General features: G+C 45.1%; 37 protein-coding genes and 2 tRNA genes. 25 read left to right on the top strand and 14 right to left on the bottom strand.

Annotated elements, in window-relative coordinates:
• Positions 1 to 354 precede the first annotated feature (354 nt).
• Together ushA and ybaK are read left to right on the top strand one after the other, a co-directional pair.
• The gene (gene ushA, locus VHA02S_RS20260) at positions 355 to 2016 is read left to right on the top strand and encodes a bifunctional UDP-sugar hydrolase/5'-nucleotidase UshA (protein WP_009696822.1); all 1662 of its coding nucleotides are present in this window, start codon (positions 355 to 357) and stop codon (positions 2014 to 2016) included.
• Between the two features lie 91 nt (positions 2017 to 2107).
• On the top strand, positions 2108 to 2581 hold the full coding sequence (ybaK, locus tag VHA02S_RS20255; RefSeq protein ID WP_005449237.1) for a Cys-tRNA(Pro) deacylase: 474 nt from the start codon (positions 2108 to 2110) through the stop codon (positions 2579 to 2581).
• Positions 2582 to 2645: 64 nt separating this feature from the next.
• Here the strand turns inward: ybaK and rluF are convergent, their stop codons facing one another.
• The 3 genes from rluF to VHA02S_RS25525 form a co-directional block, all read right to left on the bottom strand.
• Complete coding sequence (rluF, locus tag VHA02S_RS20250; RefSeq protein ID WP_038898458.1) at positions 2646 to 3755, bottom strand: 23S rRNA pseudouridine(2604) synthase RluF; 1110 nt, start codon at positions 3753 to 3755, stop codon at positions 2646 to 2648.
• 105 nt (positions 3756 to 3860) lie between these two features.
• Positions 3861 to 4442, bottom strand: a complete 582-nt coding sequence (smrA, locus tag VHA02S_RS20245) for a DNA endonuclease SmrA (protein WP_038898459.1) — start codon at positions 4440 to 4442, stop codon at positions 3861 to 3863.
• Positions 4443 to 4575: 133 nt separating this feature from the next.
• Positions 4576 to 4716: a DUF3149 domain-containing protein gene (locus tag VHA02S_RS25525; RefSeq protein ID WP_005382236.1), complete on the bottom strand. Its 141-nt coding sequence runs from the start codon at positions 4714 to 4716 to the stop codon at positions 4576 to 4578.
• Positions 4717 to 4976: 260 nt separating this feature from the next.
• On the opposite strand from VHA02S_RS25525, the gene VHA02S_RS20240 reads away from it, so the two are divergent.
• Positions 4977 to 5053, top strand: a tRNA-Pro gene (locus VHA02S_RS20240).
• Positions 5054 to 5481: 428 nt separating this feature from the next.
• Here VHA02S_RS20240 and VHA02S_RS20230 read toward each other — a convergent pair.
• Together VHA02S_RS20230 and VHA02S_RS20225 are read right to left on the bottom strand one after the other, a co-directional pair.
• The gene (locus tag VHA02S_RS20230; RefSeq protein ID WP_005449234.1) at positions 5482 to 5904 is read right to left on the bottom strand and encodes a hypothetical protein; all 423 of its coding nucleotides are present in this window, start codon (positions 5902 to 5904) and stop codon (positions 5482 to 5484) included.
• A gap of 151 nt (positions 5905 to 6055) precedes the next feature.
• Positions 6056 to 6931 carry a TraB/GumN family protein gene (locus VHA02S_RS20225; RefSeq protein WP_005449233.1) on the bottom strand — a complete coding sequence of 292 codons (876 nt, stop codon included), beginning with the start codon at positions 6929 to 6931 and terminating at the stop codon, positions 6056 to 6058.
• Positions 6932 to 7389: 458 nt separating this feature from the next.
• Between VHA02S_RS20225 and VHA02S_RS20220 the strand changes: the two genes are divergently transcribed.
• Entirely contained in the window at positions 7390 to 10041 is a 2652-nt protein-coding gene (locus VHA02S_RS20220) for a beta-N-acetylhexosaminidase (RefSeq protein WP_005449232.1), read from the top strand.
• 450 nt (positions 10042 to 10491) lie between these two features.
• Positions 10492 to 11184: an oligogalacturonate-specific porin KdgM family protein gene (locus tag VHA02S_RS20215; RefSeq protein WP_005449231.1), complete on the top strand. Its 693-nt coding sequence runs from the start codon at positions 10492 to 10494 to the stop codon at positions 11182 to 11184.
• A gap of 67 nt (positions 11185 to 11251) precedes the next feature.
• Here the strand turns inward: VHA02S_RS20215 and VHA02S_RS20210 are convergent, their stop codons facing one another.
• Both VHA02S_RS20210 and VHA02S_RS20205 read right to left on the bottom strand, forming a co-directional pair.
• Complete coding sequence (locus VHA02S_RS20210) at positions 11252 to 11701, bottom strand: DUF411 domain-containing protein (RefSeq protein ID WP_038898460.1); 450 nt, start codon at positions 11699 to 11701, stop codon at positions 11252 to 11254.
• Positions 11702 to 11725: 24 nt separating this feature from the next.
• Positions 11726 to 14422, bottom strand: a complete 2697-nt coding sequence (locus VHA02S_RS20205; RefSeq protein ID WP_038898461.1) for a heavy metal translocating P-type ATPase — start codon at positions 14420 to 14422, stop codon at positions 11726 to 11728.
• A 473-nt stretch (positions 14423 to 14895) separates the two neighbouring features.
• Between VHA02S_RS20205 and chiP the strand changes: the two genes are divergently transcribed.
• The 4 genes from chiP (at position 14896) to VHA02S_RS20185 (ending at position 19967) form a co-directional block, all read left to right on the top strand.
• Positions 14896 to 16017 (top strand): chitoporin, encoded by a 1122-nt coding sequence (chiP, locus tag VHA02S_RS20200; protein WP_038898462.1) that lies wholly within the window; start codon positions 14896 to 14898, stop codon positions 16015 to 16017.
• Positions 16018 to 16140: 123 nt separating this feature from the next.
• Positions 16141 to 16737 (top strand): YccT family protein, encoded by a 597-nt coding sequence (locus VHA02S_RS20195; protein WP_038898463.1) that lies wholly within the window; start codon positions 16141 to 16143, stop codon positions 16735 to 16737.
• A gap of 237 nt (positions 16738 to 16974) precedes the next feature.
• Complete coding sequence (gene gltX, locus VHA02S_RS20190) at positions 16975 to 18402, top strand: glutamate--tRNA ligase (RefSeq protein ID WP_005449225.1); 1428 nt, start codon at positions 16975 to 16977, stop codon at positions 18400 to 18402.
• 605 nt (positions 18403 to 19007) lie between these two features.
• Complete coding sequence (locus tag VHA02S_RS20185) at positions 19008 to 19967, top strand: OmpA family protein (protein WP_005449221.1); 960 nt, start codon at positions 19008 to 19010, stop codon at positions 19965 to 19967.
• Between the two features lie 431 nt (positions 19968 to 20398).
• On the opposite strand, the gene VHA02S_RS20180 is transcribed toward VHA02S_RS20185, so the two are convergent.
• The 4 genes from VHA02S_RS20180 to VHA02S_RS20160 form a co-directional block, all read right to left on the bottom strand.
• Positions 20399 to 20905: a hypothetical protein gene (locus VHA02S_RS20180; protein ID WP_005449220.1), complete on the bottom strand. Its 507-nt coding sequence runs from the start codon at positions 20903 to 20905 to the stop codon at positions 20399 to 20401.
• A 680-nt stretch (positions 20906 to 21585) separates the two neighbouring features.
• Complete coding sequence (locus VHA02S_RS20170) at positions 21586 to 21816, bottom strand: hypothetical protein (RefSeq protein WP_038898465.1); 231 nt, start codon at positions 21814 to 21816, stop codon at positions 21586 to 21588.
• A gap of 457 nt (positions 21817 to 22273) precedes the next feature.
• A tRNA-Arg gene (locus VHA02S_RS20165) sits at positions 22274 to 22350 on the bottom strand.
• 68 nt (positions 22351 to 22418) lie between these two features.
• Positions 22419 to 23552 (bottom strand): flagellar assembly protein FlgT, encoded by a 1134-nt coding sequence (locus tag VHA02S_RS20160; RefSeq protein WP_017188417.1) that lies wholly within the window; start codon positions 23550 to 23552, stop codon positions 22419 to 22421.
• 171 nt (positions 23553 to 23723) lie between these two features.
• Here VHA02S_RS20160 and VHA02S_RS20155 point away from each other — a divergent pair, with 171 nt between their 5' ends.
• Entirely contained in the window at positions 23724 to 24362 is a 639-nt protein-coding gene (locus VHA02S_RS20155) for a FlgO family outer membrane protein (protein WP_005449216.1), read from the top strand.
• A 9-nt stretch (positions 24363 to 24371) separates the two neighbouring features.
• Positions 24372 to 24803 carry a flagellar assembly lipoprotein FlgP gene (gene flgP / locus VHA02S_RS20150; protein WP_005449214.1) on the top strand — a complete coding sequence of 144 codons (432 nt, stop codon included), beginning with the start codon at positions 24372 to 24374 and terminating at the stop codon, positions 24801 to 24803.
• Between the two features lie 153 nt (positions 24804 to 24956).
• Here flgP and VHA02S_RS20145 read toward each other — a convergent pair whose 3' ends face one another.
• The 3 genes from VHA02S_RS20145 to flgA form a co-directional block, all read right to left on the bottom strand.
• Positions 24957 to 25382, bottom strand: a complete 426-nt coding sequence (locus VHA02S_RS20145; protein ID WP_005449212.1) for a flagella synthesis protein FlgN — start codon at positions 25380 to 25382, stop codon at positions 24957 to 24959.
• 26 nt (positions 25383 to 25408) lie between these two features.
• Complete coding sequence (gene flgM / locus VHA02S_RS20140; protein WP_017818937.1) at positions 25409 to 25723, bottom strand: flagellar biosynthesis anti-sigma factor FlgM; 315 nt, start codon at positions 25721 to 25723, stop codon at positions 25409 to 25411.
• Positions 25724 to 25838: 115 nt separating this feature from the next.
• On the bottom strand, positions 25839 to 26585 hold the full coding sequence (flgA, locus tag VHA02S_RS20135; protein WP_017818938.1) for a flagellar basal body P-ring formation chaperone FlgA: 747 nt from the start codon (positions 26583 to 26585) through the stop codon (positions 25839 to 25841).
• Between the two features lie 76 nt (positions 26586 to 26661).
• Here flgA and VHA02S_RS20130 point away from each other — a divergent pair, with 76 nt between their 5' ends.
• From VHA02S_RS20130 to VHA02S_RS20065, 14 genes are all read left to right on the top strand, one after another.
• Entirely contained in the window at positions 26662 to 27588 is a 927-nt protein-coding gene (locus VHA02S_RS20130) for a chemotaxis protein CheV (RefSeq protein WP_005449208.1), read from the top strand.
• A gap of 11 nt (positions 27589 to 27599) precedes the next feature.
• On the top strand, positions 27600 to 28427 hold the full coding sequence (locus VHA02S_RS20125; RefSeq protein ID WP_009696835.1) for a protein-glutamate O-methyltransferase: 828 nt from the start codon (positions 27600 to 27602) through the stop codon (positions 28425 to 28427).
• Positions 28428 to 28773: 346 nt separating this feature from the next.
• Positions 28774 to 29169: a flagellar basal body rod protein FlgB gene (gene flgB, locus VHA02S_RS20120; protein ID WP_005449205.1), complete on the top strand. Its 396-nt coding sequence runs from the start codon at positions 28774 to 28776 to the stop codon at positions 29167 to 29169.
• 5 nt (positions 29170 to 29174) lie between these two features.
• Positions 29175 to 29588 carry a flagellar basal body rod protein FlgC gene (gene flgC / locus VHA02S_RS20115; RefSeq protein ID WP_005393132.1) on the top strand — a complete coding sequence of 138 codons (414 nt, stop codon included), beginning with the start codon at positions 29175 to 29177 and terminating at the stop codon, positions 29586 to 29588.
• Between the two features lie 17 nt (positions 29589 to 29605).
• Complete coding sequence (gene flgD / locus VHA02S_RS20110) at positions 29606 to 30313, top strand: flagellar hook assembly protein FlgD (RefSeq protein WP_005449203.1); 708 nt, start codon at positions 29606 to 29608, stop codon at positions 30311 to 30313.
• 31 nt (positions 30314 to 30344) lie between these two features.
• Positions 30345 to 31658 carry a flagellar hook protein FlgE gene (gene flgE, locus VHA02S_RS20105; protein WP_005449201.1) on the top strand — a complete coding sequence of 438 codons (1314 nt, stop codon included), beginning with the start codon at positions 30345 to 30347 and terminating at the stop codon, positions 31656 to 31658.
• 318 nt (positions 31659 to 31976) lie between these two features.
• Entirely contained in the window at positions 31977 to 32726 is a 750-nt protein-coding gene (locus tag VHA02S_RS20100; RefSeq protein ID WP_005449199.1) for a flagellar basal body rod protein FlgF, read from the top strand.
• An 18-nt stretch (positions 32727 to 32744) separates the two neighbouring features.
• Positions 32745 to 33533 (top strand): flagellar basal-body rod protein FlgG, encoded by a 789-nt coding sequence (gene flgG, locus VHA02S_RS20095; protein WP_005449197.1) that lies wholly within the window; start codon positions 32745 to 32747, stop codon positions 33531 to 33533.
• A gap of 29 nt (positions 33534 to 33562) precedes the next feature.
• Positions 33563 to 34342, top strand: a complete 780-nt coding sequence (gene flgH, locus VHA02S_RS20090) for a flagellar basal body L-ring protein FlgH (protein WP_005449195.1) — start codon at positions 33563 to 33565, stop codon at positions 34340 to 34342.
• A gap of 44 nt (positions 34343 to 34386) precedes the next feature.
• On the top strand, positions 34387 to 35478 hold the full coding sequence (locus tag VHA02S_RS20085; protein ID WP_005449193.1) for a flagellar basal body P-ring protein FlgI: 1092 nt from the start codon (positions 34387 to 34389) through the stop codon (positions 35476 to 35478).
• Between the two features lie 18 nt (positions 35479 to 35496).
• Positions 35497 to 36423, top strand: a complete 927-nt coding sequence (gene flgJ / locus VHA02S_RS20080; RefSeq protein WP_038898466.1) for a flagellar assembly peptidoglycan hydrolase FlgJ — start codon at positions 35497 to 35499, stop codon at positions 36421 to 36423.
• 167 nt (positions 36424 to 36590) lie between these two features.
• A complete protein-coding gene (flgK, locus tag VHA02S_RS20075; RefSeq protein WP_005449189.1) occupies positions 36591 to 38504 on the top strand; it encodes a flagellar hook-associated protein FlgK in 1914 nt (637 codons plus the stop codon).
• A 13-nt stretch (positions 38505 to 38517) separates the two neighbouring features.
• Positions 38518 to 39708 carry a flagellar hook-associated protein FlgL gene (gene flgL, locus VHA02S_RS20070; protein ID WP_038898467.1) on the top strand — a complete coding sequence of 397 codons (1191 nt, stop codon included), beginning with the start codon at positions 38518 to 38520 and terminating at the stop codon, positions 39706 to 39708.
• A gap of 491 nt (positions 39709 to 40199) precedes the next feature.
• A complete protein-coding gene (locus tag VHA02S_RS20065) occupies positions 40200 to 41354 on the top strand; it encodes a flagellin (protein WP_038898468.1) in 1155 nt (384 codons plus the stop codon).
• Positions 41355 to 41794: the final 440 nt, after the last annotated feature.

Raw genomic sequence — 41794 nt, 5'->3', positions numbered from 1 at the left:
TTTTCTCGCTTCTCGCTTCTCGCTTCTCGCTTCTCGCTTCTCGCTTCTCGCTTCTCGCTTCTCGCTTCTCGCTTCTCGCTTCTCGCTTACCAATTGCATTGAAATGCCTGCCAATGTCACAGCAAAACGATTGCCTGTGAATGGGTCTATAATCTGTTGAAACGTAGCGTCAGAGTTGCAGTTGTTAAAATAGTCATTAGTGATCCATGCATCATAATTATGAAATCAATATGTTAGCGTGCAATTCTTCCTATAAACTACGTCAAGTTTTAGCGCTCTTAATTATATGGACGGAGCTCCTTTAAAGGGTTAAGAGCGTCTGCAGTGGACCCCAGACGATAAAAAGGTAAAACAATGAAGCAACGCCTGATTGTAAAAACCGCTTTGAGCGCGGCGATTCTGGCAACTCTTGCCGGATGTGCAACGCAACCAGCACATGAATGGAATGAAGATACAACATACAAACTGACTGTACTGCACACGAACGACCACCACGGTCGCTTCTGGCAAAACAAATACGGTGAGTATGGTATGGCAGCTCGTAAGACACTGATCGACGAGCTACGTACAGAAATTCAAGCAGAGGGTGGCAGCGTTCTTCTACTGTCAGGCGGCGATATCAATACAGGTGTTCCTGAATCAGATCTGCAAGATGCGGAACCAGATTTCAAAGGTATGAGCAAAATTGGTTACGACGCGATGGCGTTGGGTAACCATGAGTTCGATAACCCACTTGACGTGCTATTCAAGCAGCAAGAGTGGGCTAACTTCCCAATGCTGTCTGCGAACATTTACGATAAGGAAACCGGTGAGCGCTTGTTCCAACCTTACGCAATGTTCAATAAGCAAGGCATCAAGATTGCCGTGATCGGTCTAACGACAGAAGACACAGCAAAACTAGGTAACCCAGAGTACATTGGTCAAGTTGACTTCCGTGATCCGAAAGAAGAAGCGAAGAAGCTGATCGCTGAGCTAAAAGAAACTGAGAAGCCAGACCTTATCTTTGCAGTGACACATATGGGTCACTACGAAAACGGCAACCGTGGTGTGAACGCTCCGGGTGATGTTGCGTTGGCTCGCTACCTAAATGAAGGTGATTTGGACATGATTGTGGGTGGTCACTCACAAGAGCCTGTATGTATGGAAGGTCCAAACGTTATTAAGAAGAACTTCAAGCCGGGTGAAGAGTGTAAACCAGATGAGCAAAACGGCACTTACATCGTACAAGCGTACGAGTGGGGTAAGTACGTTGGTCGAGCTGATTACGAATTCCGCAACGGCGAATTGTCTATGGTGAGCTACGATCTGATCCCTGTGAACCTGAAGAAGAAGATCAAAGTTGATGGTAAATCTCAACGCGTGCTTATCCAAGATGAGATCGCGCAAGATGAAGCTATGCTTGATTTCCTACGTCCTTACCAAGAAAAAGGTCAAGGCAAGCTAAACGTTAAGATTGCAGAATCCAATGGCAAACTGGAAGGTGATCGCAATGTGGTACGTTTCCAACAAACGAACCTTGGTCGTCTGATCGCAACAGCACACATGGAGCGTGCGAAAGCAGACTTCGCTGTAATGAACTCAGGTGGTGTTCGTGATTCAATTGAAGCGGGTGACATCACGTACAAAGATGTGCTGACCGTTCAACCATTTGGCAACATGGTTTCTTACGTAGATATGTCTGGTAAAGAAGTACTAGACTACCTAAATGTTGTTGCAACGAAACCTGTTGATTCTGGCGCTTACGCTCAGTTCGCTGGTATTTCAATGACTGTTGAGAATGGCAAAGTAGCAAATGTATTTATCGGTGGCAAACAGCTTCGACTTGATGGTGAGTACCGCTTTACTGTACCAAGTTACAACGCTTCAGGCGGTGACGGCTACCCGAAAGTTAACACTCACCCAGGTTACGTAAATACAGGCTTTACGGATGCTGAAGTACTGAAAGAGTACCTAGAGTCACACAGCCCAATTGACGTAAACGAATACGCGCCTTCAGGTGAGATGGTTTACAAGTAAAAAGCGATTGACTCAAAGTCGCTGATACCATTAACTTAAAGCGCTGCACCTCACTAGGGGCAGCGTTTTTTGTTTTATAAGGAGAATCTTGATGACTCCGGCCATTAATCTTGCGAAAAAGAAAAAAGTTTCACACACCATTCACCAATATGAGCATGATCCAAGAGCAGACAGCTACGGATTAGAAGCAGCAGAAGTATTGGGACAAGATCCAAAGAAAGTATTTAAGACTTTGCTGTTTTGCTTAAACGGCGAGCCTAAGAACCTTGCCGTTGCGATCATTCCTGTCGATCAAAAATTGAACCTAAAATTGGCGGCGAAAGCTGCGAAAGGTAAGAAAGCGGACATGGCAGATCCTGAAATCGCTCAAAAGACCACAGGTTATGTTGTGGGTGGAATCAGCCCATTGGGGCAGAAGAAAGCGCTGCCTACTTTTCTGCATGAAAGTGCAACACAGCAAGAGACGATCTGTGTGAGCGCAGGTAAGCGTGGTTTAGAAATTGAATTGGCACCCAAAGATTTGTTGAGTCTAACACGTGGTCAATTTGCTCCTCTTTGTCTGTAAATACATGACCAATAAAAAGGACGCTGATGAGCGTCCTTTTTTGATCTTGTGATGGAGCGAATGGTTACTTCTTCAGGCTCAACGTGCCGCCTGTGCGTTTCGTTGGTTTGCTTGGCTTCGCTGCATTTGGATTCATGTAATGCTGCTTAGGCTTGCTCGGTGATTGAGGTTTATTGTGATCACCTTGAGGCTTACTGCGTTCACCTTGTGGTTTCGCTTTGTAGTGCTCTTTTGCAGGGCGTGCATTCTCATCATCACGTTGGCGACGTTTTTGCTGACCTTTTTTAGAATTTGGCGCATGTCGGAATTCATCCGCGTTGTTACCACGGAAGGTACGTGTTTTTTGGTTACGGCGTGCCGTTGAACCTTGGTTTTCTTCGCGGCTATCAAATAGTTTGGCATCGGTCGCTTTACGAATGTTGCGACCTTTAGAATCTGTCTTTGACGCTTCCTCTGTGCCCACTGAACCTTCACACATTGCTAGGATCTCTGCCACTTCATCGTCACTCAGGTAACGCCATTTACCATTTGGAATGCCATCAAGTGAGATGTTCATGATGCGTACGCGACGCAGTTTAAATACTTCGTAGCCGAGCGCTTCACACATACGACGGATTTGACGGTTCAAACCTTGCGTTAACACGATGCGGAAAGAGAATTTGGTTTCTTTTGTTACCTTACAAGGTAGCGTGACTGTATCGAGGATCTTCACACCGCTCGACATCTGTTTTAGGAATTCGCCAGTAATAGGCTTATCAACACGTACCACGTATTCTTTTTCGTGGTTGTTACCTGCACGCAGAATCTTATTTACGATATCACCATCGTTAGTCAGAAAGATCAAACCATCTGAGGGCTTATCCAGACGACCGATAGGGAAGATACGCTTTTTATGACCGATGAAATCAACGATGTTGCCCGGGATGTCGCGTTCAGTTGTACAGGTGATGCCCGTTGGTTTGTTCAACGCGATATAAATCGGTTTTTCTTTTGCTGCAACAGGGTTTCCATCGACACAAACGTCATCGCCTGGAAGTACTTTTGTTCCCATTTCTGGTTGTTGACCATTAATGGTGACACGACCTTGCTCGATAAGACGGTCGGCTTCACGACGTGAGCAGAAGCCCGTTTCGCTGATGTATTTGTTTAAGCGTTTTGCGTTGTCTTGTGACATGTTGGTCTCCTAACGTTTCACAACGGCGGTTAATAAAGGTTGCCTTGCCGCAGTTAATTGCAGCAAGACAAGATAAGGTCGGGCATTCTAGCACCGAGATTCGAGTTAGCCTAAACGTTTTTGATGACGTTCACGCGTCTCCATTTTCTTTTCAGCACTCTTTCTTAATAGAACGTAAACGGCGCCGCTGCCACCGTGGAATCGTTGTGCACTATGCACGCATTGCACTTCACGGATCTGTTGTAACCAACTGCTGACGAAACTTTTCATTAATGCTGGTGGATTAGAGCGCTCGCCACGACCATGTACGATCACGACGGTACGGATATCCATCTCAATACATTGCTTGAGGAATTTGACTACTTCGTCACGTGCTTCTTTCAGTGTCTTACGGTGCAGATCAAGTCGAGCTTGAATTAGGTATTTACCAAGGCGTAGTTTGCGGTATACACCATCTTGTACACCATCCCGTTTGAACTCGATAAAGTCATCGGGTTTGAGCATTTCTGCATGGTCAATCGACAGGTACTCTGGGTCGTCTTCAGTAAGCCAAATAGCGGCTTCGCGTTTCGCCATCTGAGCGTCCGTCACTTGGTGCACTTTTTTGTGCTCTGCAGTATCGTGGTCGATAGGCTTTACGTCGCCCATCATCTGTTGAAACAGATCAAAATCGTCGTCTTGAGACATAACGGCAATCTCATAAAGAACAGGGTAGGAATAGTAAGATTATATCAATGAGTAGTGCATTGAGATCAAATAAAAAACCGGAGCAGGCAAGTAACCAACTCCGGTGCAAAGCGTTTCTAGAGCTAAGCGAGATCTAGTGAGGAGATTTGTCGTTCATAATCTTGTAAATGAAGAAACCGCCGTAAAACAACATCAGACCAATTGCCCCAAAGATTACTATCATTGACGATAGTCCCACCGCATTACCAAATAGGAGATCAAGCCAAAAGTCCATACGTTTCCTCCAAGATATTTCCGACATTGATAACGTTAATGGGTGGTGTTTTTTTGCACACTGATCTGGATCAATTATGTTGCCAAGGTTAATAAACTGTGTTTTATTGTGGGTTCTTAGTCACATTTCACGTGCTAGTGTTCAGTAAATCGTCAAACGAATTAAGACATTACGTTTTTTTGTAAAAAGCGCTTGCGTCTAACTAAAGAATCCGTAATATACGCATCCGTTGACGGGGATAAGTCCTCAGTTAAACATCTCGGTGAATAGCGCAGCTTGGTAGCGCATCTGGTTTGGGACCAGAGGGTCGGGGGTTCGAATCCCTCTTCACCGACCACTTTCAGAAAGCCTGCTCAATGAGCAGGCTTTCGTCGTTTCAGCGGTCGCAAATTTGGCTTTGATAGTAGTGAACCAAATGGGGTTCGCCTGAAGTTAGAATATGGCTCTTCACCGACCGTATTAGAGAAAGCCGTAGCAGAAATGCTACGGCTTTTTTGCGTTTTACGGCTTTTTGAATCGAGAACGCTTCGCTTCGGGAACAGACTCTGCTCTTCGAGATGCGAGAGAAGGAACGCTTTGAGGCAAATCAGCTTTCATCAACTGGTAAATGAAAACGTAAGAGATCCCCAACTCGCTCGTCCCTCGCTCTTGAGGATGACGAATAAAAAGCACTGAATTCAAAGGCGTCATTCCCGAAAGCGACGAAGGAGCGCAGTCGGGAATCTCTCTATTGTTCTGAGTGATATGATAAAACTGCGCTTCTCGCTAGTTCACATCACAACTAATGTCTTTAATCGGAGTTTCGGACGTCGTGAAACAAACGTAAGCCGTTTTTGGATGGTTTGGACCGATTTTAATGTACCCAGCTTTTAGCTCATCTTCATCAAAAGTAGCGGAATGAGACTGACCAGTTTTGCCATCAAAGTAAGTAGCTTCAAAGTTCTGGTTCATCATATGAGCGACGCGGTTACGAGTATGGGCGGTTGAAAAAGTGATGTTTGCACAACGCATCATAGGCTTTTGGTTAATGAGAAACTGTCCACTTTCTTTATCCAAAACACCGCCTTTTGTATCCGGCGTAATATCAATAGGTTGGAAGTCTTCAATCGTACAAGACGATTTTGCATGGGCAAGCGATGGCAATAGTAGCGCGCTAGCAAGGCATAATAATGAGGCTTTGAACGTCATAAAGGCTCTTATCAAATTTGAAGTTGTTTAAGGATTGACTCGATAGTATCCAATAGGTGATCGTATTTGTCAGCGTGATGTAAGCGTCATTTGCCTACAAATACAACACGATAAGTAGATGTAAGCATACCAGCAAATGGAGCTATCTTCTTTATCCAATATCGCAGTCTGCTTTGTGAGTTTTTGCTAGAGGTTTGACAGTGAAACCGCGTTTTTCTAATAGTTCGATTACATTGTCTTTACCTACTAGGTGTAAGCTGCCTACCACCACGGTGTATTTACCGGATTTTTTCGGTAGTACACTACCTGTATCTAGTTTCTGAGCCCAGTCGCGATTACGGGAATAGAGAAAGGCTTCATTGAACTCATCACTGGATTGTTCACTCGCTGATGCTGCTTCAAGTGAGCTACCATCGCCGCTCTTCCAACTGTCGATTAAGCATTGTACCAGTTTGTCGCCACCGTCATATTCTTCAATAGAAGAGAGCAAAAAATCTTTACCGCCATCTTTTTGTCCCGCAATTAAGTCCAATTGGAATTGCACATTCTCCAAAGCAAGTACTGGTACTTTTTGTTGGTCAGCTAAGTTAATGAGGTGCATGTCGACACCTTGATCAGACTCGTAACCAAGTTTGTTTACCAACATTAACTGGATTGTCAAAGCCGCAGACCATGGCGGTGCATTGAGCAACTGTGCTTCTTGTAGACCTAGGTCATTGGCTATTTCAGCAAGATGTTTGCGCTGTGTTTTATCTAAAACATCTCTAGCGTGAAGCGAGGTTTCCGGGTAAGTCACCCCTTCTGTATTTCGAATGTCTGCTTCGATGATTAAACCATCACTGTTTGTCAGGAACCGAGTCACAGCTTCTGGTAATGGATACATGCTTTTATCGCCGACATGTACAGACCCGATAATCATGTATTCCGTCTCGCCCTTCTTTGCCAGCCAGTGTTGTGGTTCGGCTTGAACAGAATAAGAAGTAAAAAAGACGATCAGAGATGACATCACGGACAAGAGTCGAAACATATTTTGCTCCTCGAATTCAATAGGCACTTTATCTATAACATGGTTCGGCAAAATCGTCATTTTTTAAAAAATTGACGAGTTTTAACGGCTAGGAAATGAGAGGTAATTCACGAAAGTGTTTCAATTGAGTTTGTTGTTAATGGTTCACTTAATAACCAATAGTGATCAGAATCCTACAAAATCAGTCGAAACCCATCGATATTCGTGATTGAGATCGCAACAAACTCGTCAAAAAAAGTTAGCCGCTTTTAACGTCAAGTTTAACTTGTTGAAATTATTATGTTTATATTTTTGAATGCTTGGCTTAATTTGAGCCAGATCACTTCTTAGTTTTATTAATTTTACGCTTAGAAATAACTGCTTGTATGTTGAATGCAACTGTTAAGCGCCTCGCATTTAGGTGCTCACCATTTTTAATAAATGTCGTTTTGAACCACTGACTTTTTGGGGAAAGTAAGATGTTGAAACATAGTCTGATTGCTGCTTCTGTTATCGCTACATTGGCAGGCTGCTCTTCACTACAGAGCTCTGAGCAACAAGTTGTAAACTCACTGGCTGATAACCTTGATATCCAATATGAAGTGTTAACTAACCATGGTGCTAACGAAGGTCTTGCGTGCCAAGATATGGGCGCAGAATGGGCTTCTTGTAACAAAGTAAACATGACGCTTGTTAACCAAGGTGAAGCTGTTGACTCAAAAGATTGGGCTATTTACTTCCACAGCATTCGTCTGATTCTGGATGTTGACAACGAGCAGTTCAAAATCTCTCGTGTAACGGGTGACCTACATAAGCTAGAACCAACAGATAAGTTTGACGGCTTCGCTGCCGGTGAAGAGGTTGTTCTTCCATTGGTTGGTGAATACTGGCAACTATTTGAAACTGACTTCATGCCGGGTGCATTCGTTTCTGCTCCAAACGCAGAACCTAAGATGATTGCTTCTCTAAATACTGAAGATGTTGCGTCTTTTGTGACGGGTCTTGAAGGTAACAACCTAAAACGTACACCAGATGACAACAATGTATTTGCAAACGCTGTGTCTCGTTTTGAGAAAAACGAAGACCTAGCAACACAAGACGTATCAACCACGTTACTACCAACACCAATGCACGTTGAAGCGGGTAAAGGCAAAGTAGATATCGCGGATGGTATTGCGCTGCCTAAAGACGCATTCGATGCGACTCAGTTCGCAGCGATTCAAGATCGTGCAGAAGTGGTAGGTGTGGACGTTCGTGGTGATCTTCCTGTAAGCATCACTGTTGTTCCTGCAGACTTCACCGGTGAATTAGCAAAATCTGGTGCTTACGAAATGAGCATCAAAGGCGACGGTATTGTGATTAAAGCGTTCGACCAAGCAGGCGCTTTCTACGCAGTACAATCTATCTTTGGCCTGGTAGATAGCCAAAATGCTGATTCTCTACCACAACTGTCTATTAAAGATGCGCCTCGTTTTGATTACCGTGGTGTGATGGTGGATGTGGCTCGTAACTTCCACTCTAAGGACGCAATCCTTGCAACGCTAGACCAAATGGCAGCGTACAAGATGAACAAACTTCACCTTCACCTAACCGATGATGAAGGCTGGCGTTTAGAAATCCCGGGTCTGCCTGAGCTGACAGAAGTGGGTGCTAACCGTTGTTTCGATACACAAGAGAAAAGCTGTTTACTGCCTCAGCTTGGCTCTGGTCCAACGACAGACAACTTTGGCTCTGGCTACTTCAGCAAAGCAGACTACGTGGAAATCTTGAAATACGCAAAAGCACGTAACATTGAAGTGATTCCAGAAATCGATATGCCAGCTCACGCTCGTGCAGCAGTAGTATCAATGGAAGCTCGTTACGACCGCCTAATGGAAGAAGGTAAAGAAGCTGAAGCGAACGAATACCGTCTGATGGATCCTCAAGATACATCAAACGTAACGACGGTTCAGTTCTACAATAAGCAAAGCTTCATCAACCCATGTATGGAATCTTCAACTCGCTTTGTTGATAAGGTGATTTCAGAAGTGGCAGCAATGCACCAAGAAGCTGGCGCTCCACTAACAACTTGGCACTTCGGTGGTGACGAAGCGAAGAACATCAAGCTAGGTGCTGGTTTCCAAGACGTTAACGCAGAAGATAAAGTAAGCTGGAAAGGCACGATTGACCTGTCTAAACAAGACAAGCCGTTTGCACAGTCTCCACAATGTCAGACGCTAATCACAGATGGCACAGTCAGTGACTTTGCTCACCTACCAAGCCACTTCGCGGAAGAAGTGTCGAAGATTGTTGCTGAGAAAGGCATTCCAAACTTCCAAGCTTGGCAAGATGGTTTGAAATACAGTGACGGCGAAAAAGCGTTCGCTACAGAAAATACTCGCGTAAACTTCTGGGACGTTCTTTACTGGGGCGGTACTTCGTCAGTGTACGAGTGGTCTAAGAAAGGTTACGACGTGATTGTTTCTAACCCAGATTACGTGTACATGGATATGCCATACGAAGTTGACCCGAAAGAGCGTGGTTACTACTGGGCAACACGTGCAACGGATACTCGTAAGATGTTTGGCTTTGCACCAGAGAACATGCCTCAAAACGCAGAAACTTCTGTAGATCGCGATGGCAATGGCTTTACTGGTAAAGGTGAAATCGAAGCGAAACCTTTCTACGGTCTATCTGCACAACTTTGGTCTGAGACAGTACGTAACGACGAGCAATACGAGTACATGGTATTCCCTCGCGTCCTCGCTGCTGCTGAGCGTGCATGGCACCGTGCTGACTGGGAAAACGACTACAAAGTTGGTGTTGAGTACTCGCAAAACTCTAATCTAGTTGATAAAGCATCGCTAAACCAAGACTACAACCGCTTTGCGAACGTACTTGGTCAACGTGAACTGGCTAAGCTAGAAAAATCAGGTATCGACTACCGCCTACCAGTACCAGGTGCAAAAGTAGAAGATGGTAAGCTAGCAATGAACGTTCAGTTCCCTGGCGTAACGCTTCAATACTCTCTGGATGGTGAGAACTGGTTGACTTATGCAGACAACGCTCGTCCAAATGTAACTGGTGAAGTCTTCATCCGTTCGGTATCTGCGACAGGTGAGAAGGTAAGCCGTATCACTAGCGTGAAATAATAGCGCTCAGTATTCACTAAAATCATAGTTCCTTACTCAAAGCCCTCAACTTATGTTGGGGGCTTTGTTTATTTTTCTTCGGAAAATAAGCGTGATCAATGTCTAATTATTTTTTATTGATAATTAAGTTTCTAATTTAGGGTGTCTGTCATAGTGTGATCTGGATGTGTATTTAACTGTCAAATAAAAGGATAGATATGCCTTACTTCACACTTTATTTTTTTGACGAATTTTTAGTTTTTATATCAACTTACTGTATTTAATAAACTTTTTTTAATTTCGAAAATCACGATTTGAATTTGATCACTGTTTCAAACGATTTATTTTTCAATGCGAATTAAATTGCGCAGTATTGCCGTCGCCAGGGAGGCACATCCCAAAGTATGTGATGAGAGGCAAGTGATAGCCAAAAAACTCGTCGCATAACGTGAACAAATAAAGGCAGTAATTATGAAAAACGTTTTAGCACTAAGTGCACTTTCTCTTGTTTTCGCTTCAAGCGCTTTCGCGGGTTCATCTTATGTAACTGGTAACATCCAATTCCACGATGACGGTCGAATTCACGGTTCAGACATGACATCTACGCTAGAAGCGGGTCATACGTTTGATAACCAATTCGGCGGTCTTACGGTTTACACTGAGTTTGATGGTATTCAGCTAGGCAAACTAGAAACTGAAAATGGCGGCGCAGGCAACACAACGCCAGCCATCACTGTAGGTGGTGAGCAATCTTTCAACATCACTGATCATCTATGGGTTGCTGCGGGCTACCAACACCTATTCTCTGCGGGTGAGAGCATCCAGTACCGTCCACTTGTAAAGATCGGCTACAACTTTGATAACGGCATCTCATTGAGCAACCGTACTCGCGCGCACATCGATGCAACGTCTGCAGACGCGAAAACAGACTACCGTATGGATAACCGCATTGGTTACGTAATGAACGAAGATGTGACTTTGAGCTACAACAACGTTTACATGATTGAAGCAGAAACGATGGACCACGAACTACGTGCAACATGGACTCGTAAGGGCGTTCAGCCTTACTTCGAGTTCCGTAGCCAAGCACACGGTGCGGAAAATGCGGCGGGTGATAGCCTAGTGAACAACGCATTCGTATTTGGTGCGTCTTACGGCTTCTAATTAAAGAGTTTTGTCTTAACTGTCCATTAAGAAAAAGCCCAGCGGTATGTCTCGCTGGGCTTTGTTTTTACTGGTCGTTGCCTTTGTGGAAGCGGTATTCGTAAACCTGACCTTTGTTGTTGTAGGCGTAGACGGCGTAACTGTCTTTTTTATCGCCATACTCCATACCCGGTGATCCCATAGGCATGCCGGGTACCGCAAGGCCTTTTGCGTTGCGAGGTGGGTTTTCTAAAAAGGCTTTAATGTCGTCAGCAGGAATATGACCTTCAAATACGTAGCCATTAATTTCTGCGGTGTGGCACGAGTAAAGCTGTTCATTCTTGATGCCCAAGTCGCGTTTAACCGCGTTCATGTCATCGTGCAGCTTTTCTTCGACGGTAAAGCCGTTCTCTTCCATGTGTTTCGTCCATTCTCCACAGCAGCCACAGTATGGCGATTTGTGGTTGATGACATCAGCGGCTAATACGTTCGCCGATGTGACAGCAAGCATTGTAAAGGTCAATAGTTTCAACTTCATAATATCCTCTATAAGAAGTGTCGCTTACTTAATGGTAAACAGTCGTAGTCGATTTGCATTACTCACGACTGTGATTGAAGACAGTGCCATTGCTGCGCCAGCAACAACAGGACTGAGTAGGAATCCGAATGCTGGGTAGAGCACGCCAGCGGCGATTGGAATACCCAACGAGTTATAAACAAAGGCACCAAACAGGTTTTGTTTCATGTTCTTCAATGTTGCACGAGACAGTTCGATGGCATGAACAATTGCCATTGGCGATGTATTAAGAATCGTCATTTGTGAACTTTCGATTGCCACATCACTGCCGCTGCCCATTGCAACGCCGAGATCGGCGAGAGCGAGAGCGGGTGCGTCATTAATACCATCACCAATCATGGCGACGGTTTGTCCTTGTGATTGTAGTTGTTTTATATGTTGCGCTTTCTCATCTGGCATCACCTGAGCAATGACTTCATCAATGCCTAATTCGTTGCCGATGGCTGTCGCTACGTGTTGATTATCACCAGTGAGCATCACTGTGTTGATACCCTGTAATTTTAGTGCAGTGACTGCTTGTTTGGCATCAGATTTAATTGGATCAGCGATGGCAATTAAACCAATCAGTTCGTTGTTGAGGGAAATGGCAACCGGTGTCCATGCGTTGTTGGCGCAATCTTGAATGGCTTGCTCCATCGCGGAAGTATCTACCTGCTCTGTTTGCATAAACTGCAATGAACCAATCAGCAGTGGTTGTGCTTGGTAAGTTGCAAGAATGCCGCGACCGCGAATGTTTTCAAAAGCGTCCAACTCGATATCTTCAGCCGCATTTTCCTTAGCGTAATCACACACGGCTTTTGCTAATGGGTGCTCAGATTGACGCTCTGCTGCGTATGCTAATGCTAACAAGTGTTCATGGCTGGTGGCGTGAGTAAATACTTGCTGCACACTGGGTTTGCCCTGAGTTAACGTACCGGTTTTGTCGAATACGACGGTGTCGACTTTGCTCGCCAATTGCAGTGCGTCTGCGTCTTTGATCAAGATACCCAGTTCTGCGGCTTTGCCCACGCCTACGGTGACCGACAATGGTGTTGCTAAGCCCAGCGCACAAGGACAGGCAATAATCAGTACAGTCGTCGTTACCACAAGCATGTAGCTGGCTTTAGGTTCTGGACCTACTGCGAACCAAACCAAAGCAGCAAGGATTGCGATACCGACAACCAGAGGGACGAATACAGCAGAAATCTGATCCGCTAATTTGGCAATTGCTGGCTTACTGCTTTGTGCGGTACGCACCATACGAATAATACGCGCTAGCATGGTATTTGCACCGATGCCGGTGGCTTCAATAATCAGAGCGCCATCGGTATTTAGTGTGCCCGCAGAGACTTGAGCCTCTTGCGCTTTTAACACGGGTACGGGTTCACCAGTTAGCATAGATTCATCAATGTATGATTCCCCCTGAATCACGATACCATCAACGGGCACTTTCTCACCCGGTTTGATGCGTAGCTTCATGCCCAACGTGATTTGCTCAACCGCAATTTGCTGATCGCCATTTTCAGTAATGACGGTGGCTTGCTGAGGTTGTAGGTTAATCAGAGCTTGCAATGAGCGTGTTGTATTTGCCTTTGCTTTTGCTTCTATATAGTGACCAAGAGAAATCAGACCGACGATCATCGCACTTGCTTCAAAGTAAACATGGCGAGAGGCGAGTGGGAACCAATCAGGAAAAATCACCACAAGCATTGAATAGAACCACGCGGCACCAGTACCTAGGGCAACTAAAGTGTCCATGGTGGCACGTTTGTGAGTGGCTGCTAACCATGCGTTAGTAAAGAAGTGCTTACCTGCTGTCGCCAGCAATAATAGACAGAGAATACCTATCGCACCCCAAACCATTTGATCACTGGCATCTTGGATAACCATGTTGCCACCAAACACACCCCAGAGCATCAATGGTGCACCAACGACTAAGCCTGCGATAGCATCAAGTTTAAAGCGCTTTTGTTGAGCAAGTTGCTGTGCTGCTTGTTTTTCTTGTTGCGTTGCTGCGTCTTGAAGGATTTCTGCTTGATAGCCCGCTTGTTTTACTGACTCGATGATGGCTTGATGAAGCATTTCACTATCTTGGTTTGCAAATACTAACGCGCTCTGCTCTGCAAGATTGACCTGTGCTTTCTCTATGCCTTCGACATTAGTGAGTGCTTTCTCTACCGAAGATACACAGCTGGCACATGTCATGCCTTGAATCAGCATCTGTAGCTGAACATTGGCAGATTCGGGTTGGTTACGATCGAGATGCGCTTCTTTTATTGCGGGCGTTATTTGCTCTGTGACTTCTTCTTTAGCCTCGATAGTCTCGATGCTAGCGGTATAGCCCAATGTCGCAACGAGATCGATCACTTGCTGCTCAGAGAGTAGGGTTGTGATGTCAAGTTGTGTTGTAGAGGCTTGGAATGTAATGACGTCTTGATTTGATTCTAATAAAGAAGAGAGCTTTTTCACGCAGCCACCACAGCTCAAACCCGTTAAATGGAATTGATATTGGTGACCGGCGTGGTAGCCCAGCGATTCGATGGATTCAATAATAGAAGAGAGTGAAGATTCGGTTTTCACCTCTACCATCGTCGGGGACAAATTAATGATCTCAACACTGTGATTGGCATGTAAAGCTTTCTCAACTTTTCTCGCACAGCCCATGCAGTTGAGTCCCGACATAGGTACAACAAACTGATACATAATTTGTCCTCAATAATAGTAATGTGCAGAGCATAAACCTTCCTGCAAGGGGAAGGTCAAGCTTTTCGACGCGAAGCAAATTCGTCAAAATCCCCTTTATTGAGCCGCCCTTACGCCCCTATTGTTGCGAGTTATCTCAAAGTTTTTTCTCTCTGAATATAAAGTTCCGTTAAAACGCCTAAAACCTGAGTGAAGTTGCTCACGATTTTTGAGCTTTTTATATAAAAACGAAGTTGATTAGAACGGTTTTGACGTTTTTATATTTTTATTTATCACTATAAATGACTGTTATTTAAAGATTTATATTCTTTTTGATCTTCTCATTTTGAACTTGCTCAGATTGCCGCTGGGAAAGTTTTTTACTGCGAAAAAAGTTTGTCATATTTGCCCTGTCCACACATTGTTTCAAGTTCCTGCAATGTCCTAGTTAGCGAATTTGAAAATGGAAAAAACTAAAAATATAGGGGTTTAAAATGTCTTACCTAAAGAAAAGCCTACTTGCTACTGCAATCACAGGCATGATGTTCAGTGGTTCAGCTTTTGCTGATGGTGCAAACAGTGATGCAGCGAAAGAGTACCTAACTAAAGACTCTTTCTCTTACGAAGTTTACGGCATTATCGCGATGCAGGCCGCGTACCGCGATTACGATTCTGGTAGCAAAGCAACTGACGACGATTTGGGCGGCATGCAGCTAAACAACGAATCACGTATCGGCTTCCGTGGTAAAAAGCAATTCGCTAACTTTGAACCAACGTTCATTTGGCAAATTGAAGGTGGTTACGTAGACCCAAGTTTCGGTGGTGAAGGTGCAGGTCTTGGTGAGCGTGATACATTCGTAGGTTTTGAAAGCGCTTCTTGGGGTCAAGTTCGTCTAGGTCGTGTTCTTACTCCAATGTACGAGTTGGTTGACTGGCCAGCATCTAACCCAGGTCTAGGCGATGTTTACGACTGGGGTGGTGCGATCGGTGGTGCTAAGTACCAAGACCGTCAATCAAACACAATCCGTTGGGACTCTCCAATGTTTGCTGACAAATTCTCTCTAGATATCGCAGCGGGTGCAGGTGACAAAGCTGGTCTAGGTGAAGGCGACGATTACTGGGGCGGCATCGCGGCTCACTACAAGTTAGGTCCACTACAATTGGATGCTGCGTACGAAGGTAACCGCAACATCGAAGGTGAAGGTCAAACTTGGGAAAACAACACGTACCTAGTAGGTGTTCAAGGTTGGTTTGAAAACGGCATCTCTTTCTTCGCTCAATACAAATACATGGAAGCTGACGCAAGCAACGGTGTAAACGAGAAGCAAGATGCAATGTCTGCAGGTCTTATGTACACAACAGGTGACTGGCAGTACAAACTGGGTTACGCAGCAAACTTTGACCTAGAACGTGACGGTAAGACAATCGACAACACAGCAGATGATGTACTATCTGCACAGATCATGTACTTCGTAGACCCATCCGCAGTACTTTACGCTCGTGCACGTACTCTAGACTTCGGTGACGGTGCGTCTCAACTAGACAAGCCAACAGAAGCACGTTGGAAGTCAGCTGACTACGACGAGTTCTCTGTAGGTGTTGAATACTACTTCTAATATAGAAGCAGCAAAAAGGGCGGAAACGCCCTTTTTGTCTTGATACTTATTCACATAAGCTATTGGAATGACCGGCCTGTTAGTTTCAGTGGCTTATCTAAATTGGTATAAGACGAGAAAACCATGATGAAAAAAACAACCACACTATTAGGACTTTGCGCAATCCTTTCTGCGCCTGCATTTGCTGCTCAACTGACTCTGCAAGCGGAATTGGTTCCTCGCGTTCTCAACAGTGAGTTCGTCTACCCTGAGTGGATCTCTGACAACAACAGCATCAAAGTTGAAGATGGTGCAAACCAACTTGCTGTAAATGTTGGTCAAATTGTGTTTGAAGATGGCAAGCGTCGTAAGTTTGATTCACAGCCGCTTTTACTTGAATTTGATGCACCGAAAGATGCTGAGCTTACGCTGACATACAACAAGTTCCGCACTATTGAAGAAGCCAAGGCTTTTGAAATGGACCCTAAACTGACGCTAAAAGATGCGAACGGCAAAGACGTTAAGTTCTCAATGGTTCAACTTCGCAAAGGTGGTTTACAAGGTTTCCGTGACTACGAACGTGAAGTCGCTGACTACAACCAAGCAATGAACAAGCAAACGACAAAAGCGAGCATTGAAGCTTCTCCAGCGGTAACAAAAACACTGAAAGAGTCGTTCAACGATCTAAGCCGTGAAGAGCAGCAAGAGTTCATGCAATGGGCAATGCGTAACCTAAAGTAATCTGGTTTTCTTCTTTTATATAGGCTTTCTATAGCGATAGTAGTTATCTAGCAACAATTGTACTTAAGAGATAAATCAAAGGGCAGCACCGTGTTCGGTGGCTGCCCGTTTTTATTTCTGGCGTTAAACCACAAGGAAGGATTGTAGTATTGACTTACGGTGGTAAAATGTCGCCACTTTTATCCTTGACATTACAACGAGAGCCTTCTCGTTGCTCATTATCCCTAAGGAACTCAAATGACGGTTAAAACTCGTTTTGCTCCTAGCCCAACTGGCTACCTACACGTTGGTGGTGCTCGTACTGCACTTTACTCTTGGCTATACGCTAAAAACCAAGGTGGTGAATTCGTTCTACGTATCGAAGATACTGACCTTGAGCGTAACTCTCAGGAAGCGGTTGATGCGATCCTAGAAGGCATGGAATGGCTAGGTCTTGAGTGGAACGAAGGCCCTTATTTCCAAACTCAACGTTTTGATCGTTACAACGAGATGGTTGATAAGCTTCTAGAAGAAGACAAAGCATACAAATGTTACGCGTCTAAAGAACTGCTAGACGAAGTTCGTGCAGAGCAAGAAGCAAACAAAGAAATGCCTCGCTACGATGCTAACCATCCAAAAATCAAAGCGGCAAACGAAGCGGCAAAAGATGGCGATCCATGTGTTATCCGTTTCCGTAACCCGAAAGAAGGCAGCGTAGTATTTGATGACCAAATTCGTGGTCGCATTGAAATCCGCAACGACCAAATGGATGATCTGATCATTCGTCGTACTGACGGCTCTCCAACGTACAACTTCTGTGTTGTGGTTGACGACTGGGATATGGGTATCACTCACGTTGTTCGTGGTGAAGACCACATCAACAACACGCCTCGTCAGATCAACATCTACGAAGCGCTAGGTGCGCCAGTACCAACATTTGCGCACTGTGCAATGATCCTAGGTGATGACGGCGCGAAACTGTCTAAGCGTCACGGTGCAGTATCTGTAATGCAGTACCGCGATATGGGTTACCTACCTGCTGCGCTAAACAACTACCTAGTGCGTCTTGGTTGGTCTCATGGTGATCAAGAAATCTTCACTCAAGAAGAGATGATCAACCTATTTAGCCTAAACGCAGTATCTAAGTCAGCGTCTGCATTCAACACTGACAAACTGCAATGGTTGAACAACCACTACATCAAAAACTCAGATCCAGCGTACGTTGCACAGCACCTACAATGGCACCTAGATCAACAAAAACTAGACGTAACTAATGGTCCAGCTATCACGGAAGTGATCAAGCTTGTTGGTGAGCGTTGCAACACGCTTGTTGAGCTAGCTGAGCAGATCCGTTACTTCTACGAAGATTTCTCTGAGTTTGAAGCGGGCGCAGCGAAGAAGCATCTACGCGGCGTAGCTAAAGAGCCTCTAGAGCTTGCTCTAGCGAAAGCTGAAGCACTGACTGAGTGGACGACAGCGAACATCAAAGATGGTGTTATCGCAGCTGTGTGCGAAGAGCTAGAAATCGGCATGGGCAAAATCGGTATGCCACTGCGTGTTGCAGTAACAGGTGGCGGTCAGTCTCCTTCTGTAGACGCAGTAATGGAACTGATTGGCAAAGAGCGTTGTGTTGCACGCATCAAAATGGCTCTTGAGTTCATCGCTGAGCGCGAAGCAAACGCATAATTACTTGAATAAATAATCAGAAAGCCGCGATATATTTCGCGGCTTTTTTGTGCCTGACGTTAAGAAAACATCTTAACTCAACATAAATGACGTCGAAATCTGTATGTTTTCCCAACAATAGTTCGAAAAGTTAATAAGTTTTACTTATCCAAATATATCCTCGACGAATGTTTTTTTTGACCTTTCAATACAAAATATCTCTCTGACTTAGCACCAAAATCCATAAAGTTCCTTAAATATCGTCTCATTAATGAGAAGTTAATTTGCTTTACTTATTTTATTTTGAAATGACACGCAAACGTTTGCGTCATTGCTATCACTCGTATTTAAGTGCTCTAGATCACATAAAGTCATGCTTTTCGATGACATTAAATTGACAGTTTTGGGATTTGTCTTGGGATTTCTTGGAGTTATAGTGCTCGCCATCAGTGAAGCAGCAATATGCATCACTGGTCAGGATCCATACCCAAGTAACTTTTATGCAAAATTGCGGAAGTTACTTCGGTATCAAAATCAAAGGATTTGAATAAAAGAATTGAAATACAACGTCACTCAGGCGGCGCATTTCGTTACGAACAAGAGAACTTCTTTTAGAGGAATCAATAATGAAAAAACTAGCAGCGGTAATTTCAGCTTCTTTACTTATGGCTTCAGCAGCACACGCAGAAGTGTACGTGGGCGGTAAGATGGGTAAGTCTTGGATGGAAGACGCTTGTGTAGCTGGTCAAGCTTGTGACAAAGATGGCTCTACTCTAGGTGCTTTTGTTGGTTACGAAATGAATGACTACTTCTCAGTAGAAGCAGGCTTCGACAACCTTGGTGATTTTGACCAAACTTCTTTCGGCGGTCACGTAGAAGCAATCACTCTTGCTCCTAAATTCAGCCTACCAATCACTGAAGACATCGCTCTTTACGGTAAAGTTGGTGGCGCATACCTAATGATGAACGACGGTAAAGACGATTACTCTTACCTAGGTGCGGCTGGTCTTGAGTTCAACGTTAGCCAAAACGTAACAGCACGTGCGGAATACCAAACAATCACTGATATCAACAACGATTCAGTAAAAGCAATGGGTAACACAGCAACTCTAGGTGTGTCATTCAAGTTTGGCGGTCAAGACGAAGTGGTTGTTGAAGAAGAGCCAGTAGTTGAAGAAGTAGTAGTAGAAGAAGTTGTTGCACCAGTTGTTGTAACGAAAACTTTCGAAACTCAAACAATCGGTACAGGTAGCTTTGCGCTAAACAGCACAACGCTTAAACCTGCGAGCGCAGCAAAACTAGACGACCTAGTAGCGTTCCTAAATGAGTACCCACAAGCAAACGTTGATGTAATTGGCTACACAGATACTTCTGGTCCAGCGGCATACAACCTAAAAGTTTCTGAGAAGCGTGCTGAATCTGTAGCAAATGCTCTTGTAGAGAAAGGTATCGATGCTTCTCGCATTCACGCTCGTGGTGAAGGTGAAAACAACCCAATCGCTTCAAACGACACTCGTGAAGGTCGTGAGCAAAATCGTCGCGTAGAAATCGTTGTTCCTGAGTTTGAATACCAAGTTCAACAATAATCGCGAAATCTAACACTAACCGTTAGAAAGCTAGATACGAAAAGCCCCAAAGAGTTCGCTCTTTTGGGGCTTTTTCTATATACCCAAGTGACTTTAAGATTCCGGATTCAGAGCGTTGTCATTGATTCCCTGTTTACCGAAAGCAAGCAAGGAAAACAACGTAGCGTACCTGCTCTTTCCAAGTTGTTTGACGCAGCCATTGGTTTAATAAAAAAGCGAGTCAATGACACACTCCCAAAGGGTACTCTTTGCAAATAGTAAGAACCTTGGCTTGTATACTTTGTTGTCGATTCTTGATTTAGGTCCACTAGACCTTTAAATCGTCGCCGCGTCTACAAACCAAGTCATTCTCGCTGAACCCAGCATCTCGAGGTTACTTAGGTATATCTGTTTATCAGCGAAGAACACTCAATGAAAGGAAGGAATAAAGGTCACTTGAGGTCAATGCTGTTGAGACGCCCCATAAACGTCAGGATTTCCAGGTTATCTTTGTGTGCATCCAGCAACGCTTTCTTTGTTTGCATATAGGCGGCCAGTTTGCCGTACTTGTTAATAGAGCGCACGACCGTTTTATATTTGTACTCGCCAGCATCGTTAAACTCACGCCATTTCGCAATGTAGCAGGTGTCTCTATTATCAGGATCCTCTAGGGTAGGGTTAGGCTTATGGACAATCTTTGGTTCGACGCTATGCGGCAGTCTGGTCATTAAATAGGGATCTTTCAGCAGACGACGCCAAAATTTACCCCACATCTCCCGTCCAAGCTCGTTACGCAGCTTGATAGCCTTTTTAAGCCCTTTCTTTTCTCCAATGCGAACGAAACCTACGGAGCGGTGTAAAACCGTGTCATCCGGTGTGTGGATATGAATCTTGAAGGCCGTTTTGCCCTTCGAGATGAAGCGGTGTCCAGTGTTTGTAATTAAATTGCTCTTAGACATAGTGCTAACTAATAGTTTTGTTAATAGCTAAAAGGGTAAGCAAAACTCATAGATAATTAAAGTAATAAAATACAAAACTGTAAATAGCATGAGTATTGAATCTTTTCTGATACATCTAAATCAAGACAGAATTCTAGAGTTAGGCACTCCCTCAAAGCCGGCAAAAAGTTTGTCTGCTAAGAGTAGTCGATAAAGGCAAGGCGTCATCATACAATCGTTATCCTGATAATCTTAGAAGTGGTGAAGAGTTATGGAGTCGGATGGCTCAGTCGACGTAGGCGTTACGTTTAACACTGATTTGAAGTGGCTGCGATTGATGATGGAGAAAATGGATGAGCGGCTTACTAGACTAGAGAATCAATCAAAGTAATGAAGAAGAGCCCGCATTAAACAAGTGGGCTCTATCTTTGTTATGTCGGGATTTATCAGGCATGGTTATTTTTCTAGGCTTTTTAAAACTGATTCAACATATGAATCTAATCTTGCCAAGTGTTCTTGAAGCTGTGAGCTACTGTCACCTTGTGGGGATATAGCAGTTTCGATCAATTTCAGTACGGCAGTCGTTACGATTACTCGCTTTTCGCTTTCGCCCATTTTTAGATAAGGAACATACCATTCGTTATTTTGAGTACAGCGCGGGGTGGTCATTGACAGACAGCTAAGACATGTATTGTGCATCGTTATATCTCTCTTTCTAGTTTGATTAAAATCTCACATTCTCGCAGCGCTTTTTCAGATGTATTCTCTTGAAAAATTGTCCACCAACGTTCAAGAACCAAACAAATCTTATTGCCATACATCAAGCGATCGCCAACAGATGGGATATTTACCATTTCAATATCAAAGTCAGGGGAACCGATAAGTTCTTCAAATGAAACATCAGTACCTTCAAAGTAAAAGTTTACGTGCATAAGAAACTACTCCTCTGTTTTGTTTTCAGTTACACAATATATCTTTTTTCTTACCTGTCAATCTAAAAAATCCATTTAAATCAACGCTTTAGTGTCAGTATTGCATCTGCATGGATACAAAGGTTCATTTGTGTTCTGCTCTAATTTTTTAATTGCCAACCAAATCGTTTTTTGTGGATAGTTGGGTATAGAGTCACGACTTGCTAAAGAATATTTGAAGGACTTTTTTTGTTCAGTTACTTGGATGATACTTCCTGTCGAGTAGTCATTTTTAAACAACATGTTAGTTCTCACTGTTCGGGGGGCTTGATTTGCTCGTTTTTCAAACAAGAGAAATTTTGTAAGACTAGTTGTTAACTCAGTTAGAAAGTTTGATTAAGAGTCGGAAGGTGTAGCCATTTTATGGATACAAACAAAAACGCCTTAGCTAAAGTTATAGCTAAGGCGTTGATCTATGTGGCGCCCCCAGTAGGATTCGAACCTACGACCTGTCCCTTAGGAGGGGACTGCGCTATCCAGCTGTGCCATGGGGGCGTAATCAAATAAGATGCGTTGCCTATGATATTCAAAAGTAGGCATATGGCAATGCTTTATACGTGCATCTACAACATCTTGTTCATTACGTCGCCAATTTGCACGCTAGACGCAAGGTTTGGCTGGTCAATCGTGAGCTCCGCTTCGTGTTCGTAAACACGAGAAACCGTTAGGGTAATTTCACTCTGAGATACCTTGTTACGCGGCAAGCCATTTTGATCGATGAACGACGCCGTGTGCCAAAGTTGTAGCTGGTCGCCTTCTTTTACGCCGTGCATACGACCAAGATCCATGGTTACGGTATTGCCAAATACTGCAACGACTTCAGGAAGCGTGATCTTACAAGACAGCTCTGATTCTAGGTCTAGCATGATATTGCGGCTCACACGCAGCATCATCTCACCGTAAGTCGATGCCCAGAAACGTGCGCTACGAGTATCTACTTGACTGGTTTTTGCAAAAGGCCAGTGTGCCACTTCACGATAGTTTTTGTGGTAGACCTCGTGACCTGTTTTGCCATCAAAGACTTTCATCTCTAGTGCAAACTGACGGTTGATCACATCATCTTGGAGTAGTTTGGCATCAATGGTTGCCGTTAAGTCTGTAATCACACCACCGATGATGTACTGAGCGCCATTATCTTGAGCAATCATCTGGGTGCGTTCTGGTGACTTCGCTGAGATCGAATAGTCTGTGGTGCCGACAGAAACAAAGCTGCGCGATGTTTGATCTAACTGGCGGTTGACGACGTGGCTAAAATCATTGCCCACGTTGTAGATCTGTCCCATCACCGCTTGCTGCGGAGAGGCAACATCAATATTGCCGACTAATACCGTCTTCTTGTATTGATTCACGTGGCAACCCGTTGCCGACGGATAGATGTCCACTCGGATCCTCATCTCCATCTTGCCGCCACGTTTACGTTCAGATTCTACCAAGATGTAACGTACTTCATGGTTCGTGAATTGGTACTCTTTACGGCTTTCTTCTAGCAGTGGCATCAAGTTACTGATGCTACCGATATCCGCACCCGAAAAGTTGACGGCTTTAAAGAGTGCGTCCTCTAACGCATGTAGCCTTGCCGCTTCATCTGAAGAAACGATCGTGGCAACGCCTGTCACTTCATACCAAGATGCCACCGCACGAAATGGTAGGATCAATATGAAAGTGATTGATATAAGGCTAAAAAATATTTTTTTCATTGTTTGTAACCGTTCGGGTATAAATATTGCTTTACCAATTTCAGTGAAGTTTGGTGAGCTTTCTTTCGTTCGACAAACAGAAGAAAAGCAAAGACTGTTCCAAGATTGCACTTTATAGAAATGAAGTCAGTAAAGAGCAGTAACACCTAAGATTATCTGGAGAATCAAACCATGAAAAGATGGCTTGTTGCCGCATCGATGATGACGCTTTTAACATCGTGCGCATACTCACCAATTTATAATGGTAAAGAACCGTACTCTGGCAGTCAGTTCATGTTAATGGACAGTCCACGCCATACGATGGATTTCTTTATTGAAAGCATGACTGAAGAGTTGATGGTTTCAAACGTTGCAGTGTCGTCACGTACGCCCGTTGCGATTACTTCTTTTGTCGACCTGCAAAACATGGATTCAACCAATTGGTTGGGTAACTCAGTATCGGAAGGGTTTATCCACCAGTTCCAACGTCGCGGTTTTAAAGTTGTCGACTTTAAAACGACAGGTTCAATCCAAGTAACCCAACAGGGTGATTTCGCTCTGAGCCGAGATTGGCAAGATCTGGCACAAGAGCAAGAGATCCAGTACGTATTGACGGGCACAATGCTACGTCAAGAAGGCGGTGTCCTCGTCAACGCACGCATTGTCGGTATGCAGAGCCGCATTGTTGTTGCTACGGCGCAAGGCTTCTTACCTGCGGACCGTATCGGTCGTGATCTGGATACGCTTAATAGCATCCGTACTCAAGATGGTGTGTTGATTCGTTCTGACCCAACCATCCGTCAGCCATACACAGTGATTCTCCGCCCGTAGGAAACAGACATGAAGAAGTTATTATTTATTATCGCGACCTTAGTGCTGGTGGGTTGTCAGCCTCTGCAGCAGATGCGTCAAGACGAAATTTTAGTGGCGGTGGGTTATGCAAGCGTTAGTGAACAAACCGGTCGCACAATGGAAGAGAAGCGCGTTCGTGCAATGCGTGCATCTAAGATCGATGCGTACCGCGAACTTGCCGAGCAAGTATATGGCATGCGTGTAAGTGGTCGTGCGCAGTTGGAAGACCAACGTTTAGGCATTGAAAGCACAAGCGGTGCTGTAGACGGTGTGATTCGTGGTGCAGAAGTGGTACGTAGTTACTTAGTTGAAGACAGCTATGTGACAGAGTTGCGTTTGGATATCCGTAAGATGGATAAATTGCGCGACTACGGTGAAGTGCAGCAGGTGCCTGAGAAGCGTCAGCAGACCTTGTTCTAATTCAACCTTCACTAAACAGATGATCTTTTTGAGCGGCTGATTGGCAACAATTGGTCGCTTTTTTATGCGTGATACTTTTTGGGAATGAGTGAAGCTAATAAGCTTGCTGTATTAGACGGCAGTTTAAATAGACTGAGGGACAGAAGAAAAGAGCTAGGCTTTGATGTTGGTGCCTAGTGTGGAGATGGTGTGAGTTTTACCGCCGGAGTTGTAAGTCATGCCGACCTTTCCGTGCGTGCGTTGAAGCATGTTGTTGAGTTTATTGAAACTCGATTGGGCACGATTGAGCGATTCACCATTCATTTGGTTTACTTGCTGACAATCGAGAACGATAGATTGGATTTGAGCGACAACCTGACTCAGGTTTTCATCTTCGGTAAGTTGATTGACGTGCGGGTGAGAGGCGATTCGCTGGTCGGTGGTTCTTAGTTGACCAATGAGTGTCATCTTTTCCTTGGCGAGTTTTTCGATCTCAGTAGACACACGAGCGCTGATCGCCTGTGTTTCTTGACGTAACACACCAGAAAGTGCTTTTGCATTTTCTAGTTGGAAGTTTACAAGATCGACTAATGCTGCCATGAATACTTACCTTGGGCCTAAGTCAGTTAGCTGTTGCCTTGCAATTCATTTTCAAACTTAATCATATTGTCAGCCAGTTTTTCTGGGTCAACTTTGTATGAACCGTTTGCAATTGCTTCTTTAATTGCCGCCACTTTCGCGCTGTCATAAGCCGGAGAAGCTGCCATATCCTTTTGGAGTTTGCTGACTGCTTTGCCTTGTTGGCTTAATGATACCGCGTCTTGTTGTGCTGGCGCTTTCTTTGATTCTGTTGTGCTGGTCGCACTAGAATCAGTACGTGCAGGAGCGCGACTTGTCGTCGTCATCATCTGACCTGAACGTATATTATCTATACCTGCCATATCTCAACCTTAAACTCGTATCGTAATACTGGTATCCAGACTATCGACCAAGCGCAAAATAACTTTAGAGATTTTTTGCATTTTTATTGATCGATTTGCCGTACACCAGCCTACCTTAGAAGGTGATGGTGATTTCCGCAATACCTGTCACAATTCCTTCTATTATACGTTGGGACTTATCATTTTTCACTCTTACTTGATCACCAGATGATCCATCTTGCAATGCCGTACCCTGTGTGGTGATGGTCATGCCGCCTTTTACGGCTCGAATCGTCACTTTTTCATTTCGGCAAACTACGCACACATCGTTACGTTCGACCACGTCACCCAAGCGAACATTGCGTTTTAACTTTGCGCCAACTACTTGCTCAAAGTTAGTAAAGCCATCTTTGCGAAAACGCTGAAGCTCGATCATTGATGTGGTGACATCTGAAGCGCTAATGATCTCGCCGCGACCCAATTGGCGGGTAGAAACGATCATTGGCACTGACGCTGAGATCCTAACTGGGACATAAACTTTCCAGTTGTCAGCCAGACACTCGACTAAGACGTTGATGTTGCTACGTGTGCTACTGGTTGATGATGCAGACGTTTCCAGTGGCTCTGGGCAATCCGTGGCTTTGATACGTGGATCAATATTTGCCGCATTGACTGTTAATTTCCCTCCCGCTGGCTGCTCTACCGTGCTAAGAATGTGCTGTTCAGCGGCGGTTCTGATTTGCTCAATTTGACTTTCCGTTGCTGAATGAACAAAAAAGCTAAACATACTGAGCAAAATGCCGATAAACTTAGCGTACTTTGTAAATAACGCTCTACATATTGTCATAGTAAATGGTGTCGAATTCATATTATGATACGCCATACTGTTTCTCTGGTATTATGCCTGCCAGTGGTAGAGTATCATTTAAAAACAAAAAGTTTGAGATGGAGATGAGCATATGACGGGGATTCTTGACTCGGTGAATCAGCGTACGCAACTCGTCGGCCAAAACCGATTGGAGCTACTTACTTTCCGATTGATGGGTCGACAGCGCTACGGCATTAACGTATTCAAAGTAAAAGAAGTACTTCAGTGCCCTAAGCTGACTTCGATGCCAAATCTACACCCGCTGGTTAAAGGTGTCGCTCATATCCGTGGCCATACCGTGTCAGTGATCGATTTAAGCTTGGCTATTGGTGGTCGTCCGACGACTGATATCGACAAGTGTTTTGTTGTGATCGCTGAGTTCAACCGAACAATCCAGGCGTTCTTGGTATCTTCTGTTGAGCGTATCATTAACATGCACTGGGAAGCGATTTTGCCGCCGCCAGATGGCGCAGGTAAAGCACACTACCTAACGGCAGTCACTAACATCGACAACGAGCTAGTTGAAATTCTGGACGTTGAGAAGATCTTGGCTGAGATTGCACCAGTAGATGAAACCATGGATTCAACCATCGGTGAGGAAATTGCAGTCGCAGAGCAAGAAAAGCCAATCGTACGTCGTATTTTGATTGCGGATGACTCTACGGTTGCGCGTAAACAGGTTGAAAGAGCAATTACTTCTATCGGATTTGAAGTTGTCTCTGTGAAAGATGGTAAAGAAGCGTACAATAAGCTGATCGAAATGGCACAAGAGGGTAGTATCTACGATCAGATCTCCTTGGTGATTTCGGATATCGAGATGCCAGAGATGGACGGCTATACCTTAACAGCTGAAATTCGCAGAAATGCAGATTTGAAGAACCTTTATGTTATCCTTCACTCCTCATTGAGTGGCGTCTTCAACCAAGCCATGGTTGAGCGTGTAGGTGCGAACACCTTCATTGCGAAATTTAACCCAGACGAATTGGGTAACGCGGTTAAATCTGCTTTAACACAATAAAAGAGACATTAATGACTGCTATTACAATCAGTGATCAAGAGTATCGTGACTTTAGCCGTTTTCTAGAATCACAATGTGGCATCGTATTAGGTGACAGCAAACAGTACCTAGTGCGCAGTCGACTGAGCCCGCTTGTGACTAAGTTCAAGCTTGCTTCTTTGTCGGATCTGCTGCGTGATGTCGTGACAGGTCGCAATCGTGAGCTGCGTATTGCTGCTGTTGATGCAATGACGACTAACGAAACATTGTGGTTCCGAGATACTTATCCGTTCACGGTATTAGCTGATAAACTATTGCCGGAGATGGCGGCAAACAAACGACCAATCAAAATTTGGTCTGCAGCCAGCTCGTCAGGTCAAGAACCTTACTCAATGGCGATGACTGTTCTGGAAACACAACAACGTAAACCAGGACTGCTTCCGAACGTATCGATTACGGCTACGGACATCTCATCGAGCATGTTGGATATGTGTCGTGCGGGTTTGTACGACAACCTAGCATTGGGACGTGGTCTTTCTCCTGAGCGTCGCCGCACCTTCTTTGAAGATGCGGGAGACGGTCGCATGAAAGTGAAAGACAACGTAAAACGCCTAGTGAACTTCCGTCCTCAGAACTTGATGGACAGTTATGCACTTATGGGCAAATTCGACATCATCTTCTGTCGCAATGTACTGATTTACTTCTCGCCAGAGATGAAGTCTAAAGTACTAAACCAAATGGCAAACAGCCTTAACCCCGGTGGTTACTTATTGCTTGGTGCGTCAGAATCGCTAACAGGTTTGACTGACCGATTTGAAATGGTGCGCTGCAACCCTGGCATTATTTACAAGTTAAAATAGCGGACTCTTTAACCCATTCCAAAGCCTGACCTTGTGTCAGGCTTTTCTTTTTTATTCGATTTTCTTTTTCCTTGTCTTTTTTCATGTCTCTTATTCTTACATCGCTTTTTCGCGCCCTTGTCCTAAAAGCTCACGCCATTTTTGCCTGCTCCCGACCATAGGGTGTATATTTTTTAAAGAGTCGAGCTCATTACTCGATTCGTATGACACTCCATCAATAACATTGGCTTGCTTATTGCAAACCACTACGTCGATAACTGAAGCGGCAAAATGGCATGTTCTATTTTTGGCACGCTAATTGCTTTTTAGTTATTAATTACGGTCAGTTCTTAATGTAGAGGCAAACATGGCTATATCTTTTGACAACGCACTAGGCATCCACCAGTACACGGTGGGCGTACGTGAGCGCAACGCGGAGGTGATTTCCACCAACATCGCGCAAGCAAACACGCCTGGTTATAAAGCAAGAGGTTTAGACTTTGCCAAGGAATTGCAGGCGGCAACATCTGGGGCAAGCATTGGTCTTAGCCGCACAGATGGTCGGCACATTCCTGCCACTACAACGTTGGTCGGGGACAAGCTATATCGTCTACCTACGCAACCAGATACGGGCGATGGCAACACGGTTGATTTGGATTTAGAGCGTAACTTGTTTATGCAAAACCAAATTAGACACCAAGCATCACTCGACTTTCTAGGCAGCAAATTCAAGAACTTAACCAAAGCAATCAAAGGGGAATAATTTAGATGAGCTTATTTAACGTTTTCAATGTGACAGGTTCCGCAATGAGCGCTGAGTCCGTTCGTCTGAATACTACCTCAAGCAACTTGGCGAATGCCGACAGTGTCAGCAGTTCTGCGAAAGACACTTATAAGGCTCGTCATGCTGTGTTTGGTGCTGAGTTAAGTAACGCCATGCGTGGCGGTGATACGGTGCCAGTGAAAGTGATGGGTATTGTAGAAAGCGATAAACCGCTTAGTGCGGAGTACAACCCTGACCATCCCCTTGCAAACGAGGAAGGCTACATCTACAAGCCTAACGTGAATGTAATGGAAGAAATGGCAAACATGATTTCAGCTTCTCGCGCATACCAAACTAATGTGCAAGTGGCTGATTCTAGTAAACAAATGCTGCTGCGTACGCTGCAGATGGGTCAATAAGGATAAGGGGGTAGCGTATGGCCGGAATTAACAACGTTGGTCAAAGCGGCTTGTCCTATATCGACCAGCTTAAAAGCCTACAAGAGAACAAGAAGACTGAAGAGAGTACAGGTAAGCAGGACCTGAAACAGGAAGACTTCCTATCTTTGCTCACTAAGCAACTGTCTCAACAGGACCCTTTTAAGCCGGTAAGTAATGACCAGATGATTGCGCAAATGGCGTCATTTGCGACCGTAGATGGTATTGGCAAGATGAACTCTCAGTTCGAGAGCTTAAACTCGTCAATGACATCAAACCAAGCGTTACAAGCTTCCTCTTTGGTTGGTCGTGACGTATTGGTCCCAGGTGCGGCGGGTGTGAAGCAAGACAATGCGGCAATGGCGGCAATGGTTAAGCTAGCACAACCGATCGACAACTTATTTGTCCGAGTAGAAAACGAAGCGGGCCAACTGGTGCGTACTTTTGAGGTAGGTGCGAAACCAGCCGGTGATACTCGTGTACTTTGGGACGGTAATGATGAAAACGGTAATCCGATGCCTGCTGGCAAATACAATGTGAAAGCGTCTGGCTTGGTAGAAGGGGAGTCTCAAGAGTTCCCAGTATCTACTTACGCGAACGTGAACAGTGTGTTGCTAGGCAAGGGTGACGGTAACGTATTACTCAATCTGGCAGGCTTTGAATCGCCAGTTCGACTTGCAGAAGTTTTGGAAGTTGGCAAAGCGTAATCAATAGCACGTCAGGTTAGGAGATTTTGGAATGTCATATGTATCTTTAAGCGGTTTGTCCTCCGCTCAACTGGATTTGAACACCACCAGTAACAACATTGCGAACGCCAACACGTACGGCTTTAAAGAGTCTCGTGCGGAATTCAGCGATGTGTACTCAAACTCTTTGTTCACTAACGCAAAAACCACTCCGGGTGGCGGTGCACAAGCGAACCAAGTGGCGCAACAGTTCCACGAAGGTTCAAGCATTTACACCAATAACCCAATGGATTTGCGTGTATCGGGTACTGGCTTCTTCGCGGTAGCGAAAGATCGTCTTATCCCACAGCAAAATGAAATGACACGTAACGGTGCATTCCATTTGAACAAAGACAACTACATGGTAACAGCGAACGATGAGTTCCTACTTGGTTACCAAGTAAACCCAGAGTCTGGTGAGGTTTCATCTTACGAGCCACAACCAATCAATATTCCTGCAGAATTTGGTAAGCCAAAGCAAACAGCGAACATTGAAGTGGGTGTGAACTTACCTGCTAACGGTGATTTGAAAGATCCAACTCAGTTTGATTTTTCTGACCCGGATACATATAACCGCTCTACGTCTTCGACGATTTATGACTCAATGGGTCAGTCTTACAAGTTAACAACGTACTACTTGAAAGACCAAACTCAACCGAACACGTGGCAAACCTACTACACCGTGACAGATAAAGGTGGTGAGAAGCCATTGAACATCGCAAACGGTGATGCGGCAACGCCAACGGGTCATGTTGGTCACACAATGAAGTTCAACAACGACGGTACATTGGCGAGCCTAAACAATGGTCAGCCAATCACATCGGTAGCGTTGGGCGATCCTGCGACAAACACGACACCACTTGATCTGAACGGTGCGGACATTGCGCAAACACTTAACTTTGGTTTAGGTTCAGCAACACAGTTTGCCGCTCCATTTGAGCTAACTAAGTTCGATGAAGATGGTGCGACAACAGGCTTCCTAACCAAAGTCGACTTTGATGAGAACGGTAGCGTGTTGGGTACTTACTCAAACGGTGAAAACGTAACATTGGGTCGTGTAGCGCTGGTTCGTGTTCCTAACGAGCAAGGTTTGGATAAAAAAGGCGGTACTCAATGGGATTCAACACAGTTCTCTGGTGACAAGATCTGGGGTGAATCTAATAAGGGCTCTTTCGGTACTATTAACAACGGTATGCTAGAGCAATCAAACATTGATATGACTCAGGAGCTGGTGGATCTGATCTCTGCTCAGCGTAACTTCCAAGCGAACTCTCGTGCGCTAGAAGTACATAACCAGCTACAACAAAATATCCTGCAGATTCGCTAGAGCGCTAGTTGATAGCTCACTAGGTAATCTGTTTAATCAAACGCTGCGTGCGCTTGCCGCTTCGTTTGATAACATCATGACATTCATCTGATGCTCAACCTGAAATTACCTCAATTCAGGTTGGGCATGCTTTGATCTCCAGCTTGCCGCTATTGCCGCTAAGCGGATCAAAACATTGCCTCTCTTTTGGTTGATTCTCATTGAATTGCCATCTTAAAGACTACATTTCATATTCAAGCTTTTGATTAATAACATTATTTTAATGTTGGCATAACTATTGCTTTTACTCCTTCGTACAGAGAATTTTTGGAGTAATTTATGGATCGCGCACTGTTTCTCGCAATGAGCGGCGCCAAGCAAAATATGCAGGCCCTGCAATTGCGTGCCAACAACTTGGCAAACGTGAGTACAACGGGTTTTCGTGCTGACTTGGCACAAGCTCGTTCTATGCAAGCTTATGGTGAAGGTTTACCTTCACGTGTATTCAGCATGACGGAACGTCCAGGGCACAACTTTGCGCAAGGTAGTGTGATCACTACAGGTCGCGATCTTGATATTACAGTGGAAGGCAGCGGTTGGATTGCGGTTATGGACCAAACTGGTAAAGAAGGTTTGACGCGTAACGGTAACCTAAAAGTTGATCAAAATGGCTTGCTGACAAACGCTAGTGGTCATGTGGTACTGGGCGAAAACGACGCGCCAATTACGTTACCCATTCCAGTCTCCAAAATCGAAATCGGTCGTGATGGCACCATCTCTGTACTGCCTCAAGGTGCGCCGGCCGAAGAATTAGAAGTGGTTGATCGTATTAAGCTTGTACGCACAGACGATCAAAGCTTGTTTAAAGATACCAATGGCTTATTCCGCCATAAAACTCCAAACCAGCCTTACGAAGCAGACGGCACTATCAGCATCCAAACTGGTGCAATTGAAGGTAGTAACGTAAATGCCGTGGGTGAAATGACTGCTCTGATTGACCTTCAGCGTCAGTTTGAAATGCAAGTCAAGATGATGAGCACCGCTGAAGAGATGGATAAATCTTCAGATTCATTGCTTCGTATGAGTTAACAGAGTTAGAGGTTCACAATGCATCCAGCACTATGGGTAAGTAAAACGGGTCTAGATGCCCAGCAGACCAACATCGCAACGATTTCGAACAACTTGGCGAACGCCTCTACCGTGGGCTACAAAAAAAGCCGTGCGGTATTCGAAGATCTTTTCTACCAAAACATTAACCAGCCTGGCGGTCAATCGTCTCAAAACACTGAACTGCCAAGTGGTTTGATGCTGGGTGCCGGCTCTAAAGTGGTTGCGACACAAAAAGTGCACACGCACGGTAACGCGCAAACTACAACTAACGCTCTCGATATGATGGTAGAGGGTGATGGCTTTTTCCAAGTGACACTGCCAGACGGCAACATTGGTTACACTCGTAACGGTCAGTTCACGCTAAACGGCGAAGGTACGCTAGTGACCTCTGGCTCCGGTTACCCAGTTGAGCCAGAGATCGTGATTCCTGAAGATGCTATCTCGATTACTGTCGGTACTGACGGTGAAGTCTCTGTACGTATCCGTGGTGAGCAAAACAACGTTGTGGTTGGTCAGTTAACCATTACCGATTTCGTAAACCCTGGTGGTCTAGAGCCAATCGGTCAAAACCTTTACCTACCAACAGGCGCAAGCGGTGACCCACAAGAAGGTGTCCCAGGTCTTGATGGTTTGGGCGAAATTCGTCAATCCATGCTTGAAGCATCAAACGTGAACGTGACTGAAGAGTTGGTCAACATGATCGAAGCGCAGCGTGTGTATGAAATGAACTCAAAAGTGATCTCATCTGTCGACAAGATGATGAGCTTCGTTAACCAGCAGCTTTAATCGCTAGAATCGGGATTTAGGAGCCAATGATGAAACGTATTTGTCTACTTGCACTTATCGCTACGATGTCTGGCTGTACGATGCTAGAGCCTATCGAAACAGATGAAGTCAGCCAAGCAACAACAGTGGTTGATGCGGTTGAAGGCGATAAGTCGAAAGACGAGAGTAGCGGCATCATTGATACTCTGCGTGGCAGAAGCGATCCAGTAGCAGGCGATCCGGCATGGGCCCCGATTCATCCTAAGCAAAAGCCAGAGCATTACGCGGCGGCAACGGGCTCTTTGTTTAGCGCAGAACACATTACTGACCTGTACGATGACTCTAAACCTCGTGGCATTGGTGACATCATTACCGTGACGCTCGATGAGACGACTCGTGCGACTAAGAGCGCAAATGCGGATCTATCGAAAACCAACGACGCGAAGATGGAACCGCTGTCGGTGGGTGGTCAAGAGCTGCAAGTGGGTGGTAAGTACAACTTCTCTTACGATTTGAACAACACCAACACGTTTGCTGGCGATTCTTCGGCGAAACAGAGTAACAGCATCAGCGGTTACATTACGGTGGAAGTGATTGAGGTGCTGGCAAACGGCAACCTAGTGATCCGTGGCGAAAAGTGGATGACGCTAAACACGGGTGACGAGTACATTCGCCTGAGCGGCACAATTCGTCCTGATGACATCAACTTCGACAATACTATTGCGTCAAATCGCGTATCTAACGCAAGAATTCAATACTCTGGCACGGGCCTACCACAAGATATGCAAGAGCCTGGTTTCTTGGCACGATTCTTTAATGTAGCCCTATAAAACGCCGCATTGACGGCAATTTGACTGCAAGAGATTAAGTAAGCATGAAAAGAATCCTATTAGCACTGATGAGCGTTGCACTGTTCGCAACCACAGCCCAAGCTGCACGTATCAAAGACGTCGCACAGGTGGCAGGTGTGCGTAGTAACCAACTCGTGGGTTATGGCTTGGTTTCAGGCTTACCAGGAACGGGTGAATCCAATCCGTTTACAGAACAAAGCTTCGCGGCAATGCTGCAAAACTTCGGCATTCAGATGCCGCCGGGCACAAAGCCAAAGATCAAAAACGTTGCCGCAGTAATGGTAACGGCTGAGCTACCTGCGTTTTCGAAACCGGGTCAGCAAGTTGACGTGACGGTTTCTTCAATCGGCAGCGCGAAAAGTTTACGTGGCGGTACCTTGTTACAAACTTTCCTAAAAGGTCTAGATGGACAAGTTTATGCCGTTGCTCAAGGTAATCTTGTTGTCAGTGGTTTCAGTGCAGAAGGTGCCGACGGCTCAAAAATCGTTGGTAACAACCCGACGGTCGGCCTTATCTCTAGCGGTGCAACAGTAGAGCGTGAAATCCCAAACCCATTTGGGCGTGGCGACTACATCACATTTAACCTACTGGATTCTGATTTCACGACTGCGCAGCGTATGGCTGATGCGGTAAACAACTTCCTTGGTCCTCAGATGGCAAGTGCTGTCGATGCCACGTCTGTGCGTGTTCGTGCTCCACGAGACATCAGCCAACGCGTTGCATTCCTATCGGCAATTGAGAACCTAGAGTTTGACCCGGCAGATGGCGCAGCAAAGATCATTGTTAACTCTCGTACTGGCACTATCGTGGTCGGTAAGCATGTGCGTCTTAAACCAGCGGCCGTAACGCATGGTGGTATGACAGTCGCAATCAAAGAAAACCTTAACGTTAGTCAGCCGAACAGCTTCTCTGGTGGTCAAACGGTTGTCGTGCCGGATTCTGATATCGAAGTGAGTGAAGAAAAAGGCAAGATGTTCAAGTTTGAACCGGGTTTGACACTGGATGATCTCGTTCGTGCGGTTAATGAAGTTGGTGCAGCACCTTCTGATTTAATGGCGATTCTGCAAGCATTAAAACAAGCTGGTGCCATTGAAGGCCAGTTGATCATCATCTAATCGATTAGGAGGCAAACCATGGTGAACAATCCTAACGATATCGGCTTTATTCACGACATCAGCTCCCTTGATACGCTGCGTCAGAAAGCCGTAAAAGAAGGCAAAGACGGCGAGCATGAAGCACTGCGTGCGGCCGCTCGTCAGTTTGAATCTATCTTTACGTCGATGATGCTGAAATCAATGCGTGAGGCGAATGAAGGCTTCGAATCGAACTTCATGAATAGTCAGAACGAAAAGTTCTACCGCCAAATGCTTGATGAACAAATGGCAAGTGAACTGAGTGCTTCAGGTTCAATGGGGCTAGCTGACATGATTGTTAAGCAGTTGACGGTAGGCCAGAGCGATGACAAGAGTGAAACAGCAATGCGCGATGCGGCAAACAATGCTGTGGAATATCGTCGTGTAGACCCTAAAAAGGCGCGCGAGATTGAGCAGCGCTTGATTGAATCGGGTCAGCTGTCTCGTCCTGGTTCAGAGCCGTCACGTTTTGATACACCAGAATCCTTCGTTAACTCGATGAAGCCTTACGCTGATCGCGCAGCAAAAGCACTGGGTGTCGAGCCGTCATTACTGCTTGCTCAAGCCGCGCTAGAAACAGGCTGGGGGCAAAAGGTGGTGAAGAATGCGCGTGGTAGCAGCAACAACTTATTCAACATCAAAGCGGACAGAAGCTGGCAGGGTGATAAGGTAACGACTCAAACCTTGGAATTCCATGACAATACGCCAGTGAAAGAGACTGCCGCATTCCGCTCTTACTCTAACTACCAAGACAGCTTTAATGATTATGTGCGTTTCTTGAATGAAAATCCGCGCTACGAAACCGCTCTTCAACAGAAAGGTGATTCGGAATCATTTATTCGTGGTATCCATAGTGCAGGTTACGCAACCGATCCAAATTACGCAGACAAAGTACTGCAGGTGAAGCAGAAAATCGAGAGCATGTAATTCATAACGATTTTGAATGCTTAAGACACTTCTTGATAAGGCTTGCTATGGTGCAAGCCTTTCTTTTTTCCTAGGTTTCTCTTTCTTTTCTAAACTGGCACATCTTTTGCTAAATGCTAACTAGGTGATCGGTCAATACCGATTTTATTTCGTTTTTGGGGGCATGTATGGCGTCAGATCTGTTGAATGTGGGTACACAAAGTGTGCTTACTGCTCAGCGACAGTTGAATACGACTGGTCATAACATTTCTAATGCTAATACAGAGGGTTACAGCCGTCAGTCTGTTATCCAAGGCACCAATGACCCACGCCAATTTGGCGGCTCTACCTACGGCATGGGCGTGCATGTGGAAAATGTTCGCCGCTCATGGGATGAATTTGCCGTTAAAGAGCTTAATTTGTCCACCACCAACTACGCCAATAAGCTAGATAACGAAAAGAACCTCGATTTGCTGTCTGGCATGTTGTCTTCTGTGGCATCGAAAAAGATCCCAGAGAACATGAACGAATGGTTTGATGCTGTGAAAACCATGGCGGACACTCCCAATGACATGGGGGCGCGTAAAGTAGTGTTGGAAAAAGCCAAACTGCTTAGCGATACCTTAAACGAATTCCACGAAACCGTACGTCAGCAATCCGATGTGACGAATAAGTCACTGGATATGGGCATTGAACGCGTGAACCAACTTGCCGTTGAGATCCGCGATGTTCATCGATTGATGATGCGAACCCCAGGTCCTCATAACGATTTGATGGACCAACATGAAAAGCTGATTAAAGAGCTGTCTGAATACACCAAAGTTACCGTGACCCCGCGAAAAAACGCTGAAGGTTTCAATGTGCATATTGGTAACGGACATACGCTTGTTTCAGGCACTGAAGCTAGCCAGCTGAAGATGATTGATGGCTTTCCTGACGTCCATGAACGTCGTCTTGCTATGGTTGAAGGTGGCGGCATTAAAGCGATCAAATCGGACGATATTGACGGCAAAATTGGGGCACTATTGAAAATGCGCGACGAGCACATCCCTCAAGTGATGGATGAACTTGGTCGCCTATCGGTTGCTTTTTCAAGTGAAGTGAACCACTTGCAATCACAAGGTTTGGACCACTACGGCAATGTCGGTGACCCTTTGTTTACCGATGTGAACTCAGAGCCGTTAGCGAAATCTCGTGTGGTAGCCGGACCTCAATCTACTGCTGATATGGCGGTATACATCAACGACATTAGTGCGCTGAAAGGCGGTGAGTATTCGCTTCGTTACGATGGCGACAGCTACAGTGTGACGAAGCCGAATGGTGAAACCGTTAAGCTGAACACCGATTCAGGGAATGCGTTCTATCTTGATGGTATGCGAGTGGAAGTGCGCAATGAACCTAAAGTCGGTGAGCACATTTTACTTCGCCCAACACGCAGCAGTGCGGCACAAATAAAAGTTGAAACCAACGACCCAAAAGCCATTGCAGCGCAAAGCTATGAAGCGTCAACCACATTCGCTCAAGGCAACGCGAAGTTTGAAATCGTTGACGCAGGTGACCTACGAGAGTTTGAGGTAGTGGTTTCTCCTACCGGCGATCAATTTGCTGTTACGGACACCAAAGGCAATGTGCTTATGGCTCCGCAGCCATACCCTCCAACTGGACCTGTGTCGGTAAGCCTACCAAGTAACCATCCGGGTTATAAAAACGGTGGCGCGACGGTATTTGAGCTCACGAGTGGTGCACTACCTAACGATAAGTTTACGGCTAACCTTGTGCCTTCTGAAGGTGATAACGGCAACTTACGTAAGATGCTGAATATTCAAACCGACAAGAAGATGAACGGCAATGAGTCGACGCTGGTTAGTCTTTACTACAACTTGAACACAGATGTGGGCTTGAAGACATCCACTGCAAGTCGCTTAGCCGATGTTGCTCAATTAGAAAGTGAAGCAGCGCAAGAGCGAGTGGCGTCGATCTCGGGGGTAAACCTCGATGAAGAAGCGGCAAACATGATGAAGTTCCAACAGGCGTATATGGCCTCTTCTCGTGTGATGCAGGCGGCAAATGACACCTTCAACACCATCTTGCAATTGCGATAACAGGAGGCCGTAGATGTTAACTCGAATTTCCAGCTTCCATAACTACCAGTCGGTGCAAAACGATTTGCGCCGTCAGGAAAACAAAGTTCACCACAATCAGGAGCAACTTGCTTCTGGTAAGCAGTTGACCAAGCCGAGCGATAACCCGTTGGCGACGCACTACATACAGAGTATTGGTCAACAAGAAGAACAGCTAAAGCAGTACCTTGATGCAATCGTTCTGGTTCGTAACCGACTAGAAAACCAAGAGGTCGTGATTGCCAATGCTGAGGAGTTCACCGATGAATCGAAGCGTATTTCGATGGAAATGATCAACGGTGCTTACTCTCCAGAAGACCGTGCCGCGAAAAAGCGCGAGCTTGAAGAGATTGCCAATAACTTCTTGGCGCTAGTGAACACTCAAGATGAATCAGGTAACTACGTTTTTGCCGGTACTAAGCCGAAAACTCAGCCGTTTTTTAGAGATAACGATGGCAGCGTTGTGTACACCGGCGATGATTACCAACGCAAGATGAAGATTGCGAGCAATATTGAGCTAGGCATCAACTACCCGGGTAACCACTTGTTTTCAGAGATCCCGAATCCGTTTGGTGATTTCGAACCACAATACGATTTACAAGAAGGCTCTGAGTTGTTGCTTGGTCAAGCAACGAGTGCGTCAGAAGATAACTCAAACTACAAAGTGACCTTTGTGGATATGAGTAACGGCAAGTTTGGTTATCAGTTAGAAAAAGATGGCAGCATCGTGCAGGTTGATGATTATTCACCTGTTGATGGCATCAAATACGAAGGCGTGAATATTCAGCTTAAAGGTCAAGTATCGGCTGGCGACAGCATTGCGTTAGAGCCACGCCAAACCTTTAGTATTTTTGATGCGTTTAGAGAAACCATGCAATGGTCGGAGAGCTCAGTATCAGACGCTTCGGCGACCGCGAAGCTGCATCAAATGACAGAAGAATTCCAAGCGGCATTTGTTCACATGAACAAAGTAAGAACCGATTTGGGTGCTAAGTTGAGCACGCTCGATATTCAAGAGCAAAACCACGAAGATTTTAATTTGTCTCTGGCGAAAGCGAAGAGCAATTTTGAGGATTTGGATTATTCCAAGGCGGTCATCGAGTTCAGCGAGAACTCACGTGCACTGCAAGCCTCGCAACAGGCTTTTGGTAAAACCAAAGACCTAACGCTATTTAACTATATTTAGCGACACTTAATTCGATCTAGCGCTGCTGAAACCTAGCGAGATGCCCATAGCATCTGAATGGAAGAGTAACGCCTTTAATCCGTAATTTTAATGCCTTATGTGCAAAGCCTTAAGCGCGAGAAATCAACGGAAAATGCCGAGTAATGCGAGCCAAGCGGCACGATTTTACCGAAAGCGGCAATGAGGTTCGCGGCAAATCAAGCGGCAATAGATCAACAACTGGCTGATAACGTAACTCAGCAGAAGGAAAAGGCGAATACGCCCTTTCATTGCTGAACTAACTTGTTGTTTATTTGCTCGTTTTTAAAAGAGTGAGTTATTAAACTCAAGTTGGCACACAAATTGTATTGATGTTGTCAGAACAGACTTACGAGATTCTAAACCCTGCCATATAGGCAGATTTAGCAAGTAATTTTTACGGTCAGTGCTTATCCAAATGAGAGTAAAGCTGGCCGCTTCGCAAAAGCTTGCGAACTCAAAAGGAGAGCAAAATGGCTGTAACAGTTAGTACTAACGTCTCCGCGATGACCGCGCAGCGTTATTTAAACAAGGCGACCAACGAACTTAATACTTCGATGGAACGTCTTTCATCTGGTCACAAGATTAACAGTGCAAAAGACGACGCAGCAGGTCTACAGATCTCTAACCGTCTAACGGCTCAGTCTCGTGGTCTAGATGTGGCAATGCGTAACGCAAACGACGGTATCTCGATTGCCCAAACGGCGGAAGGTGCGATGAACGAAGCGACGTCAGTAATGCAACGTATGCGTGACTTAGCGATCCAATCTTCAAACGGTACTAACTCTCAGGCTGAGCGTCAGGCGATCAACGAAGAGTCATCAGCGTTGACGGATGAACTAAACCGTATCGCAGAAACGACATCATTTGGTGGTCGTCGTCTATTGAACGGTTCGTTTGGTGAAGCAGCATTCCAAATTGGTTCAAGCTCTGGTGAAGCAATGATCATGGCCCTAACAAGCATCCGTGCGGATGACCAACGTATGGGCGGTGTGACTTTCTTCTCTGAGAATGGCAAAGACAAAGACTGGGGTGTTGATCCTGCTAAAGCAGATCTAAAAATCACACTACCAGGTATGGGTGAAGATGAAGATGGCAACCCAGATGATCTAGAAATCAGCATCAATGCGAAAGCAGGCGATGATATTGAAGAGTTGGCAACGTACATCAACGGCCAATCTGATATGATTAACGCATCGGTGAGTGAAGACGGCAAGCTGCAAGTATTTGTAGCGCACCCGAACGTTCAAGGTGAGATTTCAATCTCTGGTGGTCTAGCTTCTGATTTGGGTTTAAGTGACGAGCCAGTACGTACATCAGTACAAGACATCGATATGACAACCGTACAAGGTTCTCAAAACGCGATTTCAGTATTGGATTCAGCACTTAAGTATGTTGATTCACAACGTGCGGACCTAGGTGCGAAGCAAAACCGTCTAAGCCACAGCATCAACAACTTGGCAAACATCCAAGAAAACGTCGATGCGTCTAACAGCCGAATTAAAGATACGGACTTTGCGAAAGAAACAACGCAAATGACCAAAGCGCAAATTTTGCAACAAGCAGGTACTTCGATTCTTGCTCAAGCGAAACAATTGCCAAACTCTGCGATGTCACTATTGCAGTAGTTTACCTAGCCTGTACTCAATACATTCAGACGTGGATGGGAATGCAGGCTTTTGGCAAGCAACTTTATAATAGAATGTGCGGCTCTCTCATCTCTCACCTGCCAATCATTTTCAATGTAAGGTTGCACCCGGTGTGTCGGATATGTGTTCATTTCTCTTGATCTCCACATAGGCTCTGGCTACCAACCTAGCCCCGGTTCTCTCAAAGGAAAAGGGGCTTTTTCTTTTCTATCTTCCAGCAAACCTCCTTACTGATACCGCTCTAACTGACTGCTTTTATTCGCTTTTGGTTGTTTTATGTACAAAACATTCCGCTCGGCGTAAATCTAAGAAACTTGAGCGCTTTTTTCTACTTTTCTCCAATTTTTCTAGCCAAATCTCGCTAATTCACTTTTTTTTATTTTTTCCTAAAGCTTCTGAAATCCGAGTCGTTAATAGAA

The sequence above is a fragment of the Vibrio harveyi NBRC 15634 = ATCC 14126 = KCTC 12724 genome, from assembly GCF_001591145.1.
Taxonomy (GTDB): domain Bacteria; phylum Pseudomonadota; class Gammaproteobacteria; order Enterobacterales; family Vibrionaceae; genus Vibrio; species Vibrio harveyi.
This window is presented reverse-complemented; position numbering and strand designations above follow the sequence as displayed.

Coding starts and splice junctions, on each gene's coding strand:
- ybaK (WP_005449237.1), top strand. CDS start 2,108: ATGACTCCGGCCATTAATCTTGCGAAAAAGAAAAAAGTTTCACACACC.
- flgP (WP_005449214.1), top strand. CDS start 24,372: ATGAAGAAGTTATTATTTATTATCGCGACCTTAGTGCTGGTGGGTTGT.
- VHA02S_RS20220 (WP_005449232.1), top strand. CDS start 7,390: ATGTTGAAACATAGTCTGATTGCTGCTTCTGTTATCGCTACATTGGCA.
- smrA (WP_038898459.1), bottom strand. CDS start 4,442: ATGTCTCAAGACGACGATTTTGATCTGTTTCAACAGATGATGGGCGAC.
- ushA (WP_009696822.1), top strand. CDS start 355: ATGAAGCAACGCCTGATTGTAAAAACCGCTTTGAGCGCGGCGATTCTG.
- gltX (WP_005449225.1), top strand. CDS start 16,975: ATGACGGTTAAAACTCGTTTTGCTCCTAGCCCAACTGGCTACCTACAC.
- VHA02S_RS25525 (WP_005382236.1), bottom strand. CDS start 4,716: ATGGACTTTTGGCTTGATCTCCTATTTGGTAATGCGGTGGGACTATCG.
- VHA02S_RS20230 (WP_005449234.1), bottom strand. CDS start 5,904: ATGACGTTCAAAGCCTCATTATTATGCCTTGCTAGCGCGCTACTATTG.
- VHA02S_RS20170 (WP_038898465.1), bottom strand. CDS start 21,816: ATGCACGTAAACTTTTACTTTGAAGGTACTGATGTTTCATTTGAAGAA.
- flgD (WP_005449203.1), top strand. CDS start 29,606: ATGGCCGGAATTAACAACGTTGGTCAAAGCGGCTTGTCCTATATCGAC.
- flgC (WP_005393132.1), top strand. CDS start 29,175: ATGAGCTTATTTAACGTTTTCAATGTGACAGGTTCCGCAATGAGCGCT.
- VHA02S_RS20205 (WP_038898461.1), bottom strand. CDS start 14,422: ATGTATCAGTTTGTTGTACCTATGTCGGGACTCAACTGCATGGGCTGT.
- flgG (WP_005449197.1), top strand. CDS start 32,745: ATGCATCCAGCACTATGGGTAAGTAAAACGGGTCTAGATGCCCAGCAG.
- VHA02S_RS20195 (WP_038898463.1), top strand. CDS start 16,141: ATGATGAAAAAAACAACCACACTATTAGGACTTTGCGCAATCCTTTCT.
- VHA02S_RS20210 (WP_038898460.1), bottom strand. CDS start 11,701: ATGAAGTTGAAACTATTGACCTTTACAATGCTTGCTGTCACATCGGCG.
- flgM (WP_017818937.1), bottom strand. CDS start 25,723: ATGGCAGGTATAGATAATATACGTTCAGGTCAGATGATGACGACGACA.
- VHA02S_RS20155 (WP_005449216.1), top strand. CDS start 23,724: ATGAAAAGATGGCTTGTTGCCGCATCGATGATGACGCTTTTAACATCG.
- VHA02S_RS20100 (WP_005449199.1), top strand. CDS start 31,977: ATGGATCGCGCACTGTTTCTCGCAATGAGCGGCGCCAAGCAAAATATG.
- flgL (WP_038898467.1), top strand. CDS start 38,518: ATGTTAACTCGAATTTCCAGCTTCCATAACTACCAGTCGGTGCAAAAC.
- VHA02S_RS20225 (WP_005449233.1), bottom strand. CDS start 6,931: ATGTTTCGACTCTTGTCCGTGATGTCATCTCTGATCGTCTTTTTTACT.
- VHA02S_RS20065 (WP_038898468.1), top strand. CDS start 40,200: ATGGCTGTAACAGTTAGTACTAACGTCTCCGCGATGACCGCGCAGCGT.
- VHA02S_RS20085 (WP_005449193.1), top strand. CDS start 34,387: ATGAAAAGAATCCTATTAGCACTGATGAGCGTTGCACTGTTCGCAACC.
- VHA02S_RS20125 (WP_009696835.1), top strand. CDS start 27,600: ATGACTGCTATTACAATCAGTGATCAAGAGTATCGTGACTTTAGCCGT.
- flgJ (WP_038898466.1), top strand. CDS start 35,497: ATGGTGAACAATCCTAACGATATCGGCTTTATTCACGACATCAGCTCC.
- flgK (WP_005449189.1), top strand. CDS start 36,591: ATGGCGTCAGATCTGTTGAATGTGGGTACACAAAGTGTGCTTACTGCT.
- chiP (WP_038898462.1), top strand. CDS start 14,896: ATGTCTTACCTAAAGAAAAGCCTACTTGCTACTGCAATCACAGGCATG.
- VHA02S_RS20160 (WP_017188417.1), bottom strand. CDS start 23,552: ATGAAAAAAATATTTTTTAGCCTTATATCAATCACTTTCATATTGATC.
- flgE (WP_005449201.1), top strand. CDS start 30,345: ATGTCATATGTATCTTTAAGCGGTTTGTCCTCCGCTCAACTGGATTTG.
- VHA02S_RS20185 (WP_005449221.1), top strand. CDS start 19,008: ATGAAAAAACTAGCAGCGGTAATTTCAGCTTCTTTACTTATGGCTTCA.
- VHA02S_RS20180 (WP_005449220.1), bottom strand. CDS start 20,905: ATGTCTAAGAGCAATTTAATTACAAACACTGGACACCGCTTCATCTCG.
- VHA02S_RS20130 (WP_005449208.1), top strand. CDS start 26,662: ATGACGGGGATTCTTGACTCGGTGAATCAGCGTACGCAACTCGTCGGC.
- rluF (WP_038898458.1), bottom strand. CDS start 3,755: ATGTCACAAGACAACGCAAAACGCTTAAACAAATACATCAGCGAAACG.
- flgA (WP_017818938.1), bottom strand. CDS start 26,585: ATGGCGTATCATAATATGAATTCGACACCATTTACTATGACAATATGT.
- VHA02S_RS20145 (WP_005449212.1), bottom strand. CDS start 25,382: ATGGCAGCATTAGTCGATCTTGTAAACTTCCAACTAGAAAATGCAAAA.
- flgB (WP_005449205.1), top strand. CDS start 28,774: ATGGCTATATCTTTTGACAACGCACTAGGCATCCACCAGTACACGGTG.
- flgH (WP_005449195.1), top strand. CDS start 33,563: ATGAAACGTATTTGTCTACTTGCACTTATCGCTACGATGTCTGGCTGT.
- VHA02S_RS20215 (WP_005449231.1), top strand. CDS start 10,492: ATGAAAAACGTTTTAGCACTAAGTGCACTTTCTCTTGTTTTCGCTTCA.